Annotated in this window: 44 protein-coding genes and 1 pseudogene (2 of these 45 cut by a window edge); 24 read left to right on the top strand and 21 right to left on the bottom strand. The window is 63.1% G+C overall.

Features of this window, described 5'->3' with window-relative positions:
* Both OQZ28_RS05435 and OQZ28_RS05430 read left to right on the top strand, forming a co-directional pair.
* Positions 1–123, top strand: the 3' portion of a protein-coding gene (locus OQZ28_RS05435; RefSeq protein ID WP_458135406.1) for a DUF4112 domain-containing protein. Its footprint begins 261 nt before the window's first position; the window shows 123 of its 384 coding nt (coding positions 262–384); its start codon lies off the left edge, out of view; it ends in the stop codon at positions 121–123.
* A gap of 170 nt (positions 124–293) precedes the next feature.
* Positions 294–1,910 carry a glycosyltransferase family 9 protein gene (locus OQZ28_RS05430; RefSeq protein WP_458135405.1) on the top strand — a complete coding sequence of 539 codons (1,617 nt, stop codon included), beginning with the start codon at positions 294–296 and terminating at the stop codon, positions 1,908–1,910.
* A 7-nt stretch (positions 1,911–1,917) separates the two neighbouring features.
* Here OQZ28_RS05430 and OQZ28_RS05425 read toward each other — a convergent pair whose 3' ends face one another.
* Positions 1,918–3,339, bottom strand: a complete 1,422-nt coding sequence (locus OQZ28_RS05425) for an FAD-binding oxidoreductase (protein WP_458135404.1) — start codon at positions 3,337–3,339, stop codon at positions 1,918–1,920.
* Positions 3,340–3,530: 191 nt separating this feature from the next.
* On the opposite strand from OQZ28_RS05425, the gene OQZ28_RS05420 reads away from it, so the two are divergent.
* A complete protein-coding gene (locus tag OQZ28_RS05420; protein WP_458135403.1) occupies positions 3,531–4,466 on the top strand; it encodes a DMT family transporter in 936 nt (311 codons plus the stop codon).
* 8 nt (positions 4,467–4,474) lie between these two features.
* On the opposite strand, the gene OQZ28_RS05415 is transcribed toward OQZ28_RS05420, so the two are convergent.
* Positions 4,475–5,416: an AEC family transporter gene (locus OQZ28_RS05415; RefSeq protein ID WP_458135402.1), complete on the bottom strand. Its 942-nt coding sequence runs from the start codon at positions 5,414–5,416 to the stop codon at positions 4,475–4,477.
* Positions 5,417–6,030: 614 nt separating this feature from the next.
* Between OQZ28_RS05415 and OQZ28_RS05410 the strand changes: the two genes are divergently transcribed.
* The 3 genes from OQZ28_RS05410 to OQZ28_RS05400 all read left to right on the top strand — a co-directional run bounded on the left by OQZ28_RS05410 (position 6,031) and on the right by OQZ28_RS05400 (position 11,570).
* Positions 6,031–8,052: an acyltransferase family protein gene (locus tag OQZ28_RS05410; RefSeq protein WP_458135401.1), complete on the top strand. Its 2,022-nt coding sequence runs from the start codon at positions 6,031–6,033 to the stop codon at positions 8,050–8,052.
* A gap of 523 nt (positions 8,053–8,575) precedes the next feature.
* Complete coding sequence (locus tag OQZ28_RS05405; RefSeq protein WP_130732246.1) at positions 8,576–10,087, top strand: aldehyde dehydrogenase family protein; 1,512 nt, start codon at positions 8,576–8,578, stop codon at positions 10,085–10,087.
* A gap of 202 nt (positions 10,088–10,289) precedes the next feature.
* A complete protein-coding gene (locus tag OQZ28_RS05400) occupies positions 10,290–11,570 on the top strand; it encodes an NAD(P)/FAD-dependent oxidoreductase (RefSeq protein ID WP_130732884.1) in 1,281 nt (426 codons plus the stop codon).
* 138 nt (positions 11,571–11,708) lie between these two features.
* Here the strand turns inward: OQZ28_RS05400 and OQZ28_RS05395 are convergent, their stop codons facing one another.
* Positions 11,709–12,344 carry a TetR/AcrR family transcriptional regulator gene (locus OQZ28_RS05395; RefSeq protein WP_458135400.1) on the bottom strand — a complete coding sequence of 212 codons (636 nt, stop codon included), beginning with the start codon at positions 12,342–12,344 and terminating at the stop codon, positions 11,709–11,711.
* A gap of 82 nt (positions 12,345–12,426) precedes the next feature.
* Positions 12,427–13,101 (bottom strand): DUF1868 domain-containing protein, encoded by a 675-nt coding sequence (locus tag OQZ28_RS05390; RefSeq protein ID WP_458135399.1) that lies wholly within the window; start codon positions 13,099–13,101, stop codon positions 12,427–12,429.
* Between the two features lie 235 nt (positions 13,102–13,336).
* On the opposite strand from OQZ28_RS05390, the gene OQZ28_RS05385 reads away from it, so the two are divergent.
* Positions 13,337–14,518 carry a lipase family protein gene (locus tag OQZ28_RS05385; protein WP_458135398.1) on the top strand — a complete coding sequence of 394 codons (1,182 nt, stop codon included), beginning with the start codon at positions 13,337–13,339 and terminating at the stop codon, positions 14,516–14,518.
* A gap of 8 nt (positions 14,519–14,526) precedes the next feature.
* Here OQZ28_RS05385 and OQZ28_RS05380 read toward each other — a convergent pair whose 3' ends face one another.
* Entirely contained in the window at positions 14,527–15,315 is a 789-nt protein-coding gene (locus tag OQZ28_RS05380) for an alpha/beta fold hydrolase (RefSeq protein ID WP_130732895.1), read from the bottom strand.
* Between the two features lie 197 nt (positions 15,316–15,512).
* Between OQZ28_RS05380 and OQZ28_RS05375 the strand changes: the two genes are divergently transcribed.
* Positions 15,513–15,764: a hypothetical protein gene (locus OQZ28_RS05375; RefSeq protein ID WP_130732888.1), complete on the top strand. Its 252-nt coding sequence runs from the start codon at positions 15,513–15,515 to the stop codon at positions 15,762–15,764.
* A 39-nt stretch (positions 15,765–15,803) separates the two neighbouring features.
* On the opposite strand, the gene OQZ28_RS05370 is transcribed toward OQZ28_RS05375, so the two are convergent.
* Complete coding sequence (locus tag OQZ28_RS05370; protein ID WP_458135397.1) at positions 15,804–17,453, bottom strand: alginate export family protein; 1,650 nt, start codon at positions 17,451–17,453, stop codon at positions 15,804–15,806.
* Between the two features lie 542 nt (positions 17,454–17,995).
* On the opposite strand from OQZ28_RS05370, the gene OQZ28_RS05365 reads away from it, so the two are divergent.
* From OQZ28_RS05365 to OQZ28_RS05355, 3 genes are read left to right on the top strand one after another with little or no spacing between them, the layout of a single operon-like run.
* Complete coding sequence (locus tag OQZ28_RS05365) at positions 17,996–18,817, top strand: MetQ/NlpA family ABC transporter substrate-binding protein (RefSeq protein WP_458135396.1); 822 nt, start codon at positions 17,996–17,998, stop codon at positions 18,815–18,817.
* Positions 18,808–19,842 carry a methionine ABC transporter ATP-binding protein gene (locus OQZ28_RS05360; protein WP_130732891.1) on the top strand — a complete coding sequence of 345 codons (1,035 nt, stop codon included), beginning with the start codon at positions 18,808–18,810 and terminating at the stop codon, positions 19,840–19,842. Before OQZ28_RS05365 ends, OQZ28_RS05360 begins: the two co-directional genes overlap by 10 nt.
* Positions 19,823–20,476, top strand: a complete 654-nt coding sequence (locus OQZ28_RS05355) for a methionine ABC transporter permease (protein ID WP_130732892.1) — start codon at positions 19,823–19,825, stop codon at positions 20,474–20,476. Before OQZ28_RS05360 ends, OQZ28_RS05355 begins: the two co-directional genes overlap by 20 nt.
* 171 nt (positions 20,477–20,647) lie before the next feature.
* On the opposite strand, the gene OQZ28_RS05350 is transcribed toward OQZ28_RS05355, so the two are convergent.
* Positions 20,648–21,934 carry an NAD(P)/FAD-dependent oxidoreductase gene (locus OQZ28_RS05350; RefSeq protein WP_458135395.1) on the bottom strand — a complete coding sequence of 429 codons (1,287 nt, stop codon included), beginning with the start codon at positions 21,932–21,934 and terminating at the stop codon, positions 20,648–20,650.
* A 337-nt stretch (positions 21,935–22,271) separates the two neighbouring features.
* Here OQZ28_RS05350 and OQZ28_RS05345 point away from each other — a divergent pair.
* Positions 22,272–23,032: pseudogene (locus tag OQZ28_RS05345) on the top strand (SDR family NAD(P)-dependent oxidoreductase).
* Between the two features lie 100 nt (positions 23,033–23,132).
* Here the strand turns inward: OQZ28_RS05345 and OQZ28_RS05340 are convergent.
* The 5 genes from OQZ28_RS05340 to glpD all read right to left on the bottom strand — a co-directional run bounded on the left by OQZ28_RS05340 (position 23,133) and on the right by glpD (position 29,241).
* Positions 23,133–23,891: a DeoR/GlpR family DNA-binding transcription regulator gene (locus OQZ28_RS05340; protein WP_458135394.1), complete on the bottom strand. Its 759-nt coding sequence runs from the start codon at positions 23,889–23,891 to the stop codon at positions 23,133–23,135.
* Between the two features lie 31 nt (positions 23,892–23,922).
* The gene (gene fbaA / locus OQZ28_RS05335; RefSeq protein WP_130731812.1) at positions 23,923–25,029 is read right to left on the bottom strand and encodes a class II fructose-bisphosphate aldolase; all 1,107 of its coding nucleotides are present in this window, start codon (positions 25,027–25,029) and stop codon (positions 23,923–23,925) included.
* A 51-nt stretch (positions 25,030–25,080) separates the two neighbouring features.
* Positions 25,081–26,067, bottom strand: coding sequence for a class II fructose-bisphosphatase (glpX, locus tag OQZ28_RS05330; protein WP_130731811.1), 987 nt, complete (start codon positions 26,065–26,067; stop codon positions 25,081–25,083).
* A 34-nt stretch (positions 26,068–26,101) separates the two neighbouring features.
* Positions 26,102–27,601: a glycerol kinase GlpK gene (gene glpK, locus OQZ28_RS05325; protein WP_458135393.1), complete on the bottom strand. Its 1,500-nt coding sequence runs from the start codon at positions 27,599–27,601 to the stop codon at positions 26,102–26,104.
* A 77-nt stretch (positions 27,602–27,678) separates the two neighbouring features.
* The gene (glpD, locus tag OQZ28_RS05320) at positions 27,679–29,241 is read right to left on the bottom strand and encodes a glycerol-3-phosphate dehydrogenase (protein ID WP_458135392.1); all 1,563 of its coding nucleotides are present in this window, start codon (positions 29,239–29,241) and stop codon (positions 27,679–27,681) included.
* Positions 29,242–29,696: 455 nt separating this feature from the next.
* On the opposite strand from glpD, the gene OQZ28_RS05315 reads away from it, so the two are divergent.
* The 4 genes from OQZ28_RS05315 to OQZ28_RS05300 all read left to right on the top strand — a co-directional run bounded on the left by OQZ28_RS05315 (position 29,697) and on the right by OQZ28_RS05300 (position 34,824).
* On the top strand, positions 29,697–30,509 hold the full coding sequence (locus tag OQZ28_RS05315) for an MIP/aquaporin family protein (protein WP_130731808.1): 813 nt from the start codon (positions 29,697–29,699) through the stop codon (positions 30,507–30,509).
* A gap of 120 nt (positions 30,510–30,629) precedes the next feature.
* Positions 30,630–31,076: a hypothetical protein gene (locus tag OQZ28_RS05310; RefSeq protein WP_458135391.1), complete on the top strand. Its 447-nt coding sequence runs from the start codon at positions 30,630–30,632 to the stop codon at positions 31,074–31,076.
* A gap of 467 nt (positions 31,077–31,543) precedes the next feature.
* Entirely contained in the window at positions 31,544–32,374 is an 831-nt protein-coding gene (locus tag OQZ28_RS05305; RefSeq protein ID WP_035366909.1) for an IS5-like element IS1032 family transposase, read from the top strand.
* Between the two features lie 125 nt (positions 32,375–32,499).
* Positions 32,500–34,824, top strand: a complete 2,325-nt coding sequence (locus OQZ28_RS05300; RefSeq protein WP_458135390.1) for an AAA family ATPase — start codon at positions 32,500–32,502, stop codon at positions 34,822–34,824.
* 71 nt (positions 34,825–34,895) lie between these two features.
* Here the strand turns inward: OQZ28_RS05300 and OQZ28_RS05295 are convergent, their stop codons facing one another.
* A complete protein-coding gene (locus OQZ28_RS05295) occupies positions 34,896–35,339 on the bottom strand; it encodes an Lrp/AsnC family transcriptional regulator (protein WP_130731805.1) in 444 nt (147 codons plus the stop codon).
* Between the two features lie 137 nt (positions 35,340–35,476).
* Between OQZ28_RS05295 and alr the strand changes: the two genes are divergently transcribed.
* Positions 35,477–36,661, top strand: a complete 1,185-nt coding sequence (gene alr, locus OQZ28_RS05290; RefSeq protein ID WP_458135389.1) for an alanine racemase — start codon at positions 35,477–35,479, stop codon at positions 36,659–36,661.
* Entirely contained in the window at positions 36,661–37,917 is a 1,257-nt protein-coding gene (locus tag OQZ28_RS05285; protein WP_130731803.1) for a D-amino acid dehydrogenase, read from the top strand. The genes alr and OQZ28_RS05285 overlap by 1 nt, the downstream gene beginning before the upstream one ends.
* Positions 37,918–37,921: 4 nt before the next feature.
* Here the strand turns inward: OQZ28_RS05285 and OQZ28_RS05280 are convergent, their stop codons facing one another.
* The 3 genes from OQZ28_RS05280 to OQZ28_RS05270 all read right to left on the bottom strand — a co-directional run bounded on the left by OQZ28_RS05280 (position 37,922) and on the right by OQZ28_RS05270 (position 43,097).
* Positions 37,922–38,872, bottom strand: coding sequence for a LysR family transcriptional regulator (locus OQZ28_RS05280; protein WP_130731802.1), 951 nt, complete (start codon positions 38,870–38,872; stop codon positions 37,922–37,924).
* 111 nt (positions 38,873–38,983) lie between these two features.
* Entirely contained in the window at positions 38,984–41,125 is a 2,142-nt protein-coding gene (locus OQZ28_RS05275) for an FUSC family protein (RefSeq protein ID WP_458135388.1), read from the bottom strand.
* A gap of 259 nt (positions 41,126–41,384) precedes the next feature.
* Positions 41,385–43,097, bottom strand: coding sequence for an NAD-dependent malic enzyme (locus OQZ28_RS05270; protein ID WP_458135387.1), 1,713 nt, complete (start codon positions 43,095–43,097; stop codon positions 41,385–41,387).
* A 118-nt stretch (positions 43,098–43,215) separates the two neighbouring features.
* On the opposite strand from OQZ28_RS05270, the gene OQZ28_RS05265 reads away from it, so the two are divergent.
* A complete protein-coding gene (locus OQZ28_RS05265; protein ID WP_130731799.1) occupies positions 43,216–44,121 on the top strand; it encodes a LysR family transcriptional regulator in 906 nt (301 codons plus the stop codon).
* 84 nt (positions 44,122–44,205) lie between these two features.
* On the opposite strand, the gene OQZ28_RS05260 is transcribed toward OQZ28_RS05265, so the two are convergent.
* Together OQZ28_RS05260 and OQZ28_RS05255 are read right to left on the bottom strand one after the other, a co-directional pair.
* Positions 44,206–44,361 (bottom strand): hypothetical protein, encoded by a 156-nt coding sequence (locus OQZ28_RS05260; RefSeq protein ID WP_458135386.1) that lies wholly within the window; start codon positions 44,359–44,361, stop codon positions 44,206–44,208.
* 55 nt (positions 44,362–44,416) lie between these two features.
* Positions 44,417–45,568, bottom strand: coding sequence for a sensor histidine kinase (locus OQZ28_RS05255; protein ID WP_242621850.1), 1,152 nt, complete (start codon positions 45,566–45,568; stop codon positions 44,417–44,419).
* Between the two features lie 500 nt (positions 45,569–46,068).
* Between OQZ28_RS05255 and OQZ28_RS05250 the strand changes: the two genes are divergently transcribed.
* The 5 genes from OQZ28_RS05250 (at position 46,069) to OQZ28_RS05230 (ending at position 51,919) form a co-directional block, all read left to right on the top strand.
* Positions 46,069–47,799, top strand: coding sequence for a carbohydrate porin (locus OQZ28_RS05250; RefSeq protein WP_458135385.1), 1,731 nt, complete (start codon positions 46,069–46,071; stop codon positions 47,797–47,799).
* A gap of 174 nt (positions 47,800–47,973) precedes the next feature.
* On the top strand, positions 47,974–50,382 hold the full coding sequence (locus OQZ28_RS05245) for a TonB-dependent receptor (RefSeq protein WP_130731798.1): 2,409 nt from the start codon (positions 47,974–47,976) through the stop codon (positions 50,380–50,382).
* A 29-nt stretch (positions 50,383–50,411) separates the two neighbouring features.
* Positions 50,412–51,101, top strand: a complete 690-nt coding sequence (locus OQZ28_RS05240; protein ID WP_130731797.1) for a Fe2+-dependent dioxygenase — start codon at positions 50,412–50,414, stop codon at positions 51,099–51,101.
* Between the two features lie 226 nt (positions 51,102–51,327).
* A complete protein-coding gene (locus OQZ28_RS05235) occupies positions 51,328–51,534 on the top strand; it encodes a cold-shock protein (RefSeq protein ID WP_061271879.1) in 207 nt (68 codons plus the stop codon).
* A gap of 79 nt (positions 51,535–51,613) precedes the next feature.
* Positions 51,614–51,919 (top strand): hypothetical protein, encoded by a 306-nt coding sequence (locus OQZ28_RS05230; protein ID WP_242621849.1) that lies wholly within the window; start codon positions 51,614–51,616, stop codon positions 51,917–51,919.
* Positions 51,920–52,044: 125 nt separating this feature from the next.
* Here the strand turns inward: OQZ28_RS05230 and OQZ28_RS05225 are convergent, their stop codons facing one another.
* The 3 genes in view from OQZ28_RS05225 to OQZ28_RS05215 are tightly spaced (at most 39 nt apart) and all read right to left on the bottom strand, a layout consistent with a single transcriptional unit that may run on beyond the window.
* Positions 52,045–55,557, bottom strand: a complete 3,513-nt coding sequence (locus tag OQZ28_RS05225) for an AAA family ATPase (RefSeq protein WP_458135384.1) — start codon at positions 55,555–55,557, stop codon at positions 52,045–52,047.
* Positions 55,544–56,803 (bottom strand): metallophosphoesterase family protein, encoded by a 1,260-nt coding sequence (locus OQZ28_RS05220; protein ID WP_458135383.1) that lies wholly within the window; start codon positions 56,801–56,803, stop codon positions 55,544–55,546. The genes OQZ28_RS05225 and OQZ28_RS05220 overlap by 14 nt, the downstream gene beginning before the upstream one ends.
* 39 nt (positions 56,804–56,842) lie before the next feature.
* A protein-coding gene (locus OQZ28_RS05215; RefSeq protein WP_458135382.1) for an NAD-dependent succinate-semialdehyde dehydrogenase crosses the window boundary here: on the bottom strand, positions 56,843–57,671 show its 3' portion. Its footprint extends 641 nt past the window's final position; 829 of the gene's 1,470 nt are visible here — the last part of the coding sequence; its start codon lies off the right edge, out of view; the stop codon is at positions 56,843–56,845.

Raw genomic sequence — 57,671 nt, 5'->3', positions numbered from 1 at the left:
GTGCTGATCGAGGCGGCGGCTGACATCGTGCCCGTGCTGGGCGATATCTTTGATACCGCCTTCAAGGCCGACCTGCGCAACGTGGCGCTGCTGGAGACGCATCTGGGCCTGTCCACGCCCTAGACGTGCGCGGCAGGAGCGCTACACTATGCGCCCCACGCCCCTGACTGAAATTAAAGAAATCCGCCTTTCATGCCTCTCTCCTTCCTTCATGCCGCGCAGGCAGGCCTGCCCATAGCCCGTGCCTGTCGTGTCGCATGTCATGACCGTCCACCCGCAGGCAATGGCGTGGCATGAACAAAAAAGCTCCCCGCATGGCCAACGCCACCAATGCCATGCTTGCCGATGCGCTCGGCCTGCTGCGCCAGGGCCAGTTTGCCCAGGCCCGTGCCGTGCTGGAAGGCTGCACGCCTTCCCCCAATGTCGAGCTTCTGCTCGCGCATGCCCATGCAGGGTGCAACAGGGTGCAGGAAGCGGCCCGCCTGCTGTGCCGGCAGGCCGTGGCCAATCCTGGTGCCCGCCACCCCGCACGCGACATGCTCGACCTGCTGCTGCCCCATGAGCGCGTGGATGAAGCCGAAGCCGTGCTCCGCGCCGTGCGCCAGCGCGCGGGGCAGGATATCCGCACGCATGACATGCTGGGCGAGCTGCTGCTGCAACGCGGCCGCACGGCGGAGGCGCATGCCGTGCTGACTGACGGGCTGAGCCTGTCACCCGCGCAGCTCACCACCGGCAACCTCATGGCCGTGTGCCTGATGGAACAGGGCGAATACGCTGCCGGGCGCGACCTGCTGCTTTACATTCTGGAACACCACCCCCGCAGCGCCATGACGCATGCCAATCTCGCGCACCTGCTGGCGGGCTGGAACCGCACCGATGAGTCGCTCACAATCCATGCCCGCGCCCTCGCGCTGCGCCCCGATGATGCCAGCCTGCGCCTGAACCATGCCCTGACCCTGCTCAAGAACGGGCAGATGGCCCGGGGCTGGGCCGAATATGAATGGCGGCGCAAGCTCCCCGGCCGCGCGCGCCTGCCCGCTACCAGCACCCTGCCCGTGCTGGCGCCCGATGCCGACCTGCGAGGCAAAACCATCCTCATCACGCGCGAGGGTGGATTGGGCGACATGCTGATGATGCTGCGCTTCGTGCCAGTGCTGGCCGCCCTGGGCGCACGCGTGATCGTGCAGGCCCCTGATACGCTGCACGGCCTGATCCGCCGCATGGATGGCGTGCGCCGCGTGTTCAATGACCGCCAGCCCGTGCCGTTTTATGACTGGCACTGCCCTTTCCTCAGCCTGCCCCATGTGCTGCACCGCATGCCGGGCCATGCAGGCGTTGCGGTGCCCTACCTGCATGCCGATGCGGGCCGCGTGCGGGCCTGGGCGCCTTTCCTGCCGCCGCGCCCCACCTTGCGGGTGGGGCTGGTATGGGGCGGGGCCAGCAGGCCGGACGTGCCCGCAGCCCACGCCATGGACCGCAGGCGCTCCATCCCGCTACGCAGCCTGGCCCCGCTGGCAGGCGTGCCCGGCATCTCGCTGGTCAGCCTGCAGATGGGCACCTACGCCACGCAGATGATGGACATGCCCGCCGGCATGCACCTGCACGCCCCCATGGAAAGCGTGCGGGACATGGATGATACGGCAGCCCTCATCGCGGGCCTTGATGTGGTGGTGTCGGTTGATACCTCGGTCGCCCATCTTGCTGGCGCGCTGGGCTGCCCGGTGCTGCTGCTCGACCGGTTTGACAATTGCTGGCGCTGGCTCTCGGGCCGCACCGACAGCCCGTGGTACCCCACCCTGCGCATCATCCGCCAGATCCGCACCGGGCAGTGGGATGATGTGGTCCGCCGCCTGTGCAGCATGCTGGCCAAGCGCGACCTGCCGCCATCACGCCTGCAGCCCGCCTCCTGAAAAGCGCCTAGCCCTGATAGACACGCCCCGGCGGCAGCAGCTTGCCGGGGTTGAGGATGTTGAGCGGGTCCATGGTGTGCTTGAGCGCGCGCATGACCGCAAGCGTGCCCGCGCCGTGCTCGGTCTCGAGAAATTCGAGCTTGCCCATGCCCACGCCATGTTCACCGCTGCATGAGCCACCCAGCGCCAGCGCCCGGTGCACGATCTTGCGGTCAAGCTCCAGCGCACGGGCATGGCCCGCGGGCGTATCATCGGTGATGATGAGGGAGTGAAAATTGCCATCGCCCACATGCCCCAAAAGCGGCACGCGCAGGCCGGATGCGGCGATATCTTCGCGCACGCCCGCAATCAGTTCGCCCAGCTTCGAGATCGGCACGATGCAGTCGGTTGAAATGACGCGGGCCGTGGGCTCGATGGCCTTGGCGGCCCAGAAGGCATCGTGGCGGGCCTTCCACAACCGGGTGCGGTCCTCCGCCGTGTCAGCCCAGGCGAAGGCCAGCCCGTTATTGGAGAGCGCAATGGCCTCGGTCGCCGCCACCTGCTCCTGCACGCTTGCGGGCGCGCCCCCGAACTCGAAGAACAGCGTGGTGAGGTCCTGATAGCCATCCAGCTTCGAGTACCGGATCGAGGCCGCCATCTGCACGTCATCAAGCAGTTCAACCCGGCTGATGGGAATGCCGCACTGGATGATCTCGATTGCGGTCCGCACCGCGTCATTGAGGTCGGCAAACTGGCATACGGCGGCGGAAAGCGTTTCGGGGCGGCCATGCAGGCGCAACTGCACCTCGGTAATGATGCCCAGCGTGCCTTCCGAGCCGATGAACAGCGATGTCAGGTCATAGCCGGTGGATGACTTGCGCACCCGCCCGCCCGTGCGGATCACCTCGCCCGTGGCCAGCACCACGGTCAGGCCCAGCACGTTCTCCTTCATGGTGCCATAGCGCACCGCAGCCGTGCCCGAGGCGCGCGTGGCGCACATGCCGCCCAGCGTGGCCTCGCCACCCGGATCAACCGGAAAGAACAGCCCCGTATCGCGGATCTGGGCATTGAGCGCTTGCCGCGTCAGCCCGGCCTGCACGCGGCAGTCCAGGTCCTCGGGGTTCATCTCGACAATGGCGGTCATCTCTGACAGGTCGAGGCTGATGGCGTGTTCGGCAGGTGTCACATGCCCCTCGACCGACGTGCCGGCCCCGAAAGCCACCAGCGGCACCGCATTGGCATGGCAGGCGCGCAGCACGGTGGCCACATCCTCTGTCTTGCGGGCAAAGACCACGGCGCCGGGCAGGCAGGCGGCCTCCATGGCCTCGCCATGGCTATGGGCCTCAAGCACCGAGGGCGACGTGCTGACCTGTGCCGCGAGGCCGCCTTCGCGGATGGTGGTCAGGGCGGCCTGAAGGCGGGCTGCGGGCAAGGCGGGCGTGTCGGTCATGCAAGGTGTCCAGGCAGAAAATCAAACAGGTCGCCTTAGTGTAACAGCATATCCCGGCACACGGCCAGACGGGGCGGCTGGCGGGCCAGCATGCCCGTCATGCCTTTTTTTTCAGGCATCTGCTGGCAACCGGGCCTTGCGCCTGCTGCCCTATAATGCCCAAATGCACGCCGCAAAACGGGGGGAAACAGATGAACTTGGCCTTTCTTACCTCGGGCATGATGCTGGCCTTTGCCGCATTTTCCTCGTTCTCGATCAGTGATGCCTATTCCAAGCTGCTCGCAGGCCAGCTTGACCCGTTCGAGGTTGCCTTCTCCGGTGGCGTATTCGGCTTTCTCATCATTCCCTTCATCCGCAACAAAAACGAATCCTACCGCGATATTTTCGCGCCCACCCATCCGCTCATGTGGGTGGTGCGCGCCGTGGCCACCTTTGCCGCCACCGCCGCCAGCGTTGAAGCCTTCATGCTGCTGCCCATGCCTGAGGCGCTCTCGCTCATGTTCCTCATGCCGCTTTTCGTTACCATCCTGTCCGTGACCCTGCTGCATGAGAAGGTATCAGGCTGGGCGTGGCTTTCGGTCATTCTGGGTTTCCTGGGCGTGCTGATCGTGTTGCGGCCGGGCGTGCGGGCGCTGCACCTGGGGCATCTGTGCGCGCTGGTTGCCGCCATCGCCAATGCCGTGGGCGTGATTGCCTACCGGCTGGCGGGCAATGACACGCCCCGGCTCTCGCTGTTCGGCTCAAGCCTGTTCGGCCCGCTGGTGGGCGACGGCGTGCTGATGCTGGCCCACGCGCACTGGCCACACGGGCTGAAAACGTGGATGTTCCTGTTCGGCTACGGCTTTCTTGCAGCCCTTGGCCAGCTATTCATGATGATGGCAACCGCGCGCGCCCCCGCCAACCGCGTGGCCCTGCCCCAGTACAGCCAGATGCTATGGGCCGTGGCGTTCAGCTACTTCCTGTTTCACCAGCCGCTTGATGGCTGGACGTTTGCGGGCATTATCGTGGTCACGCTATCGGGCATGATCAACTGGATCCGCCAGCATATCCTTTACGGCGAACTGGTGCTGAAGGAACGCCGCGCGGCCCGGCGGCGGGCCGAGACCTATGAACCCGATCGGGGCTGAAGGCAGCCTCAATGCTGCGCGGTTAGCAGGATGAACAGCACCATGGTCAGCACGGATGCGACCGCGCTGAGGAACAGGGTTGACGCCGCCTCCTGCTCATCGGTTTTGAAACGGACCGCGAGAATGACCACGACCGTGCCCACCGGGATGGACAGCGTGAGCACGGTGGCGCGGATGACATCATGCGGCAGGCCCAGCGCCACCAGCACCAGCCAGGCCCCGGCGGGCACGACAATGTTGCGCGCGAGCACCGTCATCACCACCGGCAGCGTAATGTGCACGCGCTGCAGGAACAGCACCACGCCCGATGCAAACAGCGCGACACCCGTGGCGGTATTGCCCAACAGGCCCATGGCGCCAAGCAACGGGCGGGGAATATGCACGTCCAGCGCCACCAGCGCTGTTGCCAGAAGCGGCGCCCACACGATCGGTTCCTTCAGCGCGGCCCCCACCTGCCCCACGAAACTGACCGATGCGCCATCCGCCACCGTTGCATCATGGCCCAGCATCATCATGCACACCGGGGTCTGGACCAGCACCATGGCAAAGACCGCGGCCGATATGGCCACCGCCGTGCTGTCATGCCCGATCAGGACCGGCAGCATGGCGGAACCGATAAAGGGCACCGAGGGCGCGCCAATGGCCAGCCCCTGCAACGCCGCTGCCGCCCCGCCACGGCGCGCCACATAGCGTGACACCCCATACGCCACGGCAAAACTGGCGCACATGAGCCCGAAGACCGAAGCCGCCAGCGGCATCTGGCCTGCAAGGATGGTGCGCGGCATGCGGGCGATACCCACAAACAGGTTGAGCGGAAACGCATAGAGCATGACCAGCCGGTTCAGGACAGCGACATGCGTGCCATCAAAATCATGGTGCCACCCGGCGCGGTACCCCAGCACAAACACCACAATGAGAGGCAACATCGCGGCAATAATGGTCGAAAGCATGGAATGAAACGGCCTTATCCTACGCGCACCCACGCCAGCCCGGCTGGGGAACTGCCAAAAACAATCCTGAGCAGACCTGCGCGGATATGGCAATGGTGTGCCTGGTATTTTGGATCGGGTTTTTCTTTTTATGGAAATTACATGCATTTCAAGGAGTTCAGAAAACACTCACAAAAAATTTTACAATTTTTATTAAGTATTATTGTCATTTTACAGAAATAATTTGACATATTTTATTGAAAATTTGTCAAATAGACTTTACATTATCTCTTAAAAACGAAAATTATCCGAACAGATTATTTATTATATTTTTATAATATGGATATTACTTTATTATGAAAACCCTATACACACGAATTTTCCCATCAAAAGCTTCTTTGGGTTTTTTCATCCTACCGAATGCATTGCCACGCGGCATCCGGACCAGCGACAGGTTGCTTTTTACAGACATGCAGGGATTTATTTCATTTATCAGTAAAATATACTAAAATAAAATTTACGTGAAGCAACTACAAAGAAAAACTCTTAAATAATACTGGCGTTTGCGTGCAGCTATTCCCCTCCCCTGAACAGTGCCTGCGCACCGTTCACTCCTGCACGAAAAGAGCCAGCCCATGGCCCCTGATCCCTCCCGCCGATACCGCCGCGATATTGATGGCCTGCGCGCCATTGCCGTAACCGCCGTGGTCCTGTTCCATGCCGGTCTTTCGCCGCTGAAATCGGGTTTTACCGGCGTAGACATATTTTTTGTCATTTCCGGTTTCCTCATAGGCGGCATCGTATACCGCGATGTCGGGACGAAGCGCTTTCGCTTCGATACCTTCTATGTCCGGCGCGCCGCCCGCATCCTGCCCGCGCTCATGACCGTCATCGCCTTTGTCACGATCCTTGGCGTCGTGCTGGCAAGCCCGCAGGACTACAGGCAGATCGCAATCGGGGCAATGGCAGCCCTGAGCGGGTGGTCAAACATCCTGTTCTGGCGGCAGGTCAACTATTTCTCGCCCGATGCACATCTTGATCCGTTTCTCATGACCTGGTCGCTCGGGGTGGAAGAGCAGTTCTACCTGCTTTTTCCCTTCCTGTTACTGGCGCTGCGGCGCATGCAGCGCTCTTTCGTGCTCGTGGTCATTGGCGTGCTCTGCCTTGGTTCCCTCGCCCTCGCCATCATCGGCATGGGCCGCTGGCCCACGGCGGTCTTCTACCTTTTGCCCACGCGGGCATGGGAACTCGGGGCGGGAACCTTCCTGGCCATCGCCCGCTCGGGGGCGACAAGGCCCCTGCCTGCCCTGCCCGCCAACATACTGGGCTTTGCGGGTATCGGGCTTGTCGTGCTGTCCGTCTGTCTTTTTAACGAACATACGCCCTTCCCCGGCTTGGCCGCGCTGCTGCCGGTGGGGGGCACGCTGGCGCTCGTGCTGGCGGAGGGCAGTGTTTTCAACCGCCTCGTCCTGTCCGCGCGCCCATTCGTGGGGGTGGGGCTTATTTCCTATTCGTGGTATCTGTGGCACTGGCCGCTCATGGCGCTGACATGGCTGTGCATGGCGCAGGCCCCCCGGCCTGCGCAGCTTGTGGTGGTGGCGTTTGTGTCGCTGGGTCTGGCCGTGCTGTCATGGCGTTATATCGAACAGCCTTTCCGCCATGTTCGCCTGCCCAGCCGCACGGTCCTGCTGCGCTATGGCAGCGCCACCGCCTTATGCGGGGTCGCCCTGGCAGCCATTTACATGAGCCACGGCTTTCCCGCCCGCTTCAATCCCGCCCTCCAGATAACGGAAGCCAGCCTGGCAGCCGGGCGCGGCGGTTCATGCCTGGCCAATTATGGCGATGCCCGGCCCAATACCAGATTCGCCTGCATGCATGACACCGGACGCCTGCAGATAGCCCTGCTGGGTGATAGCCACGCCGCCGCCCTTGCCCCGGCCCTTGCCCGCATCGCGCATGAAGGCGGGTATGATTTTGTGCAGTTCACCAAATCATCCTGCCCGCCATTGATGGGGGCCACGCGCCTCATGCCGCAGCATCCGGGCCATGCCGCCACCTGCGCGCTCTATAACGAACGCGCCATGGCACTGGTGGCCAGCAACCCTGAAGTGCAACTGGTGGTACTGACCGGCTACTGGTCTGCCCCCTATGAAGCCGATGCGGGCAATGACGCCTATGTCGACCCCGCACATCCGGTGGATGACGGCGTGGTGGCTGGCATCGCCCGTATGCGCGACGCCCTGATCCGCACCGAAACCACCCTGACGCAGGCGGGCAAAAAAGTGATCGTGCTGGGCGACGTACCGCATTTCCGCCTCGACCCCGCGCGTGAGGCGGTAACGGCGTTCATGCCCGTGCGCGCATGGGTCGAACACCAGCTTGACCCTACTCTCGCACTCGCCGGCGGGATCGCGCCCCTGCCCTGGGTCGTCACCCCCTCCCCTTCCATAGAAAATGCCGTGCGCGTGGCCGCCACCACAATTGGCGGCATAACCTATGCTTCGTTATATGAGCGCTTCTGCACGCCGCAGGGGTGCCGGTTCAGCCGTGAATCCGCCTCGCTCTATGCAGACTCCCAGCACCTGTCAGGCGTGGGAGGCGAATTCGCCCTCAAGGGCCTGATCGATGTCGCGCCCTCCACAATGGCCGACAAGTAAACAGGGCCGCCTGCCCACGCGCCCTCCTTCGCGCCCGGACAGCCACGCCCGTCGTGGCTGTCCGGGCATGCATCCCCTCTCCTCCCTGCACCCCCGATGCGGGGAAAGTCGTATGAAATCATAAAATATTTCCTTTTTGATAATAGTTTAACACATTGATTTATATATATTTACACTCCGGTTCTAATGGCACTTGATGCATATATCACGGTTACGTTACCTCCCTCTCCCTTGCGTGAGGGGGTGCGTCTATATATCAATGAATACAGATGATTCTCCGGCTTTCCACCGGGGCATATCCGGAACTGTCAGGTTTGCAGGAAAGGCATAGACTTATGCTTTACACGACCATGAGAATGAATTTCCAAATATCTGGCATTCTGGAACATCATAAAAAGTAAAAACAAACCAAAAACGAAATATTTTTACTGTATTTTCTTCGCGCCGGGCTCTTTGCATTGTGCGTCATGCATGTTTGCGCCCTGGCCTGATGAATACGCCATTACCCTGAAGGAAAATCACCGTGTCAGCAGACAGCATCACGGCGGCCCCGCCGTTCAAGTCCCGTTATGGTAACTACATTGGTGGCAAATGGGTTGCCCCCGTCGATGGTCATTACCTGACCAACACCTCCCCCGTTGATGGCCGCGTGCTGTGCGAAGTGCCCGCTTCCACCGCAGCCGACGTGGAGCTGGCACTTGATGCGGCCCACAAGGCAAAGAAAGCCTGGGGCGAGATGGCGCCTGCCGACCGCGCGCTGATCCTGCTCAAGGCAGCCGATGTCATGGAAAAGAACCTCGACCTGCTGGCCCGGGCCGAGACATGGGACAACGGCAAGCCCATCCGTGAAACCCTGACCGCCGACATCCCGCTGGCGATCGACCATTTCCGCTACTTCGCCGGCTGCATCCGCGCCCAGGAAGGCACGCTGAGCGAGATCGATGCGACCACCATCGCCTACCACTTCCATGAGCCGCTTGGCGTCGTGGCCCAGATCATTCCGTGGAACTTCCCGCTGCTCATGGGTTCGTGGAAGCTGGCGCCAGCTCTGGTCGCCGGTAACTGCGTGGTCATGAAGCCTGCCGAGAGCACGCCTGCCTCCATGCTGGTGCTGATGGAGCTGATCGGTGACCTGTTCCCGCCCGGCACGCTCAACATCGTCAACGGCCTGGGCCGCGACGTGGGCGCCGCCCTGTCCAACAGCGACCGCATTGCCAAGATCGCCTTCACCGGTTCCACCCCCACCGGCAAGATGATCGCGCATGCCGCCGCCGAGCACCTGATCCCGGCAACGCTGGAGCTGGGCGGCAAGTCGCCGAACATCTTCTTCGCCGACATCATGGACAAGGACGACGACTACCTGGACAAGGCGGTCGAAGGCTTCACCATGTTCGCCCTCAACCAGGGCCAGATCTGCTCCTGCCCCAGCCGTGCGCTGGTGCATGAATCGATCTACGAGAAGTTCATGGAACTCGCCCTGCCCCGCATCAAGGCGATCCGCCAGGGCAACCCGCTTGATCCCAACACCATGATGGGCGCGCAGAACTCGCACGGCCACCAGGAAAAGATCCTGTCCTACATCGACATCGGCAAGGGTGAAGGCGCCGAGCTGCTGACCGGTGGCGGCCGCCCCGACCTTGGTGGCGACCTGAACAACGGGTGCTACGTGCAGCCGACCGTGTTCAAGGGCAACAACAAGATGCGCATCTTCCAGGAAGAGATCTTTGGCCCGGTTCTGGCCGTGACCACCTTCAAGACGGAAGAAGAAGCGCTGGCCATCGCCAACGACACCCCCTTCGGCCTCGGCTCGGGCGTGTGGAGCCGCGATGCCAACACCTGCTACCGCATGGGCCGTGGCCTTGAGGCCGGTCGCGTGTGGGTCAACTGCTACCACGTCTATCCGGCGCATGCCGCCTTTGGTGGCTACAAGAAGTCCGGCATCGGGCGCGAGACCCACAAGATGGTGCTCGAACACTACCAGCAGACCAAGAACATGCTGGTCAGCTACAGCGAAAAGAAGCGCGGCTTCTTTTGATCCGCTGAGGGGGTGAAAACCTCCTGGCCATAAGGCAGGGCGCGGCGGTCGGGCTGGTTTAGCGGGCCGGCCGCCGCGTTCCATTGTCCGGGCCATTCGCGTTGGGCCCGCGGCAGGGCAGTTTCGATATTTCAGGATATGCGACAGGGTTTTTCCCACGGGACCGGGACACTGTGCGGCAGAAGTAAAAAAGAGGCATAGGATGGCACAAAAGTTTCGGGTCGTAATCGTAGGTGGTGGCGTGGCTGGCCTGGCGCTGGCAACCCGGCTGGGTGACAAGATCGGTAAATCTGGCCGCGCGGAAATCACGCTGGTCGATAAAAGCTTCGCGCATGTGTGGAAGCCCATGCTGCACTGCTTTGCCGCCGGCACCGCCGCCAACGAGAATGACCGCATCAGCTTCCTGTCGCAGGCAAGCCGCCATCATTTTGAATTCTGGCCCGGTGAGATTGCGGGCATGGACCGCAAGGCCAAGACTATTACGCTTGCCCCGGTTGTCGAGCCCACGGGCGAGGTGATCCTTGATGAACGCAAGCTGGAATATGACGCGCTGGTGCTGTCGATCGGCAGCCGTGCCAACGATTTCGGCACCCCCGGCGTGGCCGAGCACTGCCTGTTCATTGACAACCTCGTCGATGCCAACGGCTTCAACGACCGTTTCCGCATGGAACTGCTCAAGGCGTTCGGCAATAACGAGCAGCTTGACATCGCCATCGTGGGCGGTGGCGCCACCGGCACGCAGCTTGCCGCCGAACTGCACAAGGCGCTTGACCTCGCCTCGCTCTACAGCTTTGGCAAGAAGCCGCCCAAGCTGAACATTACCCTGCTTGAGGCGGGACCGCGCATCCTGCCCGCCTTCCCCGAGGCGGTATCGGCTGCGGCGCAGAAGGAGCTTGAGGCGATTGGCGTCAAGGTCCAGACCTCGGCCATGGTCAGCGGTGCGGATGAAAAGGGCTTCATGCTCAAGGATGGCACCCGTATTCCCGCCACCCTGCGCGTATGGGCGGCTGGCGTGAAGGCGCCGGATGTCACGCGCAAGTTTGGTGAACTCAAGCTGTCGCGCTCGGGCCAGCTTGAAGTCCGGCCCACGCTGCAGCTCATGGAAGATGACAGCATCTTCGCCATGGGGGACTGCGCCTTCATTGCTGAAAAACCTGTCGCCCCGACCGCACAGGCCGCCCGCCAGCAGGCCCATCACCTTGCCCGCTACATGCCGGCTTGGATTGGTGGCAAGGCGCTGCCGCCGTTTGCCTTCCACAACAAGGGCGCGGTTGTTGCGCTTGGCGATTATAACGGCTGGGGCACCTTCCCCGGTGGGCGCGTGTTTGGTGGTGGCTGGCTGCGTGGCATTACCGCGCGCATGGTGCATCTCATGCTGTATCGCCAGCATCAGTTTGAACTTTACGGGGTGTTCCGCGGCACAATGTCGTGCCTGGTAGACTGGCTGGACGTGTTCGTGCGGCCTTCCGTGCGGCTTGACTAAAGCATACAGGCATAGGAAGCGCCGCTTTTTAAGAAAGCGGCCTTTCCTGAAGCTTTTTGAAAAAAGCTTCACCAAAAACTTTCTTATGATTGATTGCTATGCCAGCAGGGCGGGCGCCATCAGGCCCCGCCCTTATCTTTATGGTTCAGCCCGAACGGGTGCGACCCAGAGCGAGGATTGCAGCGCGTAGGTGTTCTGTAGCAGCGGCACCAGCGCCGGGCGGCCTTTCAGCCTGATCCATTCATCAAGCGCCGTGCGAAAAATGGCGATGCCACACCGCGCCATGAGGCGGGCGGCGGTCTTGCGGTTCTTGCGCTCGGCAATGCGTTTGGCCAGCCCGTCTGCCAGGCAGTCTTCCCACTTGCCGTATTTCTGCAGGCTTACGGTCTGGAGCGAGGGCGTTTTTTCAATCAGGAACACGAAGGCATAGGTGTCCTGCCGGTTGGCCGCGATGCGCGGCACGAGCGAGGTGAAGGCATGCATCATCGCATCGGCGGGGGGCATGTCGGCCGGGCAGGCCGCGAGGGCCTCGGTCAGGGTCTGGGTCATGCCGCGCGTCCAGGCCAGCACGATGTCGCCCTTGGTCTCGAACATGCGGAACAGGGTACGGCGCGAGACTTCCGCCGCATCGGCAATCTCGTCCACCGTCGTCTCATCATATCCCTTGGCGGAGAACAGCCGCATTGCCTCGGCAATCAGCGTATTGCGCGCACGCGCCTGCTTGCGTTCGCGCAGGCCGGGCTTTGGCTGATCGTCAGGGGCGTCGGGCTTCATGCAATCTCCTTGTGGGCATTTCCATCATGCCGCAGGGTATTACGCATATTCAAGATGCGAGGAAGGGCAAAACGGTTTGCGGTTACGCCACAAGGAACTGGCGATGATAGGCATGCATGTCATCAAACAGGCAGAATTCCGGCGGCCCGAGATCGATTTCGGGCAGGCGCGCGGCCATCCGGCCCTGAAACTGCACCATCACATCCGCATAGTCACGGGCTTCGCGCGCGGTAAAGGCGCGGATCCTGTAGCCGATGGTGGTGTGGAAAACATACCGGTCCAGCCATGGATCATGCATGCCCAGATGGGCGGCAAGGCTGGCGCGGAAGCGGCGCAGCGCGGCAGCACCCTCCCGGTCCAGTGCTTCAAGCCGGATGCGGCAGCCCTGCCTGTCACGCAGCGGGTCCGGCCGCGCGGGGCGCATGCGCAGGGGGGTGGGCAGCCTGCCGGGAAAGGCCCGGAGCCGCTCACCAACCCATGCATCGCATTGCGGCATGGGGGTATCGCGGGCCAGGTCGTGCGGCCATGTGCGTTTACCGCGGCGGGTATTGTTCAGCCCGTCAAAGACCGTCATGTGATAGCTTGAGGGCGGCAGGAGCGCGATTTTGGCGGCAAAATCGAACTGGCTCATCTGGTTGTGCAGATCAAGCATGGCATGGAAAAACGCGCCGTTGCGGGGCAGATGGCAGATAACCGTATTGCCGGGGAAGTATCGGGGCCTGCCATCGGGGTGAAATTTATTCTGGTTGAACAGCACTGTTTTCTTCTCCTCCGGCTGGTCGCCACCTTTCCCCGCATCCGGGTCAGGTTTTTACAGCCATTCTGCCGGGCAGGCGCATGCTTTTACGGCAGGGGCAGGCATGCCCTGCACCAGGCAGGCGGGCTTTATTGCCGCCCGCCGCTTTACAGCGCCCTGATGGGCTGGGAATATGAACCCGGCAGGGCAAATGCCGCAACTGGCCCCGCCGCGCCCATGAAGGACTGATCTTGACATGACCCTGCCTGCCCGAATCCTTGGCACGCTCGTGGCCGGCATGTGCCTGGCCATCCCTGCCCTGCACGCCCGCGCGGCTGAAACCCCTGCCAGCCCCGGCACGCCGGTCGGCACGACCCCGCTGGCCCCGGCCCTGAGCCTGCCCGGTGCGGGCCGGGCCCTGCGCATGACCTATCTTTCAACCGATGGCGTAACCGGCAGGGGCACGGTGCCCGTCACGGCGGAAGTCATCCTGCCGTCGGGCAGGCCGCCTGCGAGCGGGTGGCCCATCGTGGCGTGGGCGCATGGCACCGTGGGCATCGGGCAGGCGTGCACGCCCTCGCTCCACCCCTACAGCGCACGCAATAGCAAATACCTCGCCACCTGGATGAAGCGGGGCTTCGCCGTGGTGGCCACCGACTACCAGGGGCTGGGCACGCCGGGGGTGCATCCTTACCTCGATACGCGCGTCGAGGCCTATAACGTGCTTGATGGCGTGCGCGCCGCTGTGGCCGCCGTGCCGGGGTTGCGCAACACGGTCATGATCGTGGGCCAGTCGCAGGGTGGCGGGGCGGCGTTTGCGGCGGCAGCGTTTGCGGCCACCTATGCGCCGGATGTGAACATTCGCGGCACGGTCGCAACCGGCGTGCCCTATTTCACGCCCGAACTCGGCGCGCAACTGACCGCCGCAGCCCAGGCGGCAGGGCCTGCAAAATATGACCCGCTGGTTGTCTACATGCTCTATCTGGGGGCCTCGCTTGCCGGGCGCGACCCGTCCTTCCACCCCGAGGAGGCCTTCACCCCCCGCGCCATGGCCGCCTACCACGCCGCATCAACCACCTGCGTGGGCGAGATGGAGCACAAGGCAAGGGATGAGGGGCTGACCGTACCCAATGCCCTGCAACCCGGCTTCCCCAAGGCGCTGGCCCCGGCCTTCGCCGCCATGGCATACCCCACCTTGAAGCTGGCCCAGCCCCTGTTCACAGGCACGGGCACCGATGACCATGACGTGCCGCCCATGCTGCAGCTCTCGCTGGTCAGGGCCGCCTGTGCGGCAGGCAGCACGGTTCAGGCGCATCTGTACAAGGGGCTGGACCATTCACAGACCGTCAACGCCTCGCTGCCGGATTCAGCAGCCTTTACGCAGGCGGTCATGGCGGGCCAGCCGGTTACGCCGCAATGCGCGCCGGTGCCGCAGTAAGGTTCTCCCTACCCTGTTACGCGCAGGAATTCCGTAACCACGCGCAGGAATTCCCATGGCTGCTCGGCATGCAGCCAGTGCCCGGCCCCTTTCAGCCGCACCAGCCGGTAATGGGGAAAAAGCTGGCGCATGAGCGGGTAATTATCGGGCTGGACATAGGGTGAATTCCCCCCTGCCACAAACAGCACCGGCCCGCCATACTGCGTGCCCGGCGGCAGGGCGGGCCAACCCACCACCTGCGTCATGCCCGCCACGATCTGCCCAAGCCCGATCTGCCAGTGCGGGCTGGCGCCGAACACGATGTTCTGCTTCATCATGTCACGCACGGGCTTTTCCGCAATGGCGGGGGCAAGCCAGGCATCGGCCTCGCCCAATGTCAGTGTGGGGGGAAAATGCAGGGCGGCCAGTGCCGTGGCGATCGCACCGGAATGCGCATGGCCACCCTGCCCCGGCGCAATATCGGCCACGAGCAGGGCATGCACGCAGGCAGGGGCCTGCAATGCCAGCATCATCGCCACCTTGCCCCCCATGGAATGCCCGATAACCGTGGCGGGCAGCGCGTCATGCGCGGCCAACGTTTCATGCACGTCGGCTGCCATGGTGGGGTAATCCATCGGGCCATGCGGGCTGGCGCCATGGTTGCGCAGGTCAAGGGCAAGCGTGCGACGGGTGGCGGCAAGGCGGCGCTGGAAAAACCCGAAATTGCGCGCCCGCCCGAACAGCCCATGCAGAAAGACCACTGGCGGCAGGGTGTTGCTGCCCTCCTCCGGTCCGCGTTCAATCACATCAAGCAGCACTCTGCCCGGCTCCCTTTTCCATGCATCAGGGCGGTGAGCATAGCCTGCAAACCTGAGGCGCGTGCTCATAATTCCGTGCCCGCACTGGCCTGCCCTGCCCTTGAAAACCTTCATGCCCGGACCGACATGTAAATCGTTACGCCCGATGAAGACGATCGGCGCGATGTCTTTAATAAAAAACAGGACTGGAACAGACCATGAGCGCTGCTGAAACCCTCCGCAAACTCAGCCCCGAAGACGTGCAGGAAATTGCCAAGCACCTTGAGGGCACGCTGCACCAGCACAAGGCCGACCTGCACAAGCAGATTGCCGAGCACCTGGCCAGCCTGAAGGGCGAGGTCACGCTGCATGAGAACAAGATCCCGACCTCGTGTAAGGTTTACGGGATGATGTTCCTGCTTGCGGCCTCGCTGGCCAGCTTCATCTTTGGCCGCAAATCGGCTGAATAAACCCCGTAGGCACGGGCAGCCCGGCGGGGCGGCCCGTGTTCAGAAACGGAAGACGAAATTAGACTGGTAATAGGTGCCGCTCGACCCGCCCGCCTCATTAAGCGCGCGTGAGGTCATGAAGCGCGAGACATACTGCGTCCATGACAGATGGGTATTGATCTGCCACGCCACCGACACCTGTGGTGCCATGCCCACGAACCGCCCCCTGAAATTACCCGCGAATTTGTAGTAACCCGATGATTTGTAAACCGGGTCATTCACGCTATCGCGCCAGAACAGCGGATATTTGAACTGGATGCTGACGGACTTGAACGGCGTTATGCGCACGAGTGGCGCAAAGCTGATCAGGTTCGAGCCGGTCATGTAGGTCGTGGTATCAAGATAGTTGGTCTGCGGGTTGAAGGGCGAGAGATAGGTGCCCACCGTACCCCCGCTTTTCGAGGCATTGCCGCCGGAATATACATCCGTCTGGATACCGGCAAAGGTGTGCAGCGACTGGTCGGGCAGGCGATAGCCCACCGTGCTGTTGATGGCATAGGCGCTGACCCCGCGCGATGCATTGTTGCTGGCATTGCGGAACACACCGCCCTGCCATATGCCGCCCACCGAGAATTCGATCGGGCCTGCAATGCCATGCCAGCGCATGCCGAAATTGTTGCGGGTATCCGACCCGTTGACCGATCCCTTGGGCCCCACGATCGCCCCTGCCGAGCCATTGAGCTTGTAGCCGATGTAGAACGCATCGACGAAGGAATAGCCCTTCTGCCCCATGAAGGTGAAATCCGGCGGCGCCCATGTGGCATTGAAGCCGTACAGGCGGCTGGCATAGTTCTCGACATCGTGGAACATGCGCCGGTCACTGTCATCGGTCTGCACGAAATCCCATGCATCGATGCGGATGCGCTGCCACACCATATAGGCGCGAAACCCATCCCATGACAGTGGCACGTTGGGCGTCTCGCGTGCATAGAGCATGTATGATGGCGCATCGAGAAACTGCTGGCGGCCGAACATGAAGCCACTTTTGGCACCCAGCATGTTCCACCGTACCTCCACGAAGGCCTGCTGGGCATCAAGCCGCTTGCGATAGGTCGAGCCGTAGCCATAACCGCCCCACCCGCCTGCATCCGCATTGACCAGCTGGCCGAAAAACCGCAGATGCTCGCCAATATGCAGGTCCGCGCCATACAGGTTGCGCACGCCAAAGCGGCCGGAATCATTGGGTTTCTGCGTACCAAGGGCGGGGCGGCTTTCATACCAGTTGCGCAGCCGCGTCTCGCCCGAGAAGCTGATCCACACAGTGCCGCTGCGGGTGAGCGGAATGTATTTCAGCGCATCGAACAGGTCATCATGCTTTTTGGGGTCGCGCAGGTTGCTCCAGTCCTCGGCCCAGGGGCTGACACCATACCGCCCCACCGGCCCGAAGCCCGCAGCCTCGCCATTGCCACGGTTGAACACGCCCCAGTCATACTGATGGCCGCTGCGGCGGTTTTCCTGCCCGCCTATGCGGATGGGCTGCCCCACCGGGTTGGCATGCGGAAACGTGAGGATAGGCGGGCGCTGGGTCACATGCACCACCATCTGTTCCGGCTGCCCCGGCGCGGTACTGCCCGCGGGCACGGCCGGATCGGGTGCTGCCTGGGCCGCGTGCACCGCCAGCATGGACACGCACAGGGCACCCCCGCGCATATATCGGTACCCCAGCTCCGTTGCTGATTGAAGGGTGGACATCATGTTCATGCACCACATGGCATGCCGGAAGGCGGCGGCAGCAGGTTAAATACTTCAATATGTCGTATTATAATAAAATATTCCGGTCAATATCGTATTTTATAATCTCCCCCATAGCCCAACCGTATGGACAAGCCCGGAAATGGCGGGGCGATATAGGGCCATCCCCTTGAAAAACCTTTGTTAACTTACAAAAAAACCGGTCACCAACCCATTGCACGAAAATAATCGTATAATACGGAAATATCCTGGGAAAATGCCTCATTCTTCCCCGCAGGGTTTAGGCCCCGCGCCGGGACCCCGGCCTGCGCGCCCTTCCCGTTCGGCCTTAATAAACATTATACAGCGTATTTAATATTGACGCACGCAGCCTCCTGTTTCTTTATGCCTCTTAAGCCCCGGCACGCCATGCGGCCCATCAGGGGCGTTGTCAAAAAGACCATCACGCCATAGTGGTGCTGCATCGTTGCTCTTACCACGATGTACCGATCAGGAATGCCATGAAACAGATGACCCCTCTCACCCGTCGCGCCCTGCTCAGCCTGACTGGCGGCCTCGCCTGCCTGCCCCTGGCATCACGGGCCAGGGCCGCGGAGGGCAAGCTGATCCGCGTCGGCATCATGGCGGGCGAGGATGAAGATCTGTGGCGGGTGATTACGGCCAATGCCGCAAAGGAAGGGCTCAACCTCGGCATCGTGACATTCTCCGATTACAACACGCCCAACGAAGCCTTGGCCGAGCATGAGCTTGAGGCCAACGCCTTTCAGCATGCTCCGTTCCTCGAGGCCCAGAAAGCGGCCCGGGGTTATGACATCGTCAGCGTGTGCCCGACCTATTTCTCCCCCATCGGGCTGTATTCGGCGCGATGGAAGGCACTTTCGGAGCTGCCGGACAAGGCCGTGATCGGCGTGCCGAACGACCCGAGCAATGAAGGCCGCGCCCTGCGCCTGCTCGAGGCACTGGGGCTGATCAGGCTTGATTCCGCAGCCGGCCTTCTGCCCACCCCGCTCGACGTGACCGAAAATCCCCATCACATCACCTTCCATGAGCTTGATGCGGGCATTGTCGGCCGCACGCTGCCTGACGTGGATGCCGCCGTGATCAACACGAACTGGGCGCTGAAAGCGGGCGTGGACATACAGAAACAGCGGATCGGTGTGGAATCGCTGCAAAACAACCCCTACGTCAACTTCGTGGCCGTCAACGCCGCTGATGCGCATGCCCCATGGATTGAACCGCTGATCCGCGCCGTGCACCAGCCTGCAACGCGCGAGGCGATTGCCACCATCTTCCACGGTGCGGTTGAACCGGCATGGACGTGAATGTTGTTGATGTGCGCCATGTGAGCCGCCGCTTTGGCGGGCATGTGGCGCTTGATGATGTATCGTTCTCGGTGGCGCGGGGCGAGATCCTGGGGGTGATCGGGCGCTCGGGGGCGGGCAAGAGTTCGCTGCTGCGCTGCCTTGGCGCGCTCGACCGGCCCGATTCAGGGCAGATCCTGATCGAAGGCCAGGACATCACCACCCTGCCACAGGCGCAGCTTGTGCCGTTGCGGCGGCGCATTGGCTTCGTGTTCCAGCATTTCAACCTGCTCAGTTCGCGCACGGTGGCGGGCAATATCAGCCTGCCGCTTGAAATTGCGGGCGTGCCACGCGCACAACGGCCCGAGCGCATTGCGGCCCTGCTGGCACTGGTTGGCCTCTCGGCGCATGGCGATAAATGGCCGGCACAGCTTTCAGGCGGGCAGAAGCAGCGCGTGGGCATTGCCCGCGCGCTGGCCAATGACCCCGCCCTGCTGCTGTGCGATGAAGCCACCTCCGCCCTTGACCCCGAAACCACTACCGCCATCCTTGACCTGCTGGCCGAGATCAACCGCGAACTGGGGCTGACCATCATCCTCATCACGCATGAGATGGATGTGATCCGCCGCATTGCCACCCATCTCGTGGTGCTCGATCAGGGCCATATTGTCGAAAATGCGCCCACGCTGGCCATCATGGGGGCGGCCACGCAATCCGCCGTGACCGAAGCCCTGCTGTCGGAAACACAGCCGCAGGTGCCGCCTGCCCTGCGCGCGCGGCTGGTGGCCGAGCCTGCGCCTGATGGGTGGGCGATCATCCGCCTCAGGCTCGCGGGCGAGGCCGCGTGGCAGCCCCTGCTGTCGCTGCTCGGCCAGCAATACGGCGTGGAGGCCACCGTGCTGCAGGGCGGCACCACCGAGATCGCGGGCCAGCCCTTTGCCGACCAGATCGTGTCGGTTACCGGTTACTGTGCCGAGATCCATGATTTCCTGACGCAGTTCGACCCCTCACTGAAGGTTCTTGGCCATGTCCCGGCTGATCATTGACCTGATCGCACGCGCCACGTGGGAGACGACCATCATGGTCGCCTGCTCGGGGCTGCTTGCCGTGCTCGGCGGCCTGCCGCTGGCGCTGCTCATGGTGGCGATGCGGCGCGGCGGGCTGATGCCCTGCCCGCCCGCCGCCCGCCTGCTGGGGCTGGTGGTGGACATCCTGCGCGCCATCCCGTTCATCATCCTGCTGGTCATCCTCATTCCCGTAACCCGGATGATCGTGGGCACCTCGCTGGGCACGGCTGCGGCGATCGTGCCGCTTTCGCTTGCGGCCATTCCCTATTTCGCCCGCATTGCCGAGGTCTCGCTGCGCGCGGTGGACCCCAACCTGGTCGATGCCGTGCACGCCATGGGTGGCACGCGGTGGATGATCGTGCGCCATGTGCTCATACCCGAGGCCCTGCCCGGCCTGGTGGCGGGGTTCACGGTCACCCTCATTACCCTGACCGGGGCCTCGGCCATGGCGGGCGCCGTGGGCGCGGGGGGCTTGGGCGATCTTGCCATCCGCTACGGCTACCAGCGCTTCAACACGCAGGTCATGTCGCTTGTGGTGGTGGTGCTGATCGTGTTCGTGGCCGTCATCCAGGCGGCGGGCAATGCGCTGTCGAACCACCTGCGCCACGACTGAGAGACGGCTTGAAAAAAGCAGGCCTGATAATATCCTGAAATGACAAAAGTTTTTGGTGTCGCCTTTTTTCAAAAAGGCGACCTCTCCTGAAGCTTCTTGAAAAAAGCTTCACCAAAAATTTTTCATTCCCCCAGCACCATACCGGCGTAGGGAGCTTGCGCCCCGTGGCCCTCAGTCCAGCCGGACCGAGGGGCGCACGAACACGTCCAGCCAGTCGACAAGGCAGGAAATCGTGCCGCGCACCGGCCCATACAGCTCGAACTGGTGCTGGCGGTAGAGCATGAGATGCACCATCCGCGCCGACAGGCCATGCAGCCAGCCACCGCCGAACACCGTGCCGCCGGGGAAAGTGCCCCACCCATTGTAATCGCCCAGCGCCACGACCGCCCCCTTGTTATGGAAAGTGAAGGCAGGCATGGGCTGGCCACTCATCATCCACCCGGGCAGGTGGCGGGCCAGGTGATGGGCCTGCTGGCGGGCGGCCTGCGCCGTGGGGGCCACGGGCTTTTCGGCAATGAAGGCACAGTCGCCCATGGCGAAGATGTTGTCATCATCAAGGACCTGCAACGAGGGCCGCACCTCAAGCTGCCCCGAGCGCGACAGCTTGAGGCCGCCGAATTTTGCGGTCACGTCTGGCGCTTTCACGCCCGCCGCCCATACGCGCAGCGTTGCAGGCACGCGCGAGCCATCCTTGAGCATGAAGCCGTTTTCATCCGCGCCGCTGACCATCCCCCCCGCGCGCACGCTCACGCCAATCGCTTCAAGCTGCTTGACCGCCGCCGCCGATACCGCCTCGGGGAAGGCGGGCAGGATGCGGGGGCCTGCCTCAAGGAGCGTGATGCGCAGCTTGGGGGGCTTGCGGCCAAAGCTGTAGAGCGAGGCGAGATCGAGCGCCTTGTGCAGCTCGGCGGCGAGCTGCGTGCCGGTGGCCCCCCCGCCCACGATGGCGATATCGAGCTCGTTGTTATTGGCAAAGGAGCGCAGGAGCTCCATGCGGAAACGGTCATTGAAGCCGTTGGCATCGACGAGGTTGTCAATGAACAGGCAGTGCTCGGCCACGCCGGGGGTGCCGAAATCATTGGCGCGGCTGCCGATTGACAGCACCACCGCGTCATAATCCAGCGTGCGGGCCTCGACCACCACCTCCCCGCTCAGCGGGTCCTTGATGGGGGCGAGCGCAATGGTCTTGGCCGTGCGGTCGAGCGCCGTGATCTCGCCGGGCCAGAACTCGAAATGGTGCCGGCTGGCCTGTGACATGAAGCTGATGCGGTCGTTCTCGTTGGCGGCGGTGCCGGCGGCAAAGCAGTGCAGCATCGGCTTCCACACATGGGCGAAGCTCTTGTCCACCAGTGTGATTTCCGCGCGGCCCGATTTGCCGACCGAATTGCCCAGCCGGGTTGCGAGCGCAAGGCCCGCGACACCGCCGCCTACAATAACGATCCGAAACTTTTGTGCCATCTCGATAATGCTCCACACCCGCTCGCACGGCGTGCCGGTTTCCGCATGGAAAACACCGCCCCGCCACATTCATAACAAACCATGTTTGGGTCGAGTATAGGTGATCCTCCCCGTGCCTGAAACATGCGCATGCCCGAATTCTGGTGCGCCTGCGCAACGGGTGGCTTTTTTCCCTGCCGTTCAACCGCGCCAGAACGGGAAAAACAGGCCGATCACCTTCACCCGATCAAAAGAACCCGATCAGCCCGGTCCATGCGCCCTGGGCCCCGTAGCCCTGGCAACATCTTGACACCCCCCGCGTTAACCCGCCTGATGCCAGCGACAAGCAGGAGACCCCATGACAGCCACACAAACCGGACGGATTGCAGGCAAGGTTGCCATCATTACAGGTGCAGCAAGCGGCATTGGCCGCGCCACGGCGGAGCGTTTTGCCGCCGAGGGCGCGCAGCTTGCCCTGACCGACCTCAACACCGATGCACTCGATGAACTGACCAGCCAGCTTGAAAAAAACGGCGTGGACGTGATCTCGGTGCCAGCCGACGTGACCAGCGAGGCCGACATTGCCCGCGTGGTGCATGAAACCATGAAGCATTTTGGCCGCATCGATATTCTCGTGGCCAATGCAGGCGTCATCCCCGAGGCCGATCTCGCCTCCGCCACGGCGGACCTGTGGGATCACACCATGGCGGTGGATGCGCGCGGCATGTTCCTGTGCTGCAAGCATGCCGCACCGAGATGGTCCATGCCGGACAGGGCGCGATCGTGTGCCTGTCCTCCATCTCCGCCTTTGCCGGGCAGAAAGGCCAGGCGGTGTACGGCCCGGCCAAATTCGTGGCGTCAGGCATCACCAAGCACCTCGCCATCGACCTTGCCGACAAGGGGGTGCGGGTCAATGCCGTGGCACCGGGCACCATCGATACGCCTGCGGTGGCGGGCATGGATGCGGAAGGTATTCGCAAGGTGGTCGAGATGCACCCGATGGGCCGCATGGGCAAGCCTGCGGAAATTGCCAGCGCCATCCTGTTCCTGGCCTCGGATGACGCCTCCTTCATTACAGGCGCGGTGCTGCCGGTTGATGGCGGCTATCTGGCGCAGTAAAGGACTGACTGAAAGTTTTCGGGTGTCGCCTTTGTTTCAAAAAGGCGACGTCTTTTCGAAGCATTTTGAAAAACGCTTCACCAAAAACTTTTATCCCCAATCAGGCGATATGCAGTTCCACGTCATGAGCACGCAGCATGGCGCAGATCTGCTCTGATGGCTGCCGGTCGGTAAAAAAGCCATGCACATGCGAAAGGTGCCCGAGCCGCCCCATTGGCCTGCGGCCGAATTTGGTCTGGTCAGCCAGCAGGTAGACCCGCCTTGCATTGCGCATCATGGCCTGGGCCACGCTGATCTCATCGGCATCGAAATCAAGCAGCGTGCCATCATCTTCTATGCCGCTGATGCCGATCACGGCAAAATCGGTGCGATACTGCTCGATGAAGGTGCTGGCGGTGGAGCCGGTAATGCCACCATCATAAAACCGCACCTGCCCCCCCGTCACGATCACCTGAAAATCGGTCTGGGCGGAAAGCGGGGTGGCCACATGCAGGTTGTTGGTAATGACCCGCAGCGCCTTGTGCCGCCGCAGGGCCTTGGCAAAGGCCTCGGTAGTGGTGCCGATGCTGACAAAAAGCGATGAATTGTCAGGGATCGGGCGGGCGGCAAGGTTGCCAATGGCTTCCTTGGCCCGCCGGTTGAGCACCTGCCGCTCGGAATAGGCGATATTCTCGACCGACGAGGCCAGGCCCGCCCCCCCATGATGCCGCGCCACCAGCCCGCGACGGGCCAGGAGATTGACATCACGGCGGATGGTCTGGACCGCAACATTCAGCCTCTGGGCCAGATCCTCGTTGGAGACATAGCCCTGGGTACGCACCAGCGCGGTAATTTCCCGGTGACGTTCTTCTGCTGACACGTTGCCTGTTACTCCCCCTTTACACGCGGCCTTATATTGCGCGCGCCACGCTGCGCCCCGTGGCCCCCAGATCGGCAAACGACTGCTCGAGCCGCGCCACGATGCCCTGCTCGCCCACGCGCAGCCACTTGCGCGGGTCATACAGCTTCTTGGTCGGCTTGCCGGTGGAAGGTGCGATCTGGTGGCTGAAGGCTTCCGCGTGCTCGTGCACATAGCGGCCAATGCTGCTGGCAAAGGCGAACTGGATGTCGGTGTCGATGTTCATCTTGAACACGCCATAGGAGACCGCCTCGGTAATCCTGGCCTGCTCCGAGCCCGAACCGCCGTGGAACACCAGCGCCAGCGGCTTCTCGCCCAGATTGGTGGCCTTGGCCACCACCGCCTGCGAGTTGCGCAGGATCTCGGGGCGCAGCTTGACATTGCCCGGCGCGTATACGCCATGCACGTTGCCAAACGAGGCCGCGATGGTCACGAACCCCAAAGGCGAAAGCGCCTCATACGCCTTGAGCACATCCTCGGGCTGGGTGTAGAGATGCGCGTTATCGGCGCCATCATCAAGGTCGTGGCCAATGCCATCTTCCTCGCCGCCGGTCACCCCCAGCTCGATTTCAAGCCCGATGCCCAAGGGCGCCATGCGGCGCAGGAAGCGGGCGCATTCGGCAATGTTGTCTTCCAGCGGTTCAGCCGAAAGGTCGATCATGTGGGACGAGAACAGCGGGCGGCCGGTTTCCTTCACCGCCTCCTCGCTGGCATCGATCAGGCCGGAAATCCATGGCAGCAGCTTGCGGTCGGCATGGTCGGTATGCAGGATCACGCACACGCCGTAAGCAGCGGCCACGGTATGGACATGACGGGCCGCAGCCACCGCACCCAGCACACGGGCCTGTTCGGCATCTTTCATGCCCTCGCCCGCATAGAACCGCGCGCCACCGTTGGAAAGCTGGATGATCACATCCGCCCGGTTGCGGGCTGCCGCCTCGAGCACCGCATTGATGCTGTCGGTGCCCACCACGTTGACCGCCGGCAGGGCATAGCCCTCGTCGCGGCAGGTCTCGACAAGGCGGCGGTAATCCGCACCCGTCACCACGCCGGGGCGCAGCCCCAGGCGGCTCGAAGCGGGGTGTGCTGTATTGGTCATGTCGTTCCTCTATTGCCTGTTCTTGTTGTTATGCAATCGATGAAATACTGCTCACCAGGTCTTGGTCTGGTAATCGTGGTGGCCTTCCACAAACCGGATGGTGCCGGATTTGGAGCGCATGACCAGCGAATGCGTGACCGTGCGGACGCCGCTGCGGCGGATACCGTGGAGCAGGGCCCCGCCCGTCACCCCGGTTGCGGAGAACAGCACGTCACCGCGCGCCATGTCCTCCAGCGCCAGCTTGCGCGAGGGGTCGGCGCCGGGGTTCATCTTGCGCGCGCGCGCCACCTGGTCGTCATCTTCAAACAGGAGGCGGCCCTGCATCTGGCCATGCACGCAGCGCACGGCGGCGGCGGCCAGCACGCCCTCGGGCGCGCCGCCCGAGCCGACATAGATGTCGATCTCGCTGTCCTCGAGGCAGGCGGCGATGGCGGCGGCCACGTCGCCGTCGCTCAGCAGGGTCACGCGCGCACCGGCAGCACGCGCGCGGGCGATCAGCTCCTCATGGCGCTCACGGTCGAGCGTGCAGAGCATGAGGTCGGACACCGCGCATTTCTTGGCCTGCGCGAGCGACTTGAGGTTGGCCTCGATGGTGCTGTCGAGATCGACCACGCCTTCGGGCAGGTAGGGGCCGACCACGATCTTGTCCATGTAGATGTCGGGCGCGTGCAGGAAGTTGCCACTTTCAGCCAGCGCCACCACGGTCAGCGCGTTGGGCAGGTTCTTGGCGCACAGGTTGGTGCCTTCAAGCGGGTCCACGGCAATATCCATGCCCGGTCCGCCCGAGCCGACCTTCTCGCCAATGAACAGCATCGGCGCTTCGTCCATCTCGCCTTCGCCGATCACCACGGTGCCATCAATGGCTACCGTATCGAACGCGCGCCGCATGGCTTCCACCGCTGCGCCATCGGCTTCGTTCTTGAGGCCACGACCGGTCCAGGCCGATGCGGCGACCGCAGCCGCCTCGGTTACGCGCACGAGTTCAAGGGCAAGATTGCGATCGGTAACCTGATAGGGATTATGCCGTGTGGTGGTCATGAAACACTCTTTTCCTGTTCGTCAGTAGTCTTGATTACGCAGCAACGGTGGAACTGAGCGTGCGGCGGACTGCCACATGCCATCCGGCTACCATAGTATCGCGCTGCGCCTTGTCCATCGTCGGGCGGAACAGATGCCCACGTGTCCAGGTGCCTTCGAGTTCGGCGATGCTTTCCCACACCCCTGTCGCCAGCCCTGCCAGGAAGGCCGCTCCAAGCGCCGTGGTCTCGACCTGCCGGGGCCGCTCCACCGGGGTCTGGAGCATATCGGCCAGGAACTGGCAGAACCAGTCATTGACCGACATGCCGCCATCAACACGCAGTGCGTTGAGCTTGCCGCCGCCATCTTCATGCATGGCGTCCATCAGGTCCATGGTCTGGTAGGCGACCGATTCCAGCGCCGCGCGCGCAATGTGCGCCGCCGTGGCATCAAGCGTGAGGCCACAGATCAGGCCACGGGCGTCAGGGTCCCAGTGGGGCGCGCCAAGGCCCACGAAGCCGGGCACCATGTACACGCCGTGGCTGTGCGGTACGCGGGTGGCCATGTCATCGGTCTGGGAGGCATGGGTGATGAGGTTCAGCCCGTCACGCAGCCAGCGGATGGCAGCCCCCGCCACGAAAATCGAGCCTTCGAGGGCATAGGTCGTCTCCGCCCCGATGCGGTAGGCGATGGTGGTGAGCATCCGGTTCTCGGACATGACGGGCGTGGTGCCGGTGTTGAGCAGCGCGAAGCAGCCCGTGCCGTAAGTGGCCTTGGCGGTGCCGGGGCGGAAGCACGCCTGCCCCACCATGGCGGCGTTCTGGTCGCCTGCCATGCCGGCCACCTTGAGCGGCTCGCCAAACAGCTCGGGCGTCGTCTCGCCAAACACTTCGCTGTTGGTCTTCACTTCAGGCAGGATGGCGCGCGGCACCTTGAACAGGGCCAGCAATTCGTCATCCCACGCGCAGGTGTGGATGTTGAACAGGAGCGTGCGCGAAGCATTGGTGGTATCGGTGGCATGCACGCGGCCGCCGGTCAGCCGCCACAAAAGAAAGCTGTCGATGGTGCCACAGGCCAGCTCGCCCTTCTCGGCGCGCGCGCGGGCACCTTCCACGTTATCAAGGATCCACGCGATCTTGGTGGCCGAGAAATAGGGGTCGAGCAGCAGGCCGGTGCGCTCGCGCACGAGGGGTTCAAGTCCTTCCTCATGCATGCGCGCGCAGATGGACGTGGTGCGCCGGTCCTGCCAGACAATGGCGCGGTGGACGGGCCTGCCGGTCGCGCGGTCCCACACCACGATGGTTTCGCGCTGGTTGGTAATGCCGATGCCCGCGATCACGCCGGGGCCGCCCGCCTTCTCAATGGCCTCGCGCGCGGTGGAGAGAACGTTGGACCAGATTTCCTCCGGGTCATGCTCGACCCATCCCTGGCTGGGATAATGCTGGGCAAACTCGATGCGGGCGACCGAAATGGCCGTGATATCGCGGTCGAACACGATGCTGCGGGTCGAGGTCGTTCCCTGGTCGATGGCGAGAATTCTGTTCTTCTTGTTCATTGTCTTCTCCTGCCCCAACAGGGCGGATGCGAGTTTGGGCCGCAGGCGTGTGACACCTGCGGCCTGACTGTTTTTATTTATGCGGAAGTGGGCGCCGTGCCCGGCTTGCGGGCCTTGAGGTAGGCCTCGAGGCGGGCCGTGTCCTCATCGGTCACATGCAGGCCAAGGCGGGAGCGACGCCACAGGATGTCCTGCGTGGTCTGCGCCCATTCGTTCGCGATCAGGTATTCCACCTCGCGCACGCTCAGGCCCGCGCCGAACAGTTCGCCCATGTCCTCCATGCTATGGGCATCGCCCACGATCTCGGTTGCCCGCGAGCCGTAATTGCGCACAAGCCGCCAGCTCAGGTCGGCGCCAAGGAACGGGGCCTGCGCGCGCAGGCGGCCCAGCGCGCCCTCGAACCCGCCCTCGCCCAGGTCGCCGCCGGGCAGCACCTTGTCCGCCGTCCAGCCCGGTGCCGAGAGCACGGGCAGGAAGGGCTGGAGCTTCTCGATCGCATGCTCGGCCAGCCGGCGATAGGTGGTGATCTTGCCGCCGAAGATGGACAGCATGGGCGCCTGGTTGCCCTGCGTGTCGACATCGAGCACGTAATCACGCGTTACGGCGGAGGCGTTCTTGGCCGCGTCATCATAAAGCGGGCGCACGCCGGCGTAGCTCCATACCACATCAGCAGGCGTTACGGGCTTGGTGAAGTAGCGGCTCACGCTCTCGCACAGGTAGCTGATTTCCTCGGGTGAGATCTCGACATCGCCGGGGGCCTGCGTCCAGGGCACGTCGGTCGTGCCGATCAGGGTGAATTTCTGCTCGTAGGGAATGGCGAAGACGATGCGCTTGTCCGGGTTCTGCAGGATATAAGCCTGCGGCCCGTCAAACAGGCGCGGCACCACGATGTGGCTGCCCTTGACGAGGCGCACGTTCTTGGTCGATTCCACCTGTGCGCGCTCACGCAGCACTTCGCTCACCCACGGCCCACCGGCATTGACCAGCACGCGGGCGCGCACGGTAGTGGTGGTGCCATCGAGCATGTTCTCGATATCGGCTTCCCACACGCCATTGACACGGCGGGCAGCAACCATGCGGGTGCGGGTGCGTATATCGGCGCCACGCGCCTTGGCATCCATGGCGTTGAGCACGACAAGGCGGCTGTCCTGCACCCAGCCATCGGAATAGGCGAAGCCGCGGGCGAGCTTGCCATTGAGCGGCTGGCCAGCCGATGACGTGCGGAAGTCGAGCGACTTGCACTTGGGCAGCGTCATGTTGGGTGCGAGGTGATCGTATAGGAACAGGCCAAGGCGCAGCATCCATGCTGGGCGCGCCTGCGGCGTGTAGGGCAGCACGAAGCGCATGGGCCAGATGATGTGGGGCGCGATGCGCAGCAGCTTCTCGCGCTCGATCAGCGCCTCGCGCACCAGACGGAATTCATAATATTCCAGATAGCGCAGGCCGCCATGGATCAGCTTGGTGCTGGCCGATGAGGTGTGGCTGGCCAGATCATCCTGCTCGACAAGCAGGACCGATGCGCCGCGCCCGGCGGCATCGCGCGCGATGCCCGTGCCGTTCACACCCCCGCCCACGACCAGCAGGTCGAGCAGGCCACCCGGTGCCGCGGTGGTGCGGAATGTTTCGTCCATGGACGCCATAGTCAATGTTCCTCCTGATACACATGTTCGTAACCGAACATTCTGATCGATTCAAGAGGGCACGCGCACATTTTTGCAGGGGGCATGTTTAAATAATTCCTTCTTTTCCAATGCATGATAGTGCCCGGCATTAGCCATAAATTCGCCATTCCGAGTAATTTATATGCCCTGGCGGTTTTTGTGCATGTGCGAAATCGCGCATCTCGTTCCGCAACCCCATCCCTCACCTTCCATCGCCACCACAACATCACCTGCCCCCGAATCCGGAATGTTGGAGAAATTTCATGAAATATAATGAAATATATGGAAAAAGGAGACACGCTTACCCCACCGATCGTGCAGGCCCCTTCCCCGGCGGAGAATGTTCGTTTAAGAACATTCCAGCGCTGCAAACAGGCCACAAGGCCAACAGCCGTTTCCCATCGAATGATAATAAAAGAATAAAGTGGGTTAAAATGCTGAAAAACAGACAATTCCTGGGTGAACTCATATCGGAGTGCATCGCGGTCATGATCATCGTGCTGATCGGTGATTCGGTGGCTGCGATGTACGCGCTGTATGATCCCAGCCCGTACAAGCAGGCCTACTGGGGGGTGGCCATTGTATGGGGGCTTGGGGTTACAATCGCCATCTACATTACCGGCAGCGTGTCGGGCACGCATGCCAACCCGGCCGTGTCGCTCGCACTGGCGCTGTACCGGGGTTTTTCGTGGCGCAAGGTGCCCGGCTACTGCGCGGCACAGGTGCTGGGCGGGGTGATCGGGGCAACACTGGTCTATACGCTGTACCAGCCCGTGATCGACCATTACAACGCGGCACATGGCCTTACCCGCGCCGCTGGCGGGGCGGCGGGCGTGTTCTTCACCCATCCGGGCGAGGGCATTACGCCGCTGCATGCTTTTGTTGATGAAATCATCCTGACCGGGCTGCTGGTCTTCGGCATCTTCGCCATAACGTGTGAATACAATACGGTGGCGCCCCAGGCCAATTCCGGCGCGCTGATCATCGGCCTGCTTGTCGCCAGCATTGGCGCCTCCTCGGGCTACCTCGAGGCGTGGGCCATCAACCCCGCGCGTGACTTCGGGCCGCGACTGTTCTGCTTTGTGACCGGCTGGGGAGAGTCCGCCCTGCCCGGACCGGACCATTTCTGGTGGGTGCCCATTGCCGGGCCGCTGGTTGGCGGCGTGGTGGGCGCCGGGTGCTACCAGTTCCTCATCCGCCCGTTCATTCCGCGCAGCGCCACGCCATCCATCCCGCCCGCACCATAACCGCCTGTTCAACATTCCGGCCATGATCTGGTAAAATGTCCGCGCGCCGCCTTTATGTGATGGAGGCGGCGCCACCGGGGCTTTCCTGGAAAAGCCTGCGGCATTCTTTCAGGCGGGATCATGGACTGGACGGCGCAACAGCATCATTTCAGGTGGGATGGAACACTACGCGATATTTACATCGCCCCCACCACCATGGCTGACTGGCAGCGCGTGCTGGCCCGCCTGCGGCAGGAACCCGCCCTGCTGGAATACCGGCTTGATGGCCCCCCCACTCCCCTGCCCGCGACCGTCAGTGACATGTTCGCCGCAGCCAAAAGCCATGCCGTGACCCTTGCATGCCACAAGGGCAAGGTAGTCCATGCCTGCCACTTCTTCAGTCCCGGGCAGATTGAATTCGATCTTGATCCGCGCAACGTGCAGTCAGGCCACGACCTTCTGGACCTGCGGCACTTCATGACCACCCTCGCCCGTGCATGTGGCAGAACGGTTCTCCTAACCCATGAAAACGCGCCCGAGCAGGTCATTGCCCGCGTACTGCCCACCGGGCAGATGCTCTGGCCCTGAGCACGCACGCCCCACGAGAACATTCTTACGCTTTGTAACACATTTTACCGTTGCCGTGCGGTTCCCTGCTTAATTTCACACGGAATTTCATATTTTCATAATGTTGATATGTTTTTTATATAAACAGTGACAATACCAATAATCATCAGGATTTATGCTATAGAAGTGATAAAGAGGGTTGACAAAAGCAATAAAAAACCGTAGTCATTCCCTCATGCACCACCCCCCACCAATATGCAGTTGACTGCACCAGACGGCATACAACGCAACAAGGGGGAGGCGACAATTTCAAACGACATACTCAATTATTTCAAACGAAAATCTGTCATATCCCTTAACAGATCCAGAGTATTTATAGAAAATCTTGATTTCGCCGTAAGCCAGGCTTTAAGTGTCTGACCGAAAATGAGTTGAGTGATTTCAGTGGATTATGATTCATGGGTTTGCGATAACCTGATGAGATCAAGATGGCCTGGACTGAAATCACCCGCGCGCAGTATCGCCGGGACGACCTGGAGTATGCAAGCGACCTTCGCGATGCGGAGTGGGCGCTGATTGCGCCTTTGATGCCCGAGAAGAAACGACTGGGGAGACCACGACGTACGGATTTGCGCCGGGTCATGGAGGCGATCCTCTATATCGTCACTACGGGTTGCCAGTGGCGACAATTGCCTCGTCATTTTCCCGCCTTCACGACCGTGCAGGGCTATTTCTACCGTTGGATCCGCGAGGGACGATGGGAAGCGATAAACCATATTCTCGTGATCCTGTCGCGTGAGCAGGACGGGCGAGACGCCACGCCTTCGGTAGGCATTATTGACAGCCAGTCGGTTAAAACTGCTGAAAACGGCGGTCCACGCGGTTATGACGCGGGCAAGAAGATCAGGGGCCGCAAGCGGCATATCACGACCGATACGCTGGGTCATGTCGTGGCAGCCGTCGTGCATCCCGCCGACATTCAGGATCGTGATGGCGCGCCGCTGGTAGCGACCAGAATACGCTCATTGTTTCCCTGGCTTCGCCATCTGATCGGTGACGGCGGGTATGCCGGCGAGAAGTTGCGTGGTGCGCTGGCTGAACTCGGCCGATGGACGATCGAGATCGTCAAGCGTAGCGATCGGGCCGAAGGCTTCGTCGTCCTGCCCAAACGCTGGATCGTGGAGCGCAGCTTTGCATGGCTCGGACGCTGCCGTCGCCTCACGAAGGATGTCGAGGCAACAATCTCGTCATCCCACGCGTGGTTGATGATTGCCCATATCCGCAGAGTTCTGCGAAAAATCAATCAAACCGCTTTCTGATTCAGGCTCTAAGGGAAAAGGAAAGATTCAGTCGATACTTTGGTAATAATATTATAGCCTCACTTATTGTTCTGTCCCGCGCTCCCGATTACATGAATATTCTGCCACGCAACCAGGAAACTGGAATGCGTGACCCTGACCTGCAATCCGTACGCAATGCCATCTGTAATTACACTGACCAGTTCATCCGTGAATATCGGGCTGCCAACCCCGCCCCCGATGCAAGACCCGACCTGGCTGCCGGCAGCGATGCACAGCCATGCGCATCTCCCGGTACGGACTGCGATATTGACCTCTCGCTACTGATTACCGCAATCGTTGACAGGCTGCATGAATGTCGGGTCAATCCTATCCTGCGTTCAAGCAATATGTATGTGCTTGACCACAAGGATGGCGGCACAAAAGCACAGAATACCACGGTCGCATGCCTATATGCCAGAAACTATACCATGCTCTGCCACGTCATGGATGCACTCCTGACCTATTGTGACAGTAAGGACCGCTACCCTGTTGCGTGCCTGCGTGAGCTGCACAAGACCATGCACATGAATGCCGACTACGATCATGATACGTACAAGGTCAACCTTGCCGACTGGGCGCTGGTCATCGAACGTGTCATGATTGGCCTGCACAGGACAAAGGAATACACCGCCTGTATTCAGGATGAGGACAGTGACGACCTTTCCATATTTAAAAATATGGTCAAGGCACTGGTTCTTTATTCACAACTCGGCGTCATGCCCTATGACAATACGGGCGAATATCCGCCTCCCAGATTCGACATCGATGCAATAGGCATATGGTGCCTCAAGCTTGTCGAGGGCGTTGAACCGCTGGAGGATATGCCTTTTTACCAGGGGTACATAGAAAAGTTTTCTTTTATCGACATGATTCATAAAAGAATGGCTTTTTACGATACGATGCTGCTTGAGGGGTATCACCGCGAGACGGAACGACCGGCCTTTATCCGTTCTTCCGAACCGGATTACACCATTCGTGATATCATCAGGGAGACAGCGCTTGCCGCCATCGCCTTTATTGGCCCGGATGCTGACCGCAATCTCATCGAGCAGATCGATGAACCCTTCTTGCTTAAAATCATCCGCAATATTTTCTACCACCATGACTGCATCACTGCCGCGCACGACACCGGCCATGTGCTTGAAGCCCAATGCCTTGACAATATCTTTCACGAACAGTGCCTGAACAGCGAAAGTCTGGCCAAGGCGGCGCTGGCCCTGTTCAAGACTTTCCACACCCGGTCCGACAGGAGAAATTTATTTGGGGGAATGCATGTAATACCCACTTTCTTTGAGAATTTCATCGAATTCCAGAAAGCACTCGACCACCAGACCCATATCAGCAGAAAGGCCGTTGAAGACATCATGAAAGATCACGACAATAATGATGACCGCTCCCCTTTCCCCGACCTTGACCTGGTGGATAACAATGATTTCCTGAAAAACTACCTCTCCGATGAGTCGGACGAGGCTCTACCCTCCTTTGGCGCATTCACCAGAACGCAAACAGGGCCCGAAACACTGCCCGCCCCATCACCCGCTGATGAATCATGCGTGACCGTTTTCCCCACACCCGTGCCGTCCGATCTCATCAGGAAGCATACAGGCCGCAAGGGCACCAATAACCGGATTGGGCTGTTTGCCGCACTGAACCAGCCCCTGCCCCTTGCCGAGCCCGGCACGCTGGACATGGCGCCGCTGGTCGCGCGCTTTCCGCATGCGGCGCATGCCATCAACGAAATGGTGCGGGTGTTCAATAGTAGGCAGCGCTTTGGCAAATTCATTCGCCCCCGACCCATCATGCTGGCAGGCCCGTCAGGATGCGGCAAGACCAGCCTGGCGCGCGGCTTTTTTGAACATATCGGCCTGCCGTTCGATACCAAGAACGTCGCCAGCATGCATGATACGTTTTACCTGACCGGCAACCACAAGGGTTTTTCCGAATCAGGGCCGTCGCAGGTCATCGAGCGCATTGCCCTGACCAAGTGCCCCAACATGGCGTTCATTCTTGATGAGGTGGACAAGGTCTCCAACAACCCCCAGCATGGATTCCTGCAGGATGCGCTGCTGGCCGTGGCGGACAAGAAAGAGGCGGAACATTTCCGCGATTTCTGGCTGGATCTGGATGCCGACCTGTCCTGGCTTTCCTGGGTGTTCACCGTCAATGACCTTGACAGGGTCAGCCCGGCGCTGCGCTCGCGCTGCACCATCATAGCGCTCGAGGCCCCGAAGCCCGAGCACATGCCCGCCATTGCCACGAACCTGATGCGCGAAATCGAAGCCGAGCGCGGCCTGTGCCCCGGCTGGTACCATCTCTCCACCCTTGACCTGCGCGCGCTGGCCGAAGTCTTTCAGGGCGACCTGCGCACCTTCAAGCGCTATGTGGAAGCCGTGGCCGACAATCAGGAAGACAACATGGCCCGCGCCTGAGCCACGCTGCCCCGCGCGCCATAGCGGAGCGTGCCAGCACTGCAGTTGCGCTTCATAACGCGCGTGTCGTGCTAGCGCTGCACCACGGTGCGGATGGCGAAATTGCTCTGTATGCGGGCCACGCCCGGCATGCGCGAGAGTTCCTCCTTATGGATGCGCTCGTAATCAGCCGCGTCACGCGCCTCGACGCGCACGAGGTAATCGGCGTCGCCCGTCATCAGGTAGCATTCGCGCACATCGGCGCATTCGCGCACGCGCGCCTCAAAGCGGCGCAGGCATTCCTCCGTCTGCCGCTCCAGCGTGATCTGCACGATGACGGTGGTCATGCCATGCACCGAGCGCTCGTCCACCAGGGCGCGATAACCCCGTATCACCCCTTCTTTTTCCAGCATGCGCACACGGCGCAGGCAGGCCGAGGGTGACAGCCCCACCCTTTGGGCAAGGTCCGCATTGCTCATGCGGCCATCATGGCGGAGGTGGCGCAGGATGGCATCTGTCAGCCGATCGAAGGGCATGGTGAATTTTCCGCTTATTTTCGTATATAATTGCGCACAGGCGCGCATTAATCGCATGATCATGCACAAAACGACAGGACATTTTGTTACCATACACATACGATCAGTCACGTTCCGCCCGATGGAGTAAGCGCCCCATGCCTGACCTGCCCTTCCCCCAGCCCATGGCTTCAGGCTGGTCCTTTCCCGGTGCTGGCGCCGCGCTGGAAATCGATCTGAATGCCATCGCCGCCAATTACCGCCTGCTCGATGCCCGCACGGGCGCTGCCACCTGTGCCGCCGTGGTCAAGGCCGATGCCTATGGCCTGGGCGCTGACAGGGTTGCCCCCGTGCTGGAACAGGCCGGGGCACGGGTTTTCTTCGTAGCCCATCTGGAAGAAGGCATTCGCCTGCGCCCGCATGTCTCGCCGGCGGCGCGGATTTTTGTGCTGCACGGCCCCATGCCCGGCACCGAGGCGCTGTTCACCCACCACGCCCTGCTACCCGTACTCAACAGCATGGAGCAGGTAGCCCGCTGGCGCGCCCATGCGGCTCTGGCGCACAGAGCGCTGCCCGCCGCCCTGCAGGTTGACACCGGCATGTCGCGCTTTGGCCTGTCGGAGGCGGATGTGGCGACCCTGGCCCAGACCCCTGCCCTGCTTGATGGCATCGACACGAAGCTGGTCATGAGCCACCTCGCCTGCGCCGACACGCCCGAGAACCCGGCCAACGCCATGCAGCGCGACCGGATGCGCGCCATGGCGGCCCGGCTGCCCGCGGCCCCGTGGGCGCTTTCGGCCTCATCGGGCATCTTCCTCGGGCCGGACTACCATTTCAACCTCGTGCGCCCCGGCGCGGCGCTTTATGGCCTCGCCCCCAATGCACAGGCGCCCAACCCGCTGCGCCCCACGGTCAGGCTGCGCGCGCGCATCGTGCAGCGCCGCGCCATTGCCGCGGGCGATGGCGTGGGCTACGGCCTGATCTGGCGCGCGCCAGGCCCCCGGCGCATTGCAACGCTGGGCATTGGCTATGCCGATGGCTTCCTGCGCAGCGGGGCGAATGGCGGCGGCTGCGCGTGGCTTGGTGACTACAGGCTGCCCATCCTGGGGCGCATCTCCATGGATTCCACCACGGTGGATGTCAATGACGTGCCCGAAAGCGTGCTTGATGCCGCAACGCATGTGGACATGATCGGCCCGCGCCGCAGCGTGGACGATGTGGCCCACGGCGCAGGCACCATCGGCTACGAAGTGCTGACCGCACTGGGTTCGCGTTTCCATCGCACATATCGGCACCCTGTCGCGTGCGATGCTTCTCCCCGCCAGAATAAGGCCTCCGTGTAATGAAAATCATCGTACTGGGTAGTGGTGTCGTTGGCGTGACATCGGCATGGTATCTCGCGCAGGCGGGCCATGAGGTCACGGTTGTGGACCGGCAGCCCCAGGCCGGGCTTGAAACCAGCTTCGCCAATGCGGGGCAGGTCTCGCCGGGCTATTCCTCGCCATGGGCCGGGCCGGGCGTGCCGCTCAAGTCCATCAAGTGGCTGCTGATGAAGTATCGCCCCTTCGTGTTCTGGCCCATGCCCGACCCGCATCTGTGGAAATGGCTGGTGCAGATGCTCGAGAACTGCACCGCAGCCGCTTACGATCGCAACAAGGGCCGCATGGTGCGCATTGCGGAATACAGCCGCGACATGATGATGGACCTGCGCGCCACCACCGCCATCACCTATGATGACCGCCAGCAGGGCACGCTGCAGGTATTCCGCACGCAAAAGCAGCTTGACGGCATTGCGGGCGACATCCGCGTGCTCGAACAGTATAACGTGCCCTATCAGGTGCTCACGCGTGAAGGTTGCGTCGAGGCCGAGCCGGGGCTGGCCGCATCGGCGCATAAATTCGTGGGCGGCCTGCGCCTGCCGGGCGACGAGACGGGCGATGCCTTCCTGTTCACCCAGCGCCTCGCGGCCAAGGCGGCAGAAGCGGGTGTCACCTTCCATTACGATACCCGCATCCGCACCATGACATCCGATGGCGGCCGCATTACCGGCATCGAGACCAGCCGGGGCCGGATGGTGGCGGATTCCTATGTCCTGTCGCTCGGCAGCTATTCGCCCGCCATGGTGCGCCGCCTTGGCCTTGACCTGCCGATCTACCCGGTCAAGGGCTACTCGCTCACCGCCGATATCGTGAATGAACAGCGCGCCCCGGTCTCGACCATCATGGATGAAACCTTCAAGATCGGCATCACCCGCCTTGGCAGCCGCATCCGCATTGGCGGCACGGCGGAGCTCGCAGGCTTCAGCACCAAGCTGCGCGCGCCGCGCCGCGAAACGCTGGAGCATTCGGTGAACGACCTCTTCCCCGGCGGCGGCAACATCCCCGCCGCCAAATTCTGGACCGGCCTGCGCCCCATGACGCCCGATGGCACCCCCATCATCGGCCGTACCAAATACGACAACCTCTTCCTCAACACCGGCCACGGCACGCTGGGCTGGACCATGGCCTGCGGCTCGGGCAAGGTCCTGGCCGATATCATGTCCGGTCGCATGCCTGACATCCCGCATGAGGATCTGGGCATCGTGCGCTACGGGCAGTAACGCCTTACGGGCCTGCCGGGGGTGTAAACCCCTCAGGCAGGCCGTTACCGCGTTCACGCACCACGCGATAGACCGTGTTGCGCAGCCAGCGATGCACCGGGTCGCCATCGCGCCTGGGGTGCCAGGCCTGGAAGGAATGCACCGTGGGCAGGGCGAAGGGAAATTCGAATTCGGCCAGGTGCATCGAGCGGATGGGCAGGTAATCGATGGCAATGCCCGGCAGCGGCAGGATCATGTCGGTCATGCGCAGGGTCTCGACCATGGCGTAATAGGTGGGCACCACCATCACCACGCGGCGCCGCAGGCCGAACTGCTCCTTGAGCACCGTATCGATCGGCCCATGCAGCCTGCCCCGGCGCGACACGCTGATATGCTCGTACCGCGCGATTGAGTCCGGCGTAATCCCTTCGGCCAGAATGGGGTGATCGGCCCGTACGAGGGCACGGAACGCGGTGGGGAAAATGCTCTGGCGGCGTATTTCGGGCCGCATGTCATCCGATGCGCCCAGATACAGGTCGATATGGCCTTCGCGCAGGTCATTGCTGGGTTCATCATCCGTTTCGGGCACGAAGGTCAGGGTGCAGCCGGGGCAGTCATGGCGCAGGGCGGCAAGAATGGCCGCGCCGAAGGCACCCACGATCAGGTCATTGGCGCGCAGCATGAAATGTGGCGACAGGCTGGCAATATCGGGGGTGTCCTGCTCCTCGAGCAATGAGTCGGCGCCATCGACAATGGCGCGCAGCCGCTCGCGCAGGCCGAGCGCGAAAGTGGTGACCACCATGCGCCGCCCCGATGCCACCAGGATCGGGTCATTGAACACCACGCGCAGCTTGGCGAGGCTGCGGCTCATGGCGGCCTCGCTCATCTGCAGCCTGCGCGCCGCGTGCGACACGCCTTCCTCCTCGATCAAGGCCTGAAGGCTGCGGAGCAGGTCGAGATCATAGCGTTTTCTCATGCTCCGTGCGTCTCCCCCTGGCCAGACCGGACCGGCTGCGTTGCGATTATCCTAAAAAACCGGATTTGACCAATCCGCAGTCCTATTAAAATCAGTAAAAAGTTTTTGGTGTCATTCCACTCCAGCTTCCATCGCACTCAGGCAGGCCGTGGCCGTGCGGGCAATGCCATCAAGGCAGGCCAGCACCTCGAGCAGCCGGCCATTGCCGGGGTCGGCTTTTTCCAGCCGGGCCAGCCGCCTGCGCGCCGCCCGCACCACGGCCACCCCGCGCGGGCTGATGGGCCGGTAGCGCACCAGCGCGCGCAGCAGGGTGGTGATGATGTCGGTTGCGCTGTCGCGCTGCTGGCGCTTGAGCCCACGCAGCAGCAGGATGTTCAGCCCCACGGAGGAGAACATGAGCATGAGCCGGATGCCGCCACCCGCCGTATGGTCGCCCGCCTGCGCCGCGTGGCGCACCATGCGCCCGATCCGGTCAACACTCGTGCCGATCCACCACTGGGGCGAAGGCGGCAACGGCACGAGGCACAGCCGCCGCAACTCGCCGCGCATATGCGCGCCAAAACGCAGCCGCTCGGCCCGCGCCCTGAAGGGCAGCACGAGGCGGAACACCAGCACGCTCAGCCCGACAGCCAGCACCGTGTGCAGCGCGTTGTTGAGGAAGGCGATCTCATCCACCCGGCTCTGGTTGCCGGTCATGAGCAGGTTGGGCATGAGCAGCCCGTAGGCCGCCGCCGCCCCTGCCGTGCTCCGGTTACACTTGGCCAGCCCGCCCACGAACAGGAAGAGGCCGAGCACGAAGGCCAGTTCCTCGTAATTACTCAGATACGGAATCAGCCACAGGCTCAGGCACCCCGCCGCCACGGCGGACCACACCGCCCCAGACAGGAAGCGCGTGGTGGCCACCACCGGGTTCTCGCGCGTGGCGAACAGCCCGCACACCAGCGTGGTGATGGCGATGAACCCCATGCCACCGGGCCACGCCGTGCATTCATAGACAAGGGCGGCAAGCATGATGGCCGCGGCTCCCCGCAACCCGTTATGGAACGCTAGGCGGATATCACGATGCCCGCCAAGGTGAAAGCGGAAGCGGTCATGCGGCGGCGGGCTGAAAATGGCATGGGCGTGGTCAAGCGCGGTCTGTAAATCCTCCATGGTGGCGGCCAGCACGCCGTGGGTTACGCGCGCCATCTCATGCGCGCCCCGCGCGGCACGCTGCTCAAACAGGGCATGCAGATGCGTGACCTGCGCGTACAGATCATCCAGCGCGCCGGCTTCAAGGCGGCAGGCGGCCAGCCGGTCGCACAGATGCAGCAATTGCCCGCGCGTATCGGCCAGCGCCGCGTCATCAGCCAGCATGGCCCGCTCCGTGCCGCCAGACAGGCCGACAAGACGGGTGACAAGGATTGAAACCTCGGCCAGCACCGCGCGGGCATGATCGCCCGCATGCACCTGCCGCCCCATCTCGATGGCCGGGAACTCCAGCCCCTGATGCACCGATACCAGCATGTCGGAAAACTCACCGGCATGGACCAGCGTGTCACGCTCATGCAGCACGATCTCGCGCAGCAGGCCACCGAGCCGGTGCAGCACGTCTTCCACCTGCCCCACCATGGTGGCCTGCGCGCGCGTGGCCAGGTTGAAGGTGAACAGCACCCCCATCGCCGCCTCGCACACCACGCCCAGCACGATATAGCTGGCACGCGACATGGCGATGAAAAACACGTTATCGGGCTCGGATGCCGCCGCCACCGCAATGATCGAGCACGTATAGCCCGACAGCACGAACGCATAGGAGCGGAAGTTGAGGCAGAACGTGGCCAGAAAGCTGCACAGGCCGATCCACGTCGCAACGGCAGGGAAAAACAGCCATGACTGCTGCGGAAAGGCCCCGATGAACACCACGGCCGCCACCGCGCCGACCAGCGTGCCCACGATGCGCCACCGCGCCTTGGACATGCTCTCCCCACGCCGCACCTGGGCTACCGACCACACGGTGGCCACCGCCCATTGCGGGCTGTCGAGTTCCATCCACAGCGCAATGGCAAGGGCTATGAGCGAGGCCGCCGTATTGCGCAGCGCAAAGCCCACGGCCTGCGGCGTGGGGCAGACCAGCCAGCGCAGCCAGTCCACCCCGAGTGGCCAGCGCAGGCGTGCGGCGGGGCCGGGCATGAAGCGCGCGCCATTCATCCAGCCCTGCCCCGGCCGGGCTGCTCGCAGCCCCTCCTTGCGCGGGCCGTTTTGGTGCGCATGCACGGCAACCTCAGAACGCGGCTCCCCAACGGGTCAGGGCCGGGGTGCATGGCGCGCGCCCGTGCGGCAACGCCATGGGCTGCATGATCCTTATGAAAAACCTGTCCGCGCACTTGGCCAGGCACGGGCGCATCGTGCCAATGCTTTTGCCAGAATGCCGCACTAAAACGCCGCATTCCTGAAAAAAGGCGGCATGGGGGGCCTTTCATCATTGGGCATCAAGGCGTTGCCTGCATATATTTCCATCCGAAAATACCGGGATTCAGGCTTTCTCGTACGGACGGTAGCGGGCGGTCCACACCGCGTCGCGCAGGGCGGCCTCGACATCGTGGGCCGCAGCCTGCGGGGCCACGCCTTCCTTCTGCCCCTGCGCGATTACGGCGCGGGCCACGGCTGTCGCCACGAGCCGCAGTTCCGATACGGGTGGCAGCAGGGGCGCGGTCGTGGGGTCGGCGGCCTTTGCAGCAGGCGAGAGGGCGGCGAGCGCATGGGCCGCAGCAAGGAACATGCCATCGGTCATGCGCGTGATGCCACCGGCCACCACTGCAAGCCCCACGCCGGGAAAGACATAGGAATTGTTGATCTGGTCAACCGGGCGCATACGCCCGGCATACTCAACAGGCGCGAACGGGCCACCCGTGCCGATGATGGCGCGCCCCTGCGTCCATGCCAGCAGGTCGGCGGGGGTGGCCTCGATATTGGCGGTGGGGTTGGACAGCGCGAAGATGATGGGCCGCGCCGCCTGCTGCGCCATGGGGGCCACGATCTCGCGCGTGAACGCCCCGCCCTGCCCTGATGTGCCGATCAGCATGGTGGGCTGCACATGGGCCATGACCTCGGCGAGCGTAATATTGGCGGCGTCATCCACGCGCCAGTCCCCCGCCACATCGGCAGGCTGGGCGAAGGGCTGCTGCCCCTCGGTCACCCCCGGCATGCCCTCGCGCACGAGGCCGTTGATATCGACCATGAAGAAGCGGCGGCTGGCCTCCTGCGCGGTCATGCCGCCTGCCACCATCATCTGCGCCAGCAGGTCGGCAATGCCGCACCCTGCGCCACCCGCGCCGAAAATGACGATCTTCTGGGCATCCAGCGGGGCGCCACCGGCCCTGATGGCCGCGAGCAGCGCCCCGGCGGTCACACCCGCCGTGCCCTGGATGTCATCATTATAGGTACACATGCCATCGCGATAGCGGCGCAGGATGCGCAGCGCGTCGGCACCCGAAAGATCTTCCCAATGCAGGGCGATATTGGGCCAGCGCGTGTTCACGGCCTGCACGAATTCGGCAATGAAGGCATCGTATTCCGCGCCGCGCACGCGGGCGTGCCGCCAGCCGATATATTCGGGGTCGGCCAGCAGGGTCTCGTTATCGGTGCCCACATCGAGCAGGACGGGCAGCGCGCGGGCGGGGTCGAGGCCGCCACAGGCGGTATAGAGCGAGAGCTTGCCAATAGGGATGCCCATGCCATTGGCCCCCTGGTCGCCAATGCCAAGGATGCTGCCGCCATCGCTCGCCACGATCACGCGCACGCCATCAAACTGCGGGTTGGCCAGGATCTCGGCAATGCGGCCACGGTGGTCGGCATAGCTCAGGAACAGGCCGCGCGGGCGGGTCCAGATATGGCTGAACTCACGGCATGCCCGGCCGATGGCGGGGGTGTAGATGATGGGCAGCCAGGCCTCGAGCGCCTCGTCTACGATGGCGTAGAAAAGCGTTTCGTTCCGGTCCTGGATTTCGCGTAGCGCAATATGTCGCGCAAAATTGTCTGGCAGGGCGGCAAGGCGGGCGCGGGCAAGATCGGCCTGCTCGGCCAGGGTGGCGACGGAGGCAGGCAGCAGGCCATGCAGCCCGAACAGGTCACGTTCGCGCCTGTCGAATGCATTTCCCTTGTTCAGCACAGGGCAATCCAGAAGTTCCCTGCCAGACAAAGCCGTTTTGAGGGAAGAGGAAAGCATGGCCCGCGCTGTATCCGACATAATGACCCGATATTGTGATAACGATTGAAAGAGCCGCAGGATACGGATCTGCACATCTTCGTGTAGGGCATGGGCATGCACGCCAACCGTACGCCAAACGCAATCATGGAGCTGGCAGTTGCCTGACGAGATCAGTGACCTGAGATTTTTCTGCATCCTTGCCGCGGCAGGCAGCATTGCGGGCTGCGCGCGCGCCATGGGCCTCTCGCCCGCCGCCATGAGCCGCAGGCTGAGCACCATGGAGGCCCGGCTGGGCACGCGGCTGGTCACGCGCACCTCGCGCCATTTCGCGCTCACGGCAGAAGGGCAGCGCCTGCACGAGCATGCCGTGCGCATCATGCAGGAAGTGGATGAGGCGGAAGCCGAACTGACCGCGCGCGCGGGCATTCCGCGCGGGCTGCTGCGCGTGGGCGTGCCATCGGAGATCGGGCGCAAGATGCTGGCAGGCGTGGTGGCGGCCTTCGTGGAGCAGTACCCCGAGGTGACGGTGCAGCTTACCCTGTCCGATGCCGGGCTGGACGTGATCGATGACGGGCTGGACATTGCCATCCGCCCCGGCATGCCGCCCGATCAGGAGGTGATGACCACCAGCCTGATCAACAGCCGCCGCGTGGTCTGTGCCTCACCCGAATACCGTGACCGCAAGGGCCTGCCCGCCACGCCGCACGACCTGCTCAAGCATGACTGCATCTGCCTGATCCGCCGCCAGCGCATCTTTAACGAATGGGTGTATTTTGATGGCAAGGCCCGCAAGGAAGTGCATGTCACCCCCCGCCTCGCCACATCGAGCAGCGAGGTGGTACATGACTGGGCGGTGAGCGGGCGCGGCATTGCGCTCAAGGTGCTGTGGGACATTGCCGATGACCTGAAATGCGGCAGGCTGATCGAATGCCTCAGCACCTACAGGTGGGAGGACGTGACCCTGTGCGCGGTCTACCCCTCGCGCACGCACCTGCCCTCGCGCACGCGGCTGTTCCTCGACTTCGTGCGCAAGGAACTGCGGCAGGCCTATTTCGGCACCTAGGCCCGGTCAGCAGGGCGGGCTGGGCGCGTAATAGACACACACATATCCGCTCGCCACCACAACCGGGCCTGCCGCCTGCACGCATCATGCGCAGCGCAACGCCCCGCCCCGCCCCATCCCCAGATGGCGCATGCCAGTTTCGTCTCGATCAGCCAGATCATCCGTGTCCGGCAGCGTAAAACTGGCCGTGCTTTCCGGGGCCTGCAGGAACCGGGCGAGATCCGTCGCGGCATCTGTCATGAACAGACTTCCCTACGCGTAAAGACGCGGCTTCAAAAACAGTCAGGATCGATAATTACACGGCATTCGCACTGCCCGGCAGCCACACCGTGCAGCAGGTGCCCTGCCCCGGCGCGCTGGTGATGTCGAGCCGCCCGCCATGGCGGTCAACGATATGGCGCACGATGGCCAGCCCAAGCCCCGTGCCCTGCTCGCCGCCGGCTCCTGGCGTGGGCGAGACACGGTAGAAACGCTCGGTCAGGCGCGGCAGGTGCTGCGGGGCGATGCCCGGCCCGTTATCACGCACCGAGAGCAGCAGGCCGCCATTATCCTGCCACTGCGCCGCGATTTCGATACGCGGTTCGGCAGGCGGCTGCGGCCTGCCATAACGCAGGGCGTTCTCGCTCAGGTTGACCAGCACCTGCAATATCTGGTCGGCATCACCGCGCAACGTGCCTGCAGGGGCGGGATGCAGCACCAAGGCCGCGCGATCCGCCTCGGGCTTGCCCTGCATCTCCTCATTGAAGCGGGCAAACAGATCGGTCACCGCAATCATGCCCTGCGGGCGCTGGTGCTCGAGCATCTGCACGCGCGAGAGGTAGAGCAGCCGGTCGATCAGGCGCTGCATGCGGCTGGCCTGCCGGGCCATGATGGCAAGGAATTTGTGCCGTGCCGTGGCATCATTGGCAGCCGGGCCCTGCAGGGTCTCGATAAAGCCGATCAGGGCGGCAAGCGGGGTGCGCAGCTCATGGCTGGCATGGGCCACGAAGTCGCTGCGCGCGCGATCGAGCGCGTCACGCGCCGTGGCGTCAAGCAGCACCACAACGCAGGCGGGCTGCCCGTGCCATATCCCGGCCCTGACAAAGGCCTGCACCACTCGGCGCACCGGCACGTCGGCCTCGATGGTCACCTCCGTCACCCCGCCGGGGCGCAGTTCGGCCACGGCACGCTGGAGCGCGGGGTGGCGCACGAACATGCCCAGGCCCTCGGCAAATTCCACCTGCGCGCGGGCGCCGGCATGCAACAGCCGCCCGCCACGGGCCAGCACCAGCAGCGACACGGGCAGGTCATCGACCGGCACCGTATCCTCATCCGCGCCCACGGGGTCGGCCTGCAGGCGCACAGGGTAGCCCGACAGCCGCCCCGCCGCGCCATAACGCCACGCGCCATACCCCCCAAGCAGCGCCCCCGCCGCGAAACCCATCACCACAAGCACAAGCGCAGACACACCCTTCTCCCCCTATCGCGAGCCTGCCCCACGGCACCACAGGCGCGATACCATGAATGGGAGAACAGCGGAAACCAGAATGACAAACGAAATAAAATTACAATTTGTGCGGTGCAAAATTAATATAGTTATTATCAGTTTGACAATTTTATAATTTTAGTCCAATCTTTCCGCAGCATGGAGACTGTTTTGAAAAAGCCCGCCCACAGGGCACCCGCAGGACGCATGAAGTTTCTCACGAAAGCGCTGCCACAAAACCGCCCTGAAAAAGACGGGGGCTGAAAACTTTCATTCTTACCGGCGGTTTATTTTAAACAGTCTCCTAAAAAAACAAGAACAATGGTGCCTCAAATCATGATCCAGTCCCGCCCGCGCAACCGCGCGCCTGTCGTTTTTCCTGCCGCGCACATGGACCAGCCCCCCGGCTGAGGCCCGCATCCCTTTTTCCCGGCACCCTGCCCCGTCCCGTGATGGACCGGGCCGCAAGAAAATCGACAGACATGACAAGACATATCTCCCCACACGCCAATGGGCGTGCGCGCGCGCCGTTCTCCCCCGGCTGGGGATGGCTGCTGGCCGCAGGCGCCACCGCGCTGGCCCCGGCCCAGCACGCCCATGCCCAGACGGCAGTTGACCCCGGCATGAAGCCGGTGCCCTCCATCATGGCGCCCGGCGCGGTCTCGGCCATGCCCTCGACCGGCATGACGCAGGAGGAACAGATCAGCATGCGCCTCGATGCCGAGCGGCTTGGCCCCCAGCCACAGGCCATCCGCAGGCCACCCAACACGCCCATTCCGCCCAGCGGCGTGCCGGCCTTTCCCTCCGCGGGCCTGGCCACCATGAGCGTGGCCCCGGTCAGCAGCCCCGGTGACAGCAAGGCCTTCCACCAGATCGAACTTGATGCGCTGTCCCATCATGAAGGCCCCTCCGGCCTGCTGCCGGGCTGGATCGACGCCCAGCATGACAGCGACCTCGAGGACCCGTACTACGTGCCCACCGCAGGCAGCGGCCACCTGGTGCCGCTGCTCGACCCGCTGCGCAAGCGCCTGCGCGACCACGGCGTGAGCTTTGCCTTTACCTATAAGGGCGAGGCGATGGGCGTGATTGATGGTGGCGTGCAGCGTGGCATGAGCTACGTGCATGAACTGACCGCGCAGGTGAACTTCGACCTTGAGAAAATGGCCGGAATCAAGGGCTGGTCAGTCCATACGCTGGTGATGGAACGCGCAGGCCGCGCCGTGAGCCATGACCGGGTGGGCGAATATTACGTCAACCTGCAGGAAGTATATGGCCTCTCTGGCAACGTGGTGGCGCATCTGGTTGATTTCTATGCCGAAAAGAAACTGCTGGACAACCATCTCGACATCAGCTTCGGCCGCATGGCGCTGACCCATGTGTTTGCCACCTCGCCGCTGCTGTGCTCGTTCATGGTCACCTGCTCGGCCCCCGTGGCGCTCAAGCTCGATCCCGGCTTTTCGGTCTACCCCAAGGCCACGTGGGGCAGCCGCCTGCGCCTGCGCCCCACGCGTGACACGGCCATCCAGTTCGGTGCCTATTCGGTCAATGCTCTGAGTGACAACCCCAGCGGCTGGGCCTGGGGCAGCGAGAAGGCGACCGGCGTGATGCTGCCGGTCGAGTTCACGTGGCAGCCCTTCCTGACCCGTAACCGCCTGCCGGGGCACTACATTGTGGGCTACGCGCATGACACCACGCGCTACCCCGACGAGATCGGCATCGGCCTGCCCGCGGCCCTGCGCACGGCGGCAGGCCACCAGCGCTCGGCGCCGATGGACATGTTCTGGTTTGAAGGCGACCAGATGGTCTACCGCCGGGGCGGGCGCAACCAGATGGCCGGTGGCTACCTGATGGCGGGCTACATCCATAACACGCCGCATGTCACGTCCATCTCGGATGAAGCCTATGGTGGCCTGTCCTTCGCGGGTGTCATTCCATCGCGCGTGACCGACCGGCTGGGCATCATGTATTCGTGGTACCATGTCAGCCACCGCAAGGAGGAAGGGCAGATTTTGCGTTACGAGGCCGGTTATTCGCTCGGCGCCTCCGTGCGCGCGCCGCAGACGGATTCCCACATCATCGAGGCGTATTACGCCATTGACGCGATGCCCGGCATCCTGGTGCAGCCGGAGTTCGAATACATGATCCGCCCGGGCGAGACCAAGCACATCCCCAATGCGGCCCTCGTGGGGCTGAAGGTCATCGCCAACCTCTAGCCACACGGCCCCTGCCCCGCGCCCCGCACGGCGCGGGGTTTTTCGTGCGTCGTGAATGAGAATGCGAATTTGTTGCAATTATGTGACACATTATGACAAACCCCATGGAGGTATATTGCGACTAATTATCAGAATCGATATTGCAGCCTTCTGCAATTAAGAGGCTGTTGCAATATGACCGACAAAATCATCCGCCAGAAACTCAGGCCATTCTCCCTGCTCACCGCATCCATGGCCCTTGCCTGCGCCACCACCAGCGCGCATGCCGCACAGGACACGGTGCCCACAACCGATACGCAGGCCACCACCCCTTCGGGTAATGCCACGGCAAAGGACACCAAAAAGCAGGATGCCTATAACCATGAGGCGGAGCACGGGTTTGACGTCACCCACGTCACGGCCTCGCCCATGAATGTCCTGCATGAATCCATCGGCCTGAGCCGCATGCCGCAGGATGCCATGCACACGCCCCAGAACGTGAACGTGGTGCCGCAGGTGCTCATGCAGCAGCAGAATGTCAAATCGCTCGACGAGGCGCTGAAGAACGTGCCCGGCATCACCGCATCGGTGGGTGAAGGCGAAGGCGGCATGGCGGGCGACCAGTTCCTGATCCGCGGCTTCGCGGCCCAGAACGACATTTATGAAAACGGCCTGCGAGATTTTGGCGTCTATGCGCGCGACAGCTTCTATTATGACCATGTCTCGGTCATCAAGGGCCCGTCATCGGAGGTGTTCGGCAATGGCACCACGGGTGGGGCCATCAACATCGTGACCAAGACGCCGCATCTGGGCAACAGCTACCAGGCCAGTTTCTCGGGGGGAAGCGGGTCATATTACCGTGGCACGCTGGATGTGAACTACCAGATCAACAGCACCACCGCCTTCCGCCTGACCGGCATGGGCAACGAGAACAACGTGGTGGGGCGCGACTACATCTATTCGCATCGCTGGGGCATTGCGCCGTCCATCGCGTTCGGGCTGGGCAAGAAGGTCTCGTTCGTTCTGGAATACTTCCACCAGAACGACAACCGCATCCCTGATTATGGCGTGCCGGTTGTCACCCCCACCGGCGGCATCGGCTACCCGGTGACCGAAAGGGGCGTGAAACGCACCAACTGGTACGGCACCACCTACGACCAGGACAATACCAGCGATGACATGATCACCGGCCGCCTGACCGCCAAGGTCAGCCCCATCCTCACGCTGTATAACGACATGCGTGGCGGCATCTTCCACCGTTATTTCTCGGCCTCGCAGGAGGCATGCTCCAATTTCAGCTCTGGCGCCACGCTGACCAACAACACGATCAACGGCGTGGCCCCCTCCTCCACCTGCCTGTCGGATTACCTGTCCGGCAACGCGGCCAATGCGCAGGTGGCGCGCAATGGTGGCGTGGGCGGCCCCGAGCCCTACCGGCAGAGCGACTGGTCGATCCAGGATGTGTTCTCCGGGATTGCGCATCTGCACACCGGGCATATCCGCCACGAGATCATTGGCGGGTTCGACATCGAGTATGTGACCGATCACCGCCAGAACTACGCCTATGGCTCCAACCGCCCCAGCACCAGCCTGCTCGATCCCTCGCCCTACGTGCCCGGCCTGACACTGGGGAACTGCAGCCAGTACCCCAACCGCCTGGTCAATATCGGCAACGGCGTGGGCCGCAAGTGCTACAAGGACAGTTCGGCACTTGATGTGGGCTTTTTCCTGTCCGACCAGGTGTGGCTGACCAAAAACCTGTCGGTCAAGGCGGGCTTCCGGTGGGATCACTGGAACAGCACCTACAGCGCCACCGGCGGCAGCACGGCCACGCCCGATGTAAGCTACGGCCAGAACGAGACCACCATCAACCCGTCGGTCAGCCTCATGTACACCCCGCGCAGCAACCTGATGGTGTATTTCAACTGGTCGGAATCCACCACGCCCCTCAGCCTGTACGTGACCAACAGCTCCGAGCCGATGACACGCTCCAGCCAGAGCGCCGCCCCCGAGCGCAGCAGACTGTATGAGGTGGGGGCCAAATACAGCGCCTTCCAGGACCGTATCGGCTTTACGGCGGCCCTGTTCCGGCTCGAGAAGAACAACTCCACCCAGACCGACCCCACAACGGGCGATGTCAGCGCAACCAGCGACCAGGAGCGCAACCAGGGGCTTGAACTCAGTGTATCGGGCACGCTGCTGCGCAACTGGATGTTCTATGGCACCTATGCGCTGTATGACCCCACCATTACCAAGGCGGGTTCCACCTCATCCAAGCAGGGCGGGCAGATCCAGTACGTGCCCCATAACCAGGCCACCGCCTGGACCAGCTACGAGATCGCGCCGCGCAAACCGTGGAACATGACCGTTGGCGGCGGCATCACCTGGCGGCAGGGCGTATGGCTCGACCAGCTCAATACCGCCCGCGCGCCCGCCACGGTGGAATTCGACGCCATGGTCGCCCACCGCTTCAACAACAACTGGAAAGTGGCCATGAACGCCTATAACCTTGATAACCGGCTCAATTATGGCAGCCTGTTCTCCAACCGCGTCACTCCTTCCGTCGGGCGGTCGTTCCTGTTCAACATCTCGGCGCAGTACTGACCCACCCCCCCTCAACCAAGGCCACGCCCATGCTGCTGCACATCCCCGCCCTGCTCAACGCCGATGAACTCGCCCACTGCCGCGCCCGCCTGCGCGATGCGCAATGGACCGATGGCCGCGAGACGGCGGGCGTGCAGTCGGCAAAAACCAAGAACAACCTGCAACTGCCCCGCGATTCCGAGGCATGCCGCGAACTTGGCCAGATCGTGCTGCACGCACTCGGGCGCAATGCCCTGTTCAACAGCGCGGTGCTGCCCTACCGGGTCAGCCCGCCGCTGTTCAACCGCTATGAAGGCGGCATGCACTTTGGCGCGCATGTCGATAACGCCATACGCGGCATCCTGGCAGGTGGCATCCACACGCGCATCCGCACCGATGTCTCCTCCACGCTGTTCTTCTCCGATCCCGATGAATATGACGGCGGGGAGCTGACCATCCACGCCAATGGCAACGAGCAGGCCATCAGGCTGCCCGCGGGTGACATGATTCTCTACCCCACCACTGTGCTGCACAGCGTGACACCGGTCACGCGCGGGTGCAGGCTGGCGGCTTTTTTCTGGTCGCAGTCGATGATCGCGGAGGAGAGCCGCAGGCAGATCATGTTCGACCTCGACATGCAGGTCACATCGCTGCGCGAACGGCTGGGGGATGCCGATCCCGCCGTGCTGTCACTGACCAACATCTACCACAACATGATGCGCCAGTGGTGCCTGCTGTGAGCAATTATCCGATGGGGTAGAGGAAATATTTCCGATTTTTTGAATATTTTACGTGCTATTTTCGGATAACCCCTATAGGAAGGTCCTCACGGCTGGACTTTTCAGCTACGGACAAGATTTCAGAGCAGCTACACCAAGCGGCCTTATGGCATCCCCGATAAAACGAAAAGTCTCGATCCCATGCATGTTCGCGTGGGGGTGCCGGTTATTCTAAGGAGGCCAAATTATGGCCGCAGGAACAGTTAAATGGTTCAACGCCCAGAAGGGCTTTGGATTTATCCAGCCTGATGACGGAAGCGCCGATGCTTTCGTGCACATTTCTGCCGTTGAGCAGGCTGGCCAGCAGACCCTGTCCGAAGGGCAGGCCGTGACGTATGACCTCGAGCGGGGCCGTAACGGCAAGTCTTCTGCAGTCAATCTCAAGATTGGCTGATAAACGCGGCAGGAACTCCGGTTCCTGCCGTTTTTATTTCTACCGCTTTTTATACCTGATGCCTGCTTTCCGGCTGATCATGACAGTCCTGCTCTGCCTGCCCGCCTGCGTGGCCCGGGCGCAGATGCCCCAGCCTGGTGGCTGGAACGGAAGCGTGGCCCTGCCTGCCGCCCCCATGGGGCCAGCCTATGCCCCACCCTCACTAAATCACTTCGCACCCCTGCCCCATGCAGCCATGCCGCCTTCGCGCAGCCGCACGACCGGGTTGGATGCCCCTTATGCAGGCGATACGTCGCCCACCCCCCAGCCCGACCGCTACGAGCAGGACTGGGCGGCGTTTGAGCAATCAGAACGCGCCATTGCCCGGCAGATGGGCCATAAATAGCAACATGACGCCCTGATGCCTGCCACCCTTCGGGGCAGCATTTTTTGCAAAAGCCTGTATCAGGCACGGTCTTTTTTTCAAAAAACAGCGCCCAGGCAAGAGGCTGGCTGCGCGCCCTTTGGCGTTCAGTCCTGTATTGCGGCGACCGGACGCGTGCTGGCCAGGGCGGGCAGCTCAAGCAGGTTGATCGCAGCGCCCTCGGCCTGCATGGCACGCGCCATGTCGCGTATGCTGTCGTGATGGGTGAACAGCAGCACCTGCGTGGTGCGGGCGAACTGGGCCAGCACGTTCAGCGTGCTGTGGCTTCGGGCATCATCAAACTGCACCAGCAGGTCATCGGCGATAAATGGCAGCGGCTCGGTAGCGCGGCAATAGGTCTCCACGCTGGCCAGGCGGAAGGCAAGGAAAAGCTGGTCGCGCGTGCCCGCACTCATCTCGCTCACCCCCACCGTGCTGCCATCGGGGCGCACGCCGCGCACCACGGGGTCGTTACTGGCATCAAGTTCCGTCTGTATGCCGCCAAAGGCGCCATCGGTCGCCTGCGCCATGAATATGCCCGCCTGCCGCACCAGCGGGTCCTGCACCTGCGCGCGCACCCGGTCCATGGCGGCGGCAATCAGGTTACGCGCCAGGGTCAGCTCGGCATATTCCTCCACAACACGGTGCAGGCTGGTTATGGCCGCTTCGCGCCGGGCGGCGGCCTGCGGGGCCTCGGTATTATGCTCAAAGGCGGCAAGGGCGCTTTCGGCATGCTGCTCCGTGCGCACGGCATTGTCACGGGCGGCGGCCAGCTCCTCCTGGCGGGCCTGCAATGCTGCGATTTCCGCCTGAAGTTCCGGCCCGTCGCGCCCGTCAAGGGCTGCATGAAGCTGCGTGGGAGACTGGCCATCGGTCATGCAGGACAGGGTATGCAGCGCCTGCGCGTGGGCCTCCGCCACGCTGTCGCGCTGTTCCAGCCGGGTGGCAAGCTGACGCAGCGCATCCGTGCCCTGCGCGTGGGTGCGGGCCTGAAGCGCCTCGATTACGGTAGTGGCGGCCTGCACGCCCGCTTCGCCCTGCGCCACCATATGGTTGGCCTTGTCCAGTTCGGGTTGCAGGGCTTCGCGCTGGTGGCGGGCCTTCTCGGCCTCGCGCCAGTGCTGTTCCAGCTCGTGGGCGGCCAGTACCGCGTCAGGAGGCAGGCTGAGGGCGAGATGGGGGCGCAGCGCATCCAGCCCGTGCGCCAGTTCGGCTTCATGTGCTGCGGCCTGCGCCGCGGCTTCATCAAGCTCAGCCAGTTGGGTAATGGCGGCAGGTGCCGCCGCCCATTCATCGGCCAGGTCGCGGCCCGTCATGGGCAGGGCATCGGCGTTCAGGCCAATGGCCTGCATGGCGGGTGCCCAGCGGGCGGCCCATTGCTGCCGTTCGGCCTCAAGCGCTTTGGCCTGCTGGCCAAGCTGGGCGCGCTGGGGCAGCAGGTCATCATGTTCACGCTGCAGGCGGTCATATTCCTCATGTGCGCTGGCATGCTGGCGCAAGGCGCGGGTCACGCCCTCCACGCAGGCGGCGGGCGGCAGGCCAGCGTCCACGCCCAACGTGCAGGCCAGATGCGCAAGCCCATCACGCTGCACGGCCAGCCTGATGTGCTCGTGTTCAAGGGCCGCGTGCTCGGTGGCGGCCTGTTCGGCCTCGGCCAGCACGTCAACGCGCTGCTGCACGAAAGCCCCGAGTGCCGCGGGCGTGGCCGCATGGGCCGCGATGGCGGGAAAAGGCGCGATGAATTCCTGCCAGTGCCGGGCAATCTGCCGGGCCGTATCATGCAGGTTGCGCTCATGGCAGGCAATTTTGTCGGTGCACTGGGCCATGTCGTGGCGCAGCGCCTCGATGCGGGCAAGGCGGTCGGCCTGCGCCAGCAACTGGCGTGACAGGCTGTCCGCCTGCGTGATGGCGTTCTCCAGCATCGTGGCATTGTGCTGGCGCGTGGCGGGCGGGGTGGTGGCGTCCGCGCTCACATAGGCATCGCGGATGGCGTGCCAGGCGCTATCGCGCCTTACGCACGCGGCGTGCAGCATTTCGGGCGTAATGGTATTGCCCGCATGCTCGAGCCGCTCAAGGGCGGGACGCAGGCTGGCCAGCCGTTCACGCTCCGTGGCAAGGGCCTGGGTAATACGCTCATTGTGGATGTGCAGCCGCTGCTGGCCCTCGGCCGCCACGCGCACGGCCTGCGCATCGGGGCACGGCAGAGCCTGCAGGGCCGCGACCGAGGCCACACCCAGCGCCCTGAGCCGCGCCTCCAGTTTTTCCTGAAGGGCGGCAAGGCCATCCCTGCGCAAATCAAGGCGCCTGATCTCGGCAGGCAGGGCGGCAAAGGCGGTGGCATCCGCATCCACGGGCCGGTCGTGCCCCTGTGCGCGCAGGGTGTCGAGGCGCGCCGCCTTGCGGGCAAGGGCAAGGTCGGTCTGGGCCATCTGCTGCTCCAGCGCCGTGGCCGCGTTGCGCCACTGCATCTGGGCATCGGCCATCTGGCGTATTTCTTCCAGCACCACGCGCTCGGGCATGAACTGGCGCAGATCGGCATCCGGCCCCTTGTTAAGCCACTGGCGCAGGCTGGCAAGGCTGGCATTGATCTGCTGGCGTTTGGCATCGCGTTCGGGCCGGGCCGCGCGCGCGCGGCGGACCGCCTGCCCCAGCGCCATGACCTGTGCCACGCGCGCGCCCTGTGCCATGAGCCGGGCCTGCGCGGGGGGCACGTCTGTCTGGCGTTGCAGGCGCTGCGCCTGCACGCGGGCCGTGGCAAGGCTGGCCTGGGCGGCAGCACCGGCCTCAAGGGCTGCGGTAATCTCGGCCCCCATGCCGGTGGGCAGCGCGGCGAGGTCGGCCAGGGTTGCACGTTCGGCCTCCAGCCGGGTCAGGGCGTGGAGCTGGGGCAAGGCTTTTGCCAGTTGTTCGAGCCGTGCATGCAGGCGGCGCAGTTCAGCCTGTTCACGGTCGAAATCGGCCCTGTTCTGGCGGGCCTCGTCACGCTGCTGGCAATGGCTGGTATAGGCCTCATGCGTAAGCGAAGCTTCCCTGAGGCTGTCCTGTGCCGCGCGGAAGGCATCGGATGCCTTGTAGAAGGCCCGCTCCGCCGCGCGACGGGGCGCAAACAGGGCCGCGCGCCGTTCATCAATCTCGGCCAGCCGTGTCATGAGGGCACGCAGGCCCCCGCCGGCCTCCACGATCAGCCGCCCGATATCGCCATTGGCCCTGAGCAGGGCCGCGCCCCCGCTGCGCAGCGTTTCGTCATTAAGGCCGAACAGGGCGGTAAAGCGCTCGCGCGTCATGCCGCCAAGGACCGGGGCCAGCACGTCATCGCTGACCGGCTGGCCATCAAGGCCGGCCAGCGTGCGGGTGCGGCCCTTGCGGCGGCGCAGGTCGAGCGTGGTACCGTTGGCCAGCATGAGGCTGGCCTCCAGCCGGATCTGGTCATTGCCGAACACCGCGCCCGCATCGGACTGGTTGGGAATGCCAAACAGGAAATCGGTCATGGCGGAAAGCATGGTGCTTTTGCCCGCCTCGTTCGGGCCATGGATGACATGCAGGCCGGGAACCGTGCCAAAATCCAGTTCCAGGTCCGCAATGGCGCCATAGCGGATGATGCGCAGGTTACGAATGTGCATCGCGGCTTTCTTCGGGGTTTTCCACCAGTGACAAGGCGAGGTCCACCGCGCGGGCGGGTATGTCGGCTGCAAGCCCCGCACGCAGGGCATCGGTGCGGGTATGGGCGGGCATGCGGTCGATCACGGCGGCGAGGATGACATCGAGCTCCGCGCGCAGGGCCTCGGGTGTTGCGCTGGCGCGGATATCGGCGGCAATACGCCCGCCGGTGGACGTATCGGCCATGGCCGCGCGCGTGGGCGCGTGGGTCTGGACCTTGAGGCGCTCGAGCCATATCTCATCGGCAATGCTGGCCAGCACGGTCTCGACTTCAAGCGTCAGCTCACGGGCGTTGCGGATCAGCTCCGCATGCAGCGCTGTCGCGCCAAAAAGTTCCAGCCGCAGGGCGATGGGGCGGCCATCCGCCTCGTGCACCACGCCCCCGACCGCGTGGCGGATCAGGCCGGTCATCTCGCCGCGCGTGGTGGCGGCGGACAGGTCAACCCGCACGCTGGCCCAGCGCACCACGTCGAGCACCTGATGGGCCACATCCACCACGACCCCCGCGCGCACGCTCACCAGCGAGGCCCCCTTCGGCCCGGCCTCGCGCGCGTGGCGGCCCTGCAGGTTGCCCGCATAGACCACATAGGGGTCGCGATGCAGGATCTCGCGGGTGTGCACATGGCCCAGCGCCCAGTACTGGTAGCCATGGTTGACCAGTTGCTCGACCGTGCAGGGCGCGTAAGGCTCATGCCCCTCGCGCCCCTGGCAGGCGGTGTGCAGGATGCCGATATTGAACAGGCCGGGCACGGGGGGCGGGTAGTGCCGGGCAATGTTGTCGGTCACGTCGCGGCGGCCGAAGCTGCGGCCATGCACGGCCACGCCAAGGTCATCCATCACCTGTGTTTCGGCCTTGCGGGTATCGAACAGGTGCACGTTGTTGGTTACATGCAGGTGGCGGACAAAGCGGTTCTCGGCATCATGGTTGCCCAGAATCATGAACACGTGGATGCCCGCCCGCTTGAGCCGCGCCATGCCGTTGACGAAGAACAGCCCGCACTGCGCATCACGCAGGTCGCCATCAAACACGTCGCCCGCCAGCACCACGAAACGGCATTTACTGCTGATGGCAAGGTCGATCATGTCCGTAAAGGCGCGGCGCGAGGCATCGCCTATAAGGCGGGCATAGTCATCCGACCGCGCGCCCAGGCCTCGCAGCGGGCTGTCAAGATGCAGGTCGGCGGCATGAAGAAAGCGGAATTCGTTCATGCCGCCATCGTACTCCATTGAAAGCGGATGTAAATGTAATCAGGCATCGGGATCGGTAATGTCGGTGCAGACATATTTCATCTCGAGGTATTCATCCATGCCATAGCGCGACCCCTCGCGCCCCATGCCCGACTGCTTGATGCCGCCAAAGGGAGCCACCTCGTTGGAGATCAGGCCGGTATTATGGCCCACCATGCCGTATTCCAGCGCTTCGGCCACGCGGCAGGCGCGGGCGTGGTCGCGGGTGAAAAAGTAGGCGGCAAGGCCATATTCCGTGTCATTGGCCATGGCGATGGCTTCCGCCTCGGTGTGAAAACGCATGAGCGGGGCCACGGGGCCAAAGGTTTCCTCATGGGCAATGCGCATGGCGGGTGTGACGTCACGCAGCACGGTGGGGCGGTAGAACAGCGCGCCCGCCCTGTCACGCGTGCCGCCGCACAGCACGCCAGCCCCCTTTGTCACGGCATCACGCACATGGGCCTCCACCTTGTCGCGCGCGGCCGCGCTGACCAGCGGGCCGATGGCGGAATCAGGTTCATGGCCCGGCCCCACATGCAGCCTGCCCACCACCCTGGCGAAGCGGGTGGCGAAGTCATCATAGATGCTGTCATGCACCAGAAAGCGGTTGGCGCACACGCAGGTCTGGCCGGCGTTGCGGAATTTGGCGGTGACGGCGCTTTTGATGGCCTGTTCGATATGCGCATCCTCAAACACGATGAAGGGCGCATTGCCACCGAGCTCAAGCGACAGGCGCTTGAGCGTGGGGGCTGACTGCGCCATGAGAATGCGCCCGACCGGCGTCGAGCCGGTAAAGGACAGCTTGCGGATGGCGGGGCTTGCGCACAGCGCCTTGCCCAGCCGCACGCCA

It is taken from the genome of Komagataeibacter sp. NFXK3 (assembly GCF_054182245.1).
This window is presented reverse-complemented; position numbering and strand designations above follow the sequence as displayed.

Excerpts from the sequence above, each read along its gene's own strand:
- OQZ28_RS05430 (WP_458135405.1), top strand. The coding sequence starts at position 294 with ATGAACAAAAAAGCTCCCCGCATGGCCAACGCCACCAATGCCATGCTT.
- OQZ28_RS05425 (WP_458135404.1), bottom strand. The coding sequence starts at position 3,339 with ATGACCGACACGCCCGCCTTGCCCGCAGCCCGCCTTCAGGCCGCCCTG.
- OQZ28_RS05420 (WP_458135403.1), top strand. The coding sequence starts at position 3,531 with ATGAACTTGGCCTTTCTTACCTCGGGCATGATGCTGGCCTTTGCCGCA.
- OQZ28_RS05415 (WP_458135402.1), bottom strand. The coding sequence starts at position 5,416 with ATGCTTTCGACCATTATTGCCGCGATGTTGCCTCTCATTGTGGTGTTT.
- OQZ28_RS05410 (WP_458135401.1), top strand. The coding sequence starts at position 6,031 with ATGGCCCCTGATCCCTCCCGCCGATACCGCCGCGATATTGATGGCCTG.
- OQZ28_RS05400 (WP_130732884.1), top strand. The coding sequence starts at position 10,290 with ATGGCACAAAAGTTTCGGGTCGTAATCGTAGGTGGTGGCGTGGCTGGC.
- OQZ28_RS05395 (WP_458135400.1), bottom strand. The coding sequence starts at position 12,344 with ATGAAGCCCGACGCCCCTGACGATCAGCCAAAGCCCGGCCTGCGCGAA.
- OQZ28_RS05385 (WP_458135398.1), top strand. The coding sequence starts at position 13,337 with ATGACCCTGCCTGCCCGAATCCTTGGCACGCTCGTGGCCGGCATGTGC.
- OQZ28_RS05375 (WP_130732888.1), top strand. The coding sequence starts at position 15,513 with ATGAGCGCTGCTGAAACCCTCCGCAAACTCAGCCCCGAAGACGTGCAG.
- OQZ28_RS05370 (WP_458135397.1), bottom strand. The coding sequence starts at position 17,453 with ATGCGCGGGGGTGCCCTGTGCGTGTCCATGCTGGCGGTGCACGCGGCC.
- OQZ28_RS05365 (WP_458135396.1), top strand. The coding sequence starts at position 17,996 with ATGAAACAGATGACCCCTCTCACCCGTCGCGCCCTGCTCAGCCTGACT.
- OQZ28_RS05360 (WP_130732891.1), top strand. The coding sequence starts at position 18,808 with ATGGACGTGAATGTTGTTGATGTGCGCCATGTGAGCCGCCGCTTTGGC.
- OQZ28_RS05355 (WP_130732892.1), top strand. The coding sequence starts at position 19,823 with ATGTCCCGGCTGATCATTGACCTGATCGCACGCGCCACGTGGGAGACG.
- OQZ28_RS05350 (WP_458135395.1), bottom strand. The coding sequence starts at position 21,934 with ATGGCACAAAAGTTTCGGATCGTTATTGTAGGCGGCGGTGTCGCGGGC.
- fbaA (WP_130731812.1), bottom strand. The coding sequence starts at position 25,029 with ATGACCAATACAGCACACCCCGCTTCGAGCCGCCTGGGGCTGCGCCCC.
- glpX (WP_130731811.1), bottom strand. The coding sequence starts at position 26,067 with ATGACCACCACACGGCATAATCCCTATCAGGTTACCGATCGCAATCTT.
- glpK (WP_458135393.1), bottom strand. The coding sequence starts at position 27,601 with ATGAACAAGAAGAACAGAATTCTCGCCATCGACCAGGGAACGACCTCG.
- glpD (WP_458135392.1), bottom strand. The coding sequence starts at position 29,241 with ATGGCGTCCATGGACGAAACATTCCGCACCACCGCGGCACCGGGTGGC.
- OQZ28_RS05315 (WP_130731808.1), top strand. The coding sequence starts at position 29,697 with ATGCTGAAAAACAGACAATTCCTGGGTGAACTCATATCGGAGTGCATC.
- OQZ28_RS05310 (WP_458135391.1), top strand. The coding sequence starts at position 30,630 with ATGGACTGGACGGCGCAACAGCATCATTTCAGGTGGGATGGAACACTA.
- OQZ28_RS05305 (WP_035366909.1), top strand. The coding sequence starts at position 31,544 with ATGGCCTGGACTGAAATCACCCGCGCGCAGTATCGCCGGGACGACCTG.
- OQZ28_RS05300 (WP_458135390.1), top strand. The coding sequence starts at position 32,500 with ATGCGTGACCCTGACCTGCAATCCGTACGCAATGCCATCTGTAATTAC.
- OQZ28_RS05295 (WP_130731805.1), bottom strand. The coding sequence starts at position 35,339 with ATGCCCTTCGATCGGCTGACAGATGCCATCCTGCGCCACCTCCGCCAT.
- alr (WP_458135389.1), top strand. The coding sequence starts at position 35,477 with ATGCCTGACCTGCCCTTCCCCCAGCCCATGGCTTCAGGCTGGTCCTTT.
- OQZ28_RS05285 (WP_130731803.1), top strand. The coding sequence starts at position 36,661 with ATGAAAATCATCGTACTGGGTAGTGGTGTCGTTGGCGTGACATCGGCA.
- OQZ28_RS05280 (WP_130731802.1), bottom strand. The coding sequence starts at position 38,872 with ATGAGAAAACGCTATGATCTCGACCTGCTCCGCAGCCTTCAGGCCTTG.
- OQZ28_RS05270 (WP_458135387.1), bottom strand. The coding sequence starts at position 43,097 with ATGTCGGATACAGCGCGGGCCATGCTTTCCTCTTCCCTCAAAACGGCT.
- OQZ28_RS05260 (WP_458135386.1), bottom strand. The coding sequence starts at position 44,361 with ATGACAGATGCCGCGACGGATCTCGCCCGGTTCCTGCAGGCCCCGGAA.
- OQZ28_RS05250 (WP_458135385.1), top strand. The coding sequence starts at position 46,069 with ATGACAAGACATATCTCCCCACACGCCAATGGGCGTGCGCGCGCGCCG.
- OQZ28_RS05245 (WP_130731798.1), top strand. The coding sequence starts at position 47,974 with ATGACCGACAAAATCATCCGCCAGAAACTCAGGCCATTCTCCCTGCTC.
- OQZ28_RS05240 (WP_130731797.1), top strand. The coding sequence starts at position 50,412 with ATGCTGCTGCACATCCCCGCCCTGCTCAACGCCGATGAACTCGCCCAC.
- OQZ28_RS05235 (WP_061271879.1), top strand. The coding sequence starts at position 51,328 with ATGGCCGCAGGAACAGTTAAATGGTTCAACGCCCAGAAGGGCTTTGGA.
- OQZ28_RS05230 (WP_242621849.1), top strand. The coding sequence starts at position 51,614 with ATGACAGTCCTGCTCTGCCTGCCCGCCTGCGTGGCCCGGGCGCAGATG.
- OQZ28_RS05225 (WP_458135384.1), bottom strand. The coding sequence starts at position 55,557 with ATGCACATTCGTAACCTGCGCATCATCCGCTATGGCGCCATTGCGGAC.
- OQZ28_RS05220 (WP_458135383.1), bottom strand. The coding sequence starts at position 56,803 with ATGAACGAATTCCGCTTTCTTCATGCCGCCGACCTGCATCTTGACAGC.